The 46,506-nt window shown below is 63.4% G+C and carries 45 protein-coding genes and 3 tRNA genes (1 of these 48 cut by a window edge); 22 read left to right on the top strand and 26 right to left on the bottom strand.

The features are described 5' to 3' along the window. Window positions 1-89: 89 nt before the first annotated feature. A complete protein-coding gene (infA, locus tag DZK26_RS14330) occupies window positions 90-308 on the bottom strand; it encodes a translation initiation factor IF-1 (protein WP_181918322.1) in 219 nt (72 codons plus the stop codon). A gap of 152 nt (window positions 309-460) precedes the next feature. Here infA and DZK26_RS08325 point away from each other — a divergent pair. Together DZK26_RS08325 and DZK26_RS08320 are read left to right on the top strand one after the other, a co-directional pair. Continuing rightward, window positions 461-536, top strand: a tRNA-Gly gene (locus tag DZK26_RS08325). A 76-nt stretch (window positions 537-612) separates the two neighbouring features. Then, window positions 613-686: transfer RNA gene (locus DZK26_RS08320), tRNA-Cys, on the top strand. A 57-nt stretch (window positions 687-743) separates the two neighbouring features. On the opposite strand, the gene pgsW is transcribed toward DZK26_RS08320, so the two are convergent. The 3 genes from pgsW to pgsB are packed head-to-tail and all read right to left on the bottom strand — an operon-like array spanning window position 744 to window position 3,651. After that, a complete protein-coding gene (gene pgsW, locus DZK26_RS08315) occupies window positions 744-1,925 on the bottom strand; it encodes a poly-gamma-glutamate system protein (protein WP_220337065.1) in 1,182 nt (393 codons plus the stop codon). After that, complete coding sequence (gene pgsC / locus DZK26_RS08310; protein ID WP_116897708.1) at window positions 1,922-2,485, bottom strand: poly-gamma-glutamate biosynthesis protein PgsC; 564 nt, start codon at window positions 2,483-2,485, stop codon at window positions 1,922-1,924. The genes pgsW and pgsC overlap by 4 nt, the downstream gene beginning before the upstream one ends. After that, window positions 2,482-3,651 (bottom strand): poly-gamma-glutamate synthase PgsB, encoded by a 1,170-nt coding sequence (gene pgsB, locus DZK26_RS08305; RefSeq protein WP_258870835.1) that lies wholly within the window; start codon window positions 3,649-3,651, stop codon window positions 2,482-2,484. The genes pgsC and pgsB overlap by 4 nt, the downstream gene beginning before the upstream one ends. 136 nt (window positions 3,652-3,787) lie before the next feature. Between pgsB and DZK26_RS08300 the strand changes: the two genes are divergently transcribed. Together DZK26_RS08300 and DZK26_RS08295 are read left to right on the top strand one after the other, a co-directional pair. After that, window positions 3,788-3,874: transfer RNA gene (locus tag DZK26_RS08300), tRNA-Leu, on the top strand. Window positions 3,875-3,974: 100 nt separating this feature from the next. Beyond that, window positions 3,975-5,066 (top strand): DUF4397 domain-containing protein, encoded by a 1,092-nt coding sequence (locus tag DZK26_RS08295; RefSeq protein ID WP_147306619.1) that lies wholly within the window; start codon window positions 3,975-3,977, stop codon window positions 5,064-5,066. A 57-nt stretch (window positions 5,067-5,123) separates the two neighbouring features. On the opposite strand, the gene DZK26_RS08290 is transcribed toward DZK26_RS08295, so the two are convergent. The 10 genes from DZK26_RS08290 to hypA all read right to left on the bottom strand — a co-directional run bounded on the left by DZK26_RS08290 (window position 5,124) and on the right by hypA (window position 15,594). Continuing rightward, window positions 5,124-6,269, bottom strand: coding sequence for an AI-2E family transporter (locus tag DZK26_RS08290; protein WP_116897705.1), 1,146 nt, complete (start codon window positions 6,267-6,269; stop codon window positions 5,124-5,126). An 81-nt stretch (window positions 6,270-6,350) separates the two neighbouring features. Further along, window positions 6,351-7,262, bottom strand: a complete 912-nt coding sequence (locus tag DZK26_RS08285; protein ID WP_181918321.1) for a prenyltransferase — start codon at window positions 7,260-7,262, stop codon at window positions 6,351-6,353. Next, window positions 7,255-7,995 (bottom strand): sugar transferase, encoded by a 741-nt coding sequence (locus DZK26_RS08280; protein WP_116897703.1) that lies wholly within the window; start codon window positions 7,993-7,995, stop codon window positions 7,255-7,257. The genes DZK26_RS08285 and DZK26_RS08280 overlap by 8 nt, the downstream gene beginning before the upstream one ends. Before the next feature lie 30 nt (window positions 7,996-8,025). Further along, complete coding sequence (gene hypE / locus DZK26_RS08275) at window positions 8,026-9,033, bottom strand: hydrogenase expression/formation protein HypE (protein ID WP_116897702.1); 1,008 nt, start codon at window positions 9,031-9,033, stop codon at window positions 8,026-8,028. Between the two features lie 2 nt (window positions 9,034-9,035). After that, window positions 9,036-11,336 (bottom strand): carbamoyltransferase HypF, encoded by a 2,301-nt coding sequence (gene hypF / locus DZK26_RS08270; protein WP_116897701.1) that lies wholly within the window; start codon window positions 11,334-11,336, stop codon window positions 9,036-9,038. Between the two features lie 12 nt (window positions 11,337-11,348). After that, the gene (locus DZK26_RS08265; protein WP_116897700.1) at window positions 11,349-13,067 is read right to left on the bottom strand and encodes a hydrogenase maturation protein; all 1,719 of its coding nucleotides are present in this window, start codon (window positions 13,065-13,067) and stop codon (window positions 11,349-11,351) included. A gap of 7 nt (window positions 13,068-13,074) precedes the next feature. Next, window positions 13,075-14,199: a hydrogenase formation protein HypD gene (gene hypD, locus DZK26_RS08260; RefSeq protein ID WP_116897699.1), complete on the bottom strand. Its 1,125-nt coding sequence runs from the start codon at window positions 14,197-14,199 to the stop codon at window positions 13,075-13,077. Continuing rightward, complete coding sequence (locus DZK26_RS08255) at window positions 14,183-14,431, bottom strand: HypC/HybG/HupF family hydrogenase formation chaperone (protein ID WP_116897698.1); 249 nt, start codon at window positions 14,429-14,431, stop codon at window positions 14,183-14,185. Before DZK26_RS08255 ends, hypD begins: the two co-directional genes overlap by 17 nt. Window positions 14,432-14,435: 4 nt before the next feature. Next, window positions 14,436-15,209 (bottom strand): hydrogenase nickel incorporation protein HypB, encoded by a 774-nt coding sequence (gene hypB / locus DZK26_RS08250; RefSeq protein ID WP_116897697.1) that lies wholly within the window; start codon window positions 15,207-15,209, stop codon window positions 14,436-14,438. Then, entirely contained in the window at window positions 15,202-15,594 is a 393-nt protein-coding gene (gene hypA, locus DZK26_RS08245; RefSeq protein ID WP_116897696.1) for a hydrogenase maturation nickel metallochaperone HypA, read from the bottom strand. Before hypA ends, hypB begins: the two co-directional genes overlap by 8 nt. Window positions 15,595-15,826: 232 nt before the next feature. Between hypA and DZK26_RS08240 the strand changes: the two genes are divergently transcribed. From DZK26_RS08240 to DZK26_RS08210, 7 genes are read left to right on the top strand one after another with little or no spacing between them, the layout of a single operon-like run. Next, on the top strand, window positions 15,827-16,420 hold the full coding sequence (locus tag DZK26_RS08240) for a HyaD/HybD family hydrogenase maturation endopeptidase (protein WP_116897695.1): 594 nt from the start codon (window positions 15,827-15,829) through the stop codon (window positions 16,418-16,420). Continuing rightward, the gene (locus DZK26_RS08235; RefSeq protein WP_116897694.1) at window positions 16,417-16,848 is read left to right on the top strand and encodes a hydrogenase expression/formation C-terminal domain-containing protein; all 432 of its coding nucleotides are present in this window, start codon (window positions 16,417-16,419) and stop codon (window positions 16,846-16,848) included. The genes DZK26_RS08240 and DZK26_RS08235 overlap by 4 nt, the downstream gene beginning before the upstream one ends. Next, window positions 16,849-17,946 (top strand): hydrogenase small subunit, encoded by a 1,098-nt coding sequence (locus tag DZK26_RS08230; protein WP_116897693.1) that lies wholly within the window; start codon window positions 16,849-16,851, stop codon window positions 17,944-17,946. Further along, entirely contained in the window at window positions 17,943-18,611 is a 669-nt protein-coding gene (locus tag DZK26_RS08225; RefSeq protein WP_116897692.1) for a nitrate reductase, read from the top strand. The genes DZK26_RS08230 and DZK26_RS08225 overlap by 4 nt, the downstream gene beginning before the upstream one ends. Further along, complete coding sequence (locus tag DZK26_RS08220) at window positions 18,608-19,909, top strand: (Fe-S)-binding protein (RefSeq protein WP_116897691.1); 1,302 nt, start codon at window positions 18,608-18,610, stop codon at window positions 19,907-19,909. Before DZK26_RS08225 ends, DZK26_RS08220 begins: the two co-directional genes overlap by 4 nt. 3 nt (window positions 19,910-19,912) lie before the next feature. Then, on the top strand, window positions 19,913-21,658 hold the full coding sequence (locus tag DZK26_RS08215; RefSeq protein WP_116897690.1) for a nickel-dependent hydrogenase large subunit: 1,746 nt from the start codon (window positions 19,913-19,915) through the stop codon (window positions 21,656-21,658). A gap of 22 nt (window positions 21,659-21,680) precedes the next feature. Further along, window positions 21,681-21,923 (top strand): hypothetical protein, encoded by a 243-nt coding sequence (locus DZK26_RS08210; protein ID WP_116897689.1) that lies wholly within the window; start codon window positions 21,681-21,683, stop codon window positions 21,921-21,923. Between the two features lie 39 nt (window positions 21,924-21,962). On the opposite strand, the gene DZK26_RS08205 is transcribed toward DZK26_RS08210, so the two are convergent. The 9 genes from DZK26_RS08205 to DZK26_RS08165 form a co-directional block, all read right to left on the bottom strand. Next, window positions 21,963-23,621 (bottom strand): complex I subunit 5 family protein, encoded by a 1,659-nt coding sequence (locus tag DZK26_RS08205; protein ID WP_116897688.1) that lies wholly within the window; start codon window positions 23,619-23,621, stop codon window positions 21,963-21,965. Then, window positions 23,618-25,093, bottom strand: coding sequence for a proton-conducting transporter membrane subunit (locus DZK26_RS08200; protein WP_116897687.1), 1,476 nt, complete (start codon window positions 25,091-25,093; stop codon window positions 23,618-23,620). Before DZK26_RS08200 ends, DZK26_RS08205 begins: the two co-directional genes overlap by 4 nt. Next, window positions 25,090-26,568, bottom strand: coding sequence for a complex I subunit 5 family protein (locus DZK26_RS08195; RefSeq protein ID WP_116897686.1), 1,479 nt, complete (start codon window positions 26,566-26,568; stop codon window positions 25,090-25,092). The genes DZK26_RS08200 and DZK26_RS08195 overlap by 4 nt, the downstream gene beginning before the upstream one ends. After that, window positions 26,561-26,893 carry an NADH-quinone oxidoreductase subunit K gene (locus DZK26_RS08190; protein ID WP_116897685.1) on the bottom strand — a complete coding sequence of 111 codons (333 nt, stop codon included), beginning with the start codon at window positions 26,891-26,893 and terminating at the stop codon, window positions 26,561-26,563. The genes DZK26_RS08195 and DZK26_RS08190 overlap by 8 nt, the downstream gene beginning before the upstream one ends. After that, window positions 26,890-27,861, bottom strand: a complete 972-nt coding sequence (mbhE, locus tag DZK26_RS08185; protein ID WP_181918320.1) for a hydrogen gas-evolving membrane-bound hydrogenase subunit E — start codon at window positions 27,859-27,861, stop codon at window positions 26,890-26,892. The genes DZK26_RS08190 and mbhE overlap by 4 nt, the downstream gene beginning before the upstream one ends. Then, the gene (locus tag DZK26_RS08180; RefSeq protein WP_116897683.1) at window positions 27,858-28,139 is read right to left on the bottom strand and encodes a monovalent cation/H(+) antiporter subunit G; all 282 of its coding nucleotides are present in this window, start codon (window positions 28,137-28,139) and stop codon (window positions 27,858-27,860) included. Before DZK26_RS08180 ends, mbhE begins: the two co-directional genes overlap by 4 nt. Window positions 28,140-28,145: 6 nt before the next feature. Next, complete coding sequence (locus DZK26_RS08175; RefSeq protein ID WP_116897682.1) at window positions 28,146-28,409, bottom strand: monovalent cation/H+ antiporter complex subunit F; 264 nt, start codon at window positions 28,407-28,409, stop codon at window positions 28,146-28,148. Continuing rightward, a complete protein-coding gene (locus DZK26_RS08170) occupies window positions 28,402-28,905 on the bottom strand; it encodes a Na+/H+ antiporter subunit E (RefSeq protein WP_181918319.1) in 504 nt (167 codons plus the stop codon). Before DZK26_RS08170 ends, DZK26_RS08175 begins: the two co-directional genes overlap by 8 nt. Before the next feature lie 81 nt (window positions 28,906-28,986). Beyond that, window positions 28,987-29,520 carry a two pore domain potassium channel family protein gene (locus tag DZK26_RS08165; protein WP_181918318.1) on the bottom strand — a complete coding sequence of 178 codons (534 nt, stop codon included), beginning with the start codon at window positions 29,518-29,520 and terminating at the stop codon, window positions 28,987-28,989. A gap of 206 nt (window positions 29,521-29,726) precedes the next feature. Between DZK26_RS08165 and DZK26_RS08160 the strand changes: the two genes are divergently transcribed. The 7 genes from DZK26_RS08160 to DZK26_RS08130 all read left to right on the top strand — a co-directional run bounded on the left by DZK26_RS08160 (window position 29,727) and on the right by DZK26_RS08130 (window position 39,252). Beyond that, window positions 29,727-30,971 (top strand): arginine deiminase family protein, encoded by a 1,245-nt coding sequence (locus tag DZK26_RS08160; RefSeq protein ID WP_116897680.1) that lies wholly within the window; start codon window positions 29,727-29,729, stop codon window positions 30,969-30,971. 3 nt (window positions 30,972-30,974) lie between these two features. Further along, window positions 30,975-31,904: a prenyltransferase gene (locus tag DZK26_RS08155; protein ID WP_116897679.1), complete on the top strand. Its 930-nt coding sequence runs from the start codon at window positions 30,975-30,977 to the stop codon at window positions 31,902-31,904. 288 nt (window positions 31,905-32,192) lie between these two features. After that, the gene (locus DZK26_RS08150) at window positions 32,193-32,798 is read left to right on the top strand and encodes a NapC/NirT family cytochrome c (RefSeq protein WP_116897678.1); all 606 of its coding nucleotides are present in this window, start codon (window positions 32,193-32,195) and stop codon (window positions 32,796-32,798) included. A 252-nt stretch (window positions 32,799-33,050) separates the two neighbouring features. Continuing rightward, entirely contained in the window at window positions 33,051-35,303 is a 2,253-nt protein-coding gene (locus tag DZK26_RS08145) for an OmcA/MtrC family decaheme c-type cytochrome (protein WP_181918317.1), read from the top strand. A gap of 91 nt (window positions 35,304-35,394) precedes the next feature. After that, window positions 35,395-36,369: a DmsE family decaheme c-type cytochrome gene (locus DZK26_RS08140; protein ID WP_147306618.1), complete on the top strand. Its 975-nt coding sequence runs from the start codon at window positions 35,395-35,397 to the stop codon at window positions 36,367-36,369. A gap of 20 nt (window positions 36,370-36,389) precedes the next feature. Then, entirely contained in the window at window positions 36,390-38,537 is a 2,148-nt protein-coding gene (locus DZK26_RS08135; RefSeq protein WP_116897675.1) for an MtrB/PioB family decaheme-associated outer membrane protein, read from the top strand. Window positions 38,538-38,619: 82 nt separating this feature from the next. Continuing rightward, the gene (locus tag DZK26_RS08130; protein WP_181918316.1) at window positions 38,620-39,252 is read left to right on the top strand and encodes a c-type cytochrome; all 633 of its coding nucleotides are present in this window, start codon (window positions 38,620-38,622) and stop codon (window positions 39,250-39,252) included. Between the two features lie 127 nt (window positions 39,253-39,379). Here DZK26_RS08130 and DZK26_RS08125 read toward each other — a convergent pair whose 3' ends face one another. Beyond that, a complete protein-coding gene (locus tag DZK26_RS08125; protein WP_116897673.1) occupies window positions 39,380-39,757 on the bottom strand; it encodes a cytochrome b5-like heme/steroid binding domain-containing protein in 378 nt (125 codons plus the stop codon). Beyond that, window positions 39,754-41,064, bottom strand: a complete 1,311-nt coding sequence (locus DZK26_RS08120) for a ferric reductase-like transmembrane domain-containing protein (RefSeq protein WP_116897672.1) — start codon at window positions 41,062-41,064, stop codon at window positions 39,754-39,756. The genes DZK26_RS08125 and DZK26_RS08120 overlap by 4 nt, the downstream gene beginning before the upstream one ends. Before the next feature lie 373 nt (window positions 41,065-41,437). Here DZK26_RS08120 and DZK26_RS08115 point away from each other — a divergent pair, with 373 nt between their 5' ends. Further along, window positions 41,438-42,475, top strand: coding sequence for a DUF1611 domain-containing protein (locus tag DZK26_RS08115; protein WP_116897671.1), 1,038 nt, complete (start codon window positions 41,438-41,440; stop codon window positions 42,473-42,475). A gap of 36 nt (window positions 42,476-42,511) precedes the next feature. Here the strand turns inward: DZK26_RS08115 and DZK26_RS08110 are convergent, their stop codons facing one another. Further along, entirely contained in the window at window positions 42,512-43,144 is a 633-nt protein-coding gene (locus DZK26_RS08110) for a lysozyme-like domain containing protein (RefSeq protein ID WP_116897670.1), read from the bottom strand. Between the two features lie 95 nt (window positions 43,145-43,239). Between DZK26_RS08110 and DZK26_RS08105 the strand changes: the two genes are divergently transcribed. The 3 genes from DZK26_RS08105 to DZK26_RS08095 all read left to right on the top strand — a co-directional run. Continuing rightward, window positions 43,240-44,919 (top strand): AarF/ABC1/UbiB kinase family protein, encoded by a 1,680-nt coding sequence (locus DZK26_RS08105; protein WP_116897669.1) that lies wholly within the window; start codon window positions 43,240-43,242, stop codon window positions 44,917-44,919. Window positions 44,920-44,997: 78 nt separating this feature from the next. Beyond that, on the top strand, window positions 44,998-45,381 hold the full coding sequence (locus DZK26_RS08100) for a DUF6394 family protein (protein WP_116897668.1): 384 nt from the start codon (window positions 44,998-45,000) through the stop codon (window positions 45,379-45,381). Window positions 45,382-45,396: 15 nt separating this feature from the next. Beyond that, a protein-coding gene (locus DZK26_RS08095) for an NAD-binding protein (protein ID WP_116897667.1) crosses the window boundary here: on the top strand, window positions 45,397-46,506 show its 5' portion. The gene runs 585 nt beyond the window's last position; only the first 1,110 of its 1,695 coding nucleotides appear in the window; the start codon lies at window positions 45,397-45,399; its stop codon lies beyond the right edge, outside the window.

The following is a 46,506-nucleotide window of genomic DNA, read 5'->3' as shown; positions in this document are numbered from 1 at the left end:
CGCACATACACTGCGGTTCCTGCGCTCCGGCGGCCACCGTCAGCCACCCGCTCGCTACGTTTTTCAAAGGTTTTCTCGGGCGGCCGAAATTATTTCATGCGGTAGGTGATGCGGCCCTTGGAAAGGTCATAGGGCGTCATCTCCACCTTGACGCGGTCGCCGGTCAGGATGCGGATGTAGTGCTTGCGCATGCGCCCGGAGATGTGGGCGGTGATGACGTGTCCGTTGTCGAGTTCGACGCGGAACATCGTATTCGGCAGGGTTTCGAGAACCTTGCCTTCCATTTCGATCTGTTCGTCCTTGGCCATAATCCCTGTGCGAAGTATTAAAACCGCGTTATTTTGACAGCTTCTCAGCCAGACGCAAGCCGAAAAGCCGAAATTCTCAATCTGCGTGGGCCGGTAAAACCATAGTGAAGGGGTTGACAGGAAATCCTGTACGGCTAAAATGCCCATCTTCCGCGGGAATAGCTCAGTTGGTAGAGCACAACCTTGCCAAGGTTGGGGTCGCCGGTTCGAGTCCGGTTTCCCGCTCCAGTTTCAGAGAAGGCCCGGGTCGCGCCCGGGCCTTTTTCGTCGGGTATGTAGTTGGGTTACAATCCGATGCGCATCCGGCCAGGTGGCAGAGTGGTGATGCAGCGGCCTGCAAAGCCGCGTACCTCGGTTCGATTCCGGGCCTGGCCTCCAATTGATTCTCTCTGAAAAGGCCGGCGTCAAGCCGGCTTTTTCATGTCGATCGCCGGTCTAGACCTTCGGCTTCATTGCATCCTTGCTCCGGCCGGAACGCCCGGTGGAAAGCGCGATATTGGCCGAACGCATGATCAGGGCGGTCAGCCCCAGCAAGAGAATGATCATCAGGGCAGCCAGCCAGCGCTGGTAGGACTCGGCTCTGTAGACGCCGCCGGATCCGACGCTTTCCATGCGTTGTGGCGGGTAGGGCAGGTCGTGCTGGGTGGCGAGGTTGCGGATTCCGGAGAAGTTGATGACCGGCGTGCCCTGTTGCAGGAAGTGGCCCATCACCGAAGGAATGCGGAATGCCCCCGAGGGTGCGGTCCGGATCAGGCCGCTACCGAAGTAGTGGTCGATGCTGTTGGGTCCGGTCGTGGCCGTGCCGCCGCCGACATTGACCAGTGCGACGATGGGTTCGCCGTCGGCGCCTTCGTTATAGATGCGAATGCGTTCCGTGACTGCAGCCTCGTAGCTATCAGGTACGATCAGCTCGATATTGGCTTGCTCCGCTGCCTGGCGGATCATGTTCTGCCCGGCTTCGTCCAGACCGATACCGCGATCCTCGATTCCACCCAGTGTGGCCGCCTCGGCTTGCATGTCGATCAGCTCGGCGTCTCGCAGTTCCCTGGCGATGTCCATCCAGGCGAAGTTCGGTACGTTTGCGCCCCACTGGGAGGCCGAGCCGGAAACAACGACCACCGGCTCCACGCCCATCGATTCAAGGGCGGCATAAACCGCCAGGTTCAGTGCTGGAAACGAACCCGATACGGCGACTGCTACGTGATCGCCGGGTTGGACGTCGGCTTCGGCCAGCAGCCGGATGACGACCGCGGCCCAGTTCGGATTGATGGTCGCCTGCTTGGATTCCAGGTCACCACTGTTGGAGGTAATGGGAGACGACGCGATTCCGATCAGGCCGGAGCGCAGGGGATCGACATCCGGGTTGATCGGTTCAATCCGACCCCGGATGGGGCGCAGCGTCTCGATGCTCTGCTGGACCAGGCGCGATGCGTCGAGCATTTCGTCGTAGTAGTCCGAGGCTTCCTCGCGCTTGAATGTCTCGACGACAACCAGGGCGGCGACAGCGGCCACCGCCAGCAAGAGCAGGGCACTGGTTGGAATTTCGGAAGGGCGCCAGTAAAGTTTTTGGCTCTGAGGGAATCTCGGAAGCATTTTGCGCAGGCGCGACGGGGTCATTCGAAGAACTCCTGCAGAACGGTGGTCAGATCGGCGCGGTTGAGCGCCTGCTCGGCCTCATAGGTCATCAGGATTTCCGGCATGATGAGCACCAGGATCAGTCGCACCAGTACGGCCGAAACGATCAGGCCGACCAGGGTCTTGACCACGCCCTGGCGCTCGAACCAGATGGCGATCAGGCCGGGAATGATGTAGCCGATCACGCTCATCTCGAAATAGGTGAATTGCGTGGCACTACCGCCGGTATCGGTGGACGGAAAGCTCAGCACACCGCCCATGCTCAGGTCGATCAGCGATCCGGACAGATAACCGAACAGAATCATCAGGGCGGTCTTGCGGCGCCCGTAAACGACCATGAAGCTCGACAGGGTGCGCACGACGATGAAAGTCAGGTAAGCGGCCAGCAGGGTCATGGCCACGCTCCAGGGCTGCAGCAGTTTAAGCGCCACGTAACCCGGTACGACCAGGCCGCCGGCGGCCAGGCCGAACACCTCGACAAGCAACAAGGTGACCAGAAGGCCGATGCCGATCGACACCGCCAGCAGGTTGAGCAGGATCATAGGGGTTGGCTCCGTGTTGCCCGATTGTTGAACTGCCTTGCCAGCTCGGCGCCGCCGCCGTGCACGTTACACATGCCGACGATCAACGCAGCGCCCTCGGTGTGTTCGATCACCGTCTCGAACAGCTCATGCTGATCCAGACCTTCGGCCACCGTCATGCGGCTCGGCCGAAGGCCGGCGTGTACCGCGGCCCTGGCGAACAGCAAGGTTCCGGAGCCCATCAGTACGTAGTGATCCGCCGGGGTCCATCGTCCGGCGACCTCGGCAAGCTGCTGTGAGCGCTGGGGGCGATCAAAGCGGCAGTTGACCACGGCCAGCTTGAAGCGATTTTCACCGTAGTGGTCGATCACCTTTTCCCAGATCAGCTCGGTGGAATCGGGGTCGTTGGCGGCGAAGGCGTTGACGAAAATGATGTCCCGGCCGAAGAAGTCCACGCTCTGCACACGCGTGGCGCCGACTTCTGGTGCCAGGCCCTGCATGCCTTTCAGGGCGGCAGCGCGGTCCACGCCCAGGGCCTCGCAGACATTCAGGGCCAGGGCGACGTTCTCGGCGTGTTCGGCGTAGCGGAAGCCGGCCATTTCGTCGTCGGTGACGGCGGCGACGTCCTCGGCCGTTGTGGCATGCAAGCTGCTGCCGCGGTCTTCGGCCGCCATCCGGAAGGTGTCGAGAAATTCGCGCTCGGCGGTGAAAAGATCAGCGCCGAAGGGCACGGTTCCGGCCAGTGCCAGGGCGACATCCGAGGCCTGTGGCCCCATGACATCCAGATGATCGGCGCGTGCATTGGTGATCACGCCGTGCGTAGAGCGCACCATCTGGCGTTCGGTCAGGGCCTGGAAGTGCGGCTGCAGGGCCATGCACTCCATGACGACGACCTCCGGACGGAAAGCCACCACGCGACGCATGACCCGCATCTGCTCGATGATGTTGGGCTGGTTGGGCCGGTGAAGCGGGTAGTCTTCGCCGTCGGGTCCGGTCACGGCCGCGAACGAGCCGGTGGTCTTGGAGCACACGCGTTTGCCACCGGCGTGCAATCCTGCGGTGATCAACCGCACGACGCTGGTCTTCCCCCGGGTGCCGTTGACATGAATACGGATCGGGAGCTGCCGGAGCACCCGACGGTGCAGCAGGATCTCGACCAGCCCCAAGAGGATCAGCACGACGAGGATGCTGGCAATGGTGATGAGGGCAAATGAATTGCTGATGGCTGCGGACCCGGATCGCGACTTCCCGGCATCTTAAAGCATCCGGGAAAGACCTTGAATACCCGCCAACAGTCGCTTCTTGCTAGTATGCGCGGTCTAGGCCCGGATGGCGAAATTGGTAGACGCAAGGGACTTAAAATCCCTCGGAGGAAACTCCGTGCCGGTTCGAGTCCGGCTCCGGGCACCATTTTCTTCGAACGCTTCACGTTTCCGCGACATTTCATCGACAGCTCGTGCACATCGTGCGCGTAATTTTCGAACTGCACTCACACGTAAAGGGTTTCCCCATGCATAAGTTCGGAATATTGATTGGTCTTGCGGCAACGGTCGCGGTGTCTTCGGTCGTGGCGGACGCGCGCATTCGCGTCGTGCACGCCGCGCCGTTCAGCGACACTGACGAAGGCACGGCCGTAACGGTCACCGTCAATGGAGACACACTGTTGGAAGATTTTCGCTTTGGTGATTTCACCGACTATGTCGAGCTTCCCGACGGCATCTATGACTTGGCTGTTTTTCCGGCGGGTTCAGAGGACCCGGCGATAACGGCTTCGGTCGATCTGTCTGACGACGTGGATTACACCGTCCTGGCCACCGGAAACGGCAGCACCCAGGATCTAGCTTTATGGCCGCTGGTCGATGATGCCGATGCGTCAGGCGACGGCAACCTGAACGTACGGGTTGTTCATGCCGCACCCTTCGCGGCCACGTCCGAGGAAACGGAAGTGTCTATTCGCACGGCCGGTGGTGATGTGGTCAACGGCCTGGTGGGCGTCCCGTATTTCGTCGAGAGTGGTTTTTTCGCCATTCCGTCGGGGACTTATGATCTCAAAGTTGCCTCGAACGACGGTTCGGTTAATCTCATCGATCCGCTGCCGGCGGATTTGCCGGCCGGTGCCGACATCACTCTGGTCGCGATCGGGGATGGTATCAATCAGCCGCTGGGCATCCTGGCGCTGCCTGTCGGCCTGCTCGAGAGCCGCGCGCCGGTCGACAACAGCGTCAACGGCTGGTGGGAGTCCGCCAATGCCGCCGAGGAAGGTGTCCTGCTCCAGCCGATTCCATCCGGCAATCGATTGGTCGGCGCTATCTACACCTATGCCCCGGACAGTTCCGGAGAGCAACGCTGGTTCACGATAGACTCAGACGAAGCCGGTTTCGACGGGCGCGAAGCTATGGGCACCGTCTACACGGCGACTGGTGCAACTCTGGCCGGCGATGAGAATGCCGACCTGGAGTCGGTTGGTTCATTCGGGATCGAGTTCGTCTCCTGCACCGAAGCGATCGCGACCGTAATGCTCGACGGTGGGGCTGAGGCGACCTGGACGCTTGATCGCCTGGTTCAGAGTGTCGATTGCGGCCTGAGTGAGCAAACTGAATAATCCTGAAAGACACTCCACTCTGAAGCCTGGCGGAGTATTCCGCCGGGCTTTTTCTTTCTAATCTTTGTTGTCGAGTGCATCCCTTTTACCTTCGTCGTCCCCCACCGTGTGGTTAGCGCGGTAAACCTCGCTGCGCTTGTAGTTGTTGTAGGCGAATCGAACGATGACAGTGCCGGCTGCAGCCGCCGGCAGGGCGAGTAAGACGCCGGCAAATCCGAATAATTGGCCACCGGCCATGACGGCGAAGATGACCAGCACCGGGTGCAGTCCGATGCGATCGCCGACCAGCTTGGGGGTGAGCACGAAGCTCTCGATCAACTGGCCGACGACGAAGACAATACCCACCGAAAGCAGGAACAGGAAGCTGAAGTCCTGGATGACGGCCGTGATACCGGCCAGCAGAACCCCGATGATGGCGCCCAGATACGGGACAAAACTGACCAGCCCGGCGATCATGCCGATGGCAATGGCGTTGTTGAGGCCGACCAGCCACAGGCCGATCGCATAAATCAGGCCGAGACTGATCATGACCATCAACTGGCCGCGCAGAAAGCCGCCCAGCGCCTCGTCACAGTCTTCGGTCAGCTTGACGACCGTCGGCTCGAGATTACGCGGCAGGATGTCTCGCAGCGTGTCCATGAGCAGGCGCCAGTCTCGCAACAGGTAAAAGGTGACAAGCGGGACGAGCACCATCGAGGTGATCCATACCAGGAAGCGGCCGCCCGACTGGGTCATGACGCTGACCACGTTTCCGGCAGCGCCGGCGATGTTGGAGAAGTATTCCTGAATCAGGCTGCGGGCACGCTCGACGTCGAAGGACTCGAGATCGATTGCCACGCCGAGCTGGGCCTCGATCCAGGGCAGTACGGTGCGCTGGAAGGTGTCCAGGTACCCCGGTAGCCGGCCGAGAAAGTCGGCCACTTCGCGGATCAGCACGGGGATGACGATCAGCAGGACCACGACGAGCAACAGAAATGCCAGCAGAAAGACCAGCGAAACCGCGACGTCGCGGCGCATTCTCAAGTCCTCGAGCCAGCCGACGATCGGATTGACCATGTAGGCGATGAGCACGCTGATGAAAAACGGCGTCAGTACCGGCCCAAGCAGCCAGATCAACCAGCCGGTGACGAGCAGGGCGGCGAGAAACCAAAGGATCTGATTCCGGCCGATTTCCGGAAATGTATCCGCTGACGATTCGTTCATGCGCGAAGTCCCGTTGACGCGGCGTGGCGGCGGTCGCCATAGTCGCAGGGCCCTGCGAGACTTTCAAGCAGCCGTTTGCTGTCAGCCGATGAGTACACCGGTGCCGGCGCCGGCCGAGTACGCCAGGAACGTGATCAGGGCGGCCGGCTGCACGGGTTTGGAGCGGTAAAAGGTCTCCGGGTCGCGCCAGACCTCGACCGAAGCGTAGGCTGCCGGAATCGCCGCCAGCCAGCCGAGCCAGACCGTCGCGGGCAGGCCGGTCAGTGGCGCGGCGGTCAATATCGCGAAAGCCGCCAGGTAGATCAGCGGCAGGATCCGGCTGGCCTTGTGCTTGCCCAGGCGCACGACCAGGTTGCGCTTGCCATGGTCGCGATCGGCCCGGTAATCGGGAAACTGGTTGACCCACAGGAAGGCGGCAATGACCAGCCCGAGCGGAATGGAAAGCCAGAACACCTGCCAACTCAATTCGTGAGTCTGGACGAGGTAGGCGGCCAACGTGATCAGCGGCCCGTAGCAGATGACGACGTCGAGCTCGCCGAAGCCGCGGTAGATCAGGTGCAGCGGCGGTCCGTGATAGGACCAGCCCAGGATCATGCCGATGACCCCGATCCACAGCGCGGCCGGTTCGCGGAAAAACACGATCATCGCGCCGAGCACGAAACCGGCCAGGGTGAAGCCGGCCGCCATCGCCCAGGTCTGGTTACGCGTGAGCAGACCATCGACCATCACCCGCTTGCCGCCGGAAAATGTCGTGCGGTCCTCGGGGGCGACGGCCAGGTCGGTACCCGAGTCGTAGTCGAAAATGTCGCCCCAGGCATTCTTGGCGACCTCGATGGCGAACAGCGCGAGCAAGAGCACGATCACCCAGAGCCAGCTGAACGGCGCATCAGCGGCCGCCACGGAAGCACCGAGGTAGACCGCGGCGACCGAGGTCAGGCTGATCTTGGGATCGGCCAGCCGCCAGAATCCGGTCCAGAAACGGCTTTCACTCATTGGTCGGGCTCCTTGCATGAAACCATTTCGGTCTCGTCTCCGTCGGGCCGTGCCGGTCGGCTGATGCCGTCGCCAGCAGGTGCTCGAGTCGTCGGCGGCAGCGGGTATCGTCACGCCGGCGGGCAACAGCGGCCAGGGTCGCCGCGAGGACCTTCAGGTCGCTCCATCGCCCGGCCTGCTCGAAGTGACGCACGTCCCAGGCCACCTTGGCCGGAAAGATGATATCGCGATAGATCGAAGTGGCGCCATCGAGCTCGGCCAGCACTGCATCCTCGCAGATGAAGCGAACGGTCGCCGGGCTGGTCAGTCCCGGGACGAAGGCCAGCGCGCGACGACGAAGCGCCGGGTCGACTTCCCGCCAGAATTCCGGCTTGGCCGCGCGGGGGCCGACGAATTGCATGTCGCCGCGCAGGATGTTGAAAAGCTGCGGCAACTCGTCGAGATGCCGTGGTCGCAGCCAGGCGCCGACGCGCGTGATCCGGGGATCGTCGATCGGCGCGACCGGATCGCGGTGGCCATCGCCGTCGCCCAGGGTGCGGAACTTGTAAATGGTGAACGGCCGCCCGTTCCGGCCGAGGCGGGGTTCGCTGTAGATGATCGGTCCGCGGCTGTCGAAGCGGACGGCCAGGGCGATCGCAAGCATGAGCGGCGACAGCGCCACGGCCGCGGCCAGCGCGGCGGCGGCGTTGAGGCTTCGTTCGAAGCGGCGAGGTGTTCCGGGTTGGGCGGGCATCGCGTCTGAAGGAAAGTCCGGGCCGGGCGCTCAGCAAATTCTCGGCAGCGGGTCGTCCTCGAGTTCGTCGAGAATGCGTTCGCCGCCGAGTCCGGTTTCCATCACCACCGGACCGGGCTCGTCCTCGATCGTGCCGATGAGTCGCGCATCGGGTGCCGCCTCCGATACGGCCGCCAGGGCCGCTTCGGCCGCCTCCGCGGCGACGACGGCGACCACCCGGCCCTCGCAGGCCAGGTAGAGCGGATCGAAACCGAGCACTTCACAGACGCTCGCGACGGCATCGCGCACGGGAATGGCTTCCTCGAGCAGCCGCACGCCGCGGCCCGAAAGGCGCGTGAGTTCATGGGCCACGGTCGCCAGGCCGCCACGCGTGGGGTCACGCATGAAACGCAACCCCTCGATGCCCATCAGTGCCCGGGCGACCGGAATGACGCTGGCCGAGTCCGAGGCCAGGTCGCCGGTCAGGCCGAACTCGCCGCGGGCGAGCATGACGGCGGCCCCGTGGTCGCCGACCGGACCGCTGACCAGGATCCGGTCGCCGGGCCGGATCGAGCGGCTGTCGAGTTCCACGCCGGGTTCGCGCACGCCCACGCCGGTGGTCGCAAAGAACACGCCGCCGCATTCGCCGCGTCCGACCACCTTGGTATCGCCGGTGACGATTTCGACGCCCGAATCCCGGGCCGCTTCGGCCATGGCCTCGACCAGGCGCTCGAGCAGTGCCAGTTCGGTCCCTTCCTCGATGAATGCATTGAGCGACAGATAACGCGGCCGGGCCCCGGCGACGGCCAGATCGTTGACCGTGCCGTGGATGGCGAGCGAACCGATGTTGCCGCCGGGATACTCGAGCGGTTGCACGGTGAAGCCGTCGGTGGTGATCGCCAGCGTCCCGTTGCCGTCGAAGGGCACGAAGGCCGAATCCAGGCTGGTGTCGAGATGCGGGTTGCCGAGATGGCGCGCGAAGACATCATTGATCAACTGGCGCATCAGGCGACCGCCGTTGCCGTGGGCCAGGCCGATGTGGGTGTCGGGTTTTTCCATTTCTATCCCTTGTGTGGCGTCATTAGTCGTGCCGCGGTCTCGATCACCTGGCCGAAGCTGATACCGGCATCGTTGACCGGCACGGTTTCGGGCAACAGGACCTTGAAGCCCGCGTTTTCCAGTCGCGCGATGGCCGAGGCGGCCAGGCGGCGATTCTGGAACACGCCCCCGGTCAGTCCGACGGTCTCGATATCGTACTCGCGACGCAGTATTTCGGCCTGCCGGAGCAAGTTGAGGGCCATGCTTTCATGGAAGATCGATGCCAGGTGCTCGCGAGAACCGCCTCGGGCCAGGTGCTGGATCAGCGGCGCCCAGTCGCTGCGCCACAAGCCCTCGTCGTCGCGCTCGAGCGGCAAGTCCACTGGCTCGACCTGGTCCGGGCTGCATACCGCTTCCAGGCGCATCGGGCCCTGCCCCTCGTGGCTGGCGTCCCCGACCACGCCGGCGAATACGGCGGCGGCATCGAACAGCCGGCCCACGGCGCTGGTCGGCGGACTGTTGAATCCGCGCGTCCAGGCCTGGCGCAGCAGGTCGTCGTATGGCGGTGCATCGGACCAGTCGATACCGGCGTGCCAGACCAGCGACAGGGCCGTGCGCCAGGGTTGATGCGTCACGCGGTCGCCGCCGGGAAGCCGGAAGCGCCGGAAACTGGCCACACGCCGCCAGTCGCCCGGCGCGCCCAGCAGCGCCTCGCCGCCCCAGAGACTGCCGTCTTCGCCGTAGCCGACACCGTCCCAGGCGAACACCACGATCGGCTCGGTGAGCGAGAATTCACCGGCCAGGGCGCCGGCGTGGGCGGCGTGATGCTGGATTGGCGTGACCGGCAGGCCCGATTCGCGCGCCCAGCGACTGTTGGGAAAGTCGGGATGGGCATCGCAGGCGATGTGCTCGGCTTCGACACCGTAGAGCGACTGCAGGTCGGCGGCGAGGCGTTCGAAGACATCGCGCGAACGACGCGAACCCAGGTCGCCGACATGCGGTGAAATCACGACCCGCTCGTCCCAGGCCAGGGCCACGGTGTTCTTGAGAAAAGCGCCGGTGGCCAGCAACGGCTGCTCGAGACGTACCGGCAGTTCGAGCTCCATCGGGGCCGTGCCACGACCGAGGCGGATCGGCCTCGGCCGGCCGGCCACCTGGCGAATGACCGGATCGTCGGCCGGACGCTCGATGGGCCGGTTATGGTGCAGGAAGGCGTCGGCCACGGCGCCCAGGCGCGATTCGGCTTCGGAGACGTCGGTGATGACCGGTTCGCCGCTGATATTGCCCGAGGTCGCCACCAGTGCCCGCCCGAGCGACTCGAGCAGCAATTCGTGCAGTGGCGCGTAGGGCAGCATCAGGCCGATCTCGTCGAGCCCCGGGGCCACCGAGGGTGCCAGCGGCGCGTCGGGCCGTAGCGGGATGAGCACGATCGGGCGGGTCGGGTCGGTCAGGCATTCGGCCTGTTGGGCATCGGGTCGGGCCAGCTCGCGCACGGCATCGAGTCCGTCCCCGCCGGTCGCCGGCACCATCAGCGCCAGCGGCTTGTCGGGCCGGTGCTTGCGCTTGCGCAACTCGCCTACGGCCGTTTCGTTGGCCGCGTCGCAAACCAGGTGGTAGCCGCCGATGCCGCGTATGGCGACGATCCCGCCGGCTTCGATCTCGGCCACGCAAGCGGCCAGCGCCGGGTCGTTGCCCGCGACCCGTTCGGTCCCCTGGTGAAAGCTCAGATGCGGTCCGCACTCGGCGCAGGCCAGCGGCTGGGCGTGGAAACGCCGGTCGAGGGGGTCGGTGTATTCGGCGTGGCAGTCGGGACACAGCGGAAAATCGGCCAGCGTGGTGTTGGGTCGGTCGTAGGGCATGGCCCGGATAATGGTGTAGCGCGGCCCGCACTGGGTGCAGTTGATGAACGGATAGCGATGGCGACGCTCGGCGGGGTCGCGCATCTCGGCCAGGCAATCGGCGCAGGCGAACTGGTCGGGGGGAACATGGATGCGCGGCTTGCCGCCACCGTGGCTCTTGCGGATCCGGAAGGCATCGAAGGCCTCGACGTCGGCCGGTCGTGCCGCCAGCAGTTTCGGGCGGGCCAGCGGCGGCGCCGCCTCGACCAGGTCCCGGGCGAATCGGTCGAGTTGCTCGGCCGACCCTTCGGCGGCGATCTCGACTTCGCCGGTGGCGTTGTAGACCCAGCCGGTTATGCCCAGTCGATGCGCCAGGCGATAGACGAACGGGCGATAACCGACGGCCTGAACCCGGCCGCCGATGGTCAGCCGGCGGGCCTGTCGATCATGGTTGGCCGGAGAAGCGGCATCCGGAACGCGCTGCATGACAGAGCGGGTTCAGGCCCGTGCTTGGCGCTTGGCCGGGATCTTCCACCCCAGGCGCCGATGCGGGGCCAGGTAGAGCGGGGTCCAGGCGTGCGGCGAGCGATGGACGAAACGGTAACGGGCCACGTGATAACTGGGGTCGAAGCCGTAGAAGTTCAGGCGCATGCGTTCGAGTTCTTCGGCGCGATAGTCGGCCAGCGGCCGGGCCGCTTCGTCGGCATCGCGCCGCAGGCGTTTGGCCTCGATGCGCTCGGCGAAATCGTTGCTCAGCTCACCGGCGTGACGCTCGATGGCACGGTCGAAATCGTCGCGGTCCGACGGGCCGACGGCATCGACCAGGCCGATATCGGCAGCTTCCTGTGCGCCCAGCGGCAGGCGGTGCGCCATCACGGCTTCGGCGCCGGCGGCGCCCACGCGCCCGGGCAGCAGGTAGGTCCAGTATTCGGAACCGTAGAGGTTGCCCATGTTGCGATAGTGCGGATTGAGCACCACTCCGGCGCGGGCGATGACGCGGTCGGCCCCGAGCGCCAGAAAAACCCCGCCGGCCCCGGCGTTGCCGCCGATCGCGGCGATGACGAGGTGGTCGGTGGCGGTGATGATCGCTTCGCACAGGTCGTCCATCGCCTGGATGTTGCGCCACGACTCGTCGGCCGGACTCGCAGCGGCCTCGATCCGGTTGAGATCGAGTCCGTTGGACCAGAAATCCTCGCCGCCGGCGAGCACGATGACGCGCGTCGGCCTGGCCGCGGCCTGTTCGAAGGCCGCGCGTAGTTGATGGCACTGTTCGGTGCCCATGGCGCCGTTGTAGAAATCGAAGTGCAGGTAGCCGACGTCGCCGTCCTCCCGGTAGCGTACGGGCTGATAGCCGCCGCTCTCCGGCTGCTGGGTCGGGTCCGCCTCGGATTCAGGCACGTCGTCGAGGCGCTCGACGAGAACGTCGGTGGCCGGTCGCTTGAAGCCGTCCGGACCCTCGGGTCGCAGGTGCGAGATCCAGATCGCGCCATCGATCGTCGCCCGGCAGATCGCTTCGCCGCGCCGGGCGATGACCTGTCCGGCGCGGCCGGCCAGCACCGGCTCCGGGTGAGCGTTGAACAGACGACAGCGCAGGCCGAGGATCTCGTCGGACACGCCCGGATGGCCGTCCGCCGAATGGATCTTGCGCAGGATGGTCGCGGTCGAATCATGCTGCCAGTCGATGCGTCGGTCTTGTGCTCGCACCGGACCGCGCCAGCCGGCCGCGGCAGCCGGAACCTGTTGTTCGGGGAGCGGACCGGCGGCCTTTTCGAGCCGGTCGACGGCATCGAATACGGCCGCCACGGCCGCCTCGGTCACCTCGAAGCGGTAGAGGGCGGACTTGCGGGCGGGACGCATTGCAAACGTTCGCCATGCCCAGACCGGTCCGGCATCGAGTTCGGCGTCGGCCTGCAGTACCGTCACGCCCCAGTCCGGCCGGTCATCGAGAACCGCCCAGTCGAGGGCGGCCGGGCCGCGGTCTCCGGGCGGGCCGGGATGGACGATGAGGCACGGGACGGCCTGCCAGATCGACTCCGGTATCCGGCGCTTGAGGAAGGGCGCGAGAATCACGTCCGGCCGGAACAGTTCGACCGCTTCGGCGGTGGTGTCGTCGTTGATGTCGAGTTCCACGGCCAGTTCGTGGCCGGCCCGCGACAACTCGACGTGCAGGCGCTGGGTCAGGCCGTTGAAACTGTGGGTCAGCAGGAGAATTCGCATCGGCAACCTAACCGGCGCGACGATGGCGATAGCGGTAATAGGCGGCGCAGGCGCCCTCGGAAGAGACCATGCACGAGCCGATCGGGTTACGCGGCGTGCACACGGTGCCGAAGATTTTGCAGTCGGTCGGCTTTTTAACCCCCCGGATGATGGCCGGGCATTCGCAGGCCTTGTTCTCGCGCACCGGCTTCTCGGTGACCCGGAAGCGCCGCTCGGCGTCGTATTCGGCGAATTCGGTCTTGATCCGCAGGCCGCTGTAGGGGACGTTGCCGAGGCCGCGCCACTCGAATTCCGGGCGTAACTCGAAGGTCTCGGCGACCAGTTTCTGTGCCTTGACGTTACCCGCCCGGGAGACACCGCGCACGAACTGGTTCTCGACCTCGGCCCGGCCCTCGTTGAGTTGGTCGATGAGCATGGCGATGCCGGCGAGCACATCGAGCGGCTCGAACCCCGAGATCACGACCGGCTTCTGGTATTCCTCGGCGAAAAATTCGTAGGGCCGGCTGCCGATAATCGTGCTCACGTGTGACGGGCCGATGAAGCCGTCGACCCGTACCCGGCCGAGTTCGCGTACGTCGGGTGAGTCGAGAATGCTCTGGATGGCCGAGGGCGTGAGCACGTGATTGCACAGCACGGAAAAATTCTTCAGGCCCAGCGCCGCTGCCTCGCGAATGGCCAGTGCCGTCGGCGGCGTGGTCGTCTCGAAACCGATGGCGAACAGCACCACCTCGCGCTCGGGATGGGCGCGGGCCAGTTCCACCGCCTCGGCCGTGGACTGAATGATGCGGATATCGGCGCCCTGTGAGCGCGCCTTGAGCAAGCTGCGCCGGCGCGAACCCGGCACGCGCAGCATGTCGCCGTAGCTGGCCAGGATGACATCGTTTTCGGTGGCCAATTCGATGGCCTGATCGAGGCGGCTGATGGCCAGCACGCAGACCGGGCAGCCCGGGCCGTGCACCAGCTCGACGTTTTCCGGCAGCAGATCCGGCAGCCCGTGGCGGAACACCGCATGGGTGTGGCCCCCGCAGAATTCCATCAGGTGATACTTGCGCTCCGGGTCGGCCCGGCGCCGGATCAGTTCGGCCAGGCCCCGGCCCGTGCGACCGTCGCGGAATTCACTGACGTAGCGCATTGTTCTCGGCAGCCAGGTGATCGGTGATTTCACGGAACAGTTCGAGTGTGCGCTCGGCCTCTTCCACGTCAAGCCGGGTGATGGCGTGTCCGACATGAACGATGACGTAATCACCCACCTCGACATCGTCGACGAAGGCCAGCGACACGCGGCTCCTGACGCCGCCGATATCGACCAGGGCCTGGTCGTGCTCGAGCAGTTCGATGACTTCGACCGGTACGGCGAGGCACATGGGATCAGGCCCCGACGGTCGTCATGTCCCGAGCCGCCGGCCGGGATTCACGCTGGGTACTACGGTGAGCGGCCAGCCGAGCTTCGAGCCAGGCCGTCCAGTCGCCGATGGCCGCGCGACGACCGGCCGCGGTCCGGACCATGGCCGCTTCCATGCCGAGATCGTTCAGATAGCGGGCGGCGTTGTCGGGATCGAAGTCGTCCATGAATTCGAGCAGGTCGGTCTTGCTCAGCACCACCAGGTCGGCGGCGCGGAACATGACCGGATACTTGGCCGGCTTGTCATCGCCTTCGGTGACCGACAGCAGTACAACATTGGCGTGCTGGCCGAGGTCGAAACTGGCCGGGCAGACCAGATTGCCGACGTTTTCGACGAACACCACATCGATCTCATCGAGCGGCAACTCGTGCAGGGCAGCGTGAACCATGCCGGCATCGAGGTGACAGGCGCTGCCGGTGGTGATCTGCACCGCCGGCACACCCTTGTCGCGCAGCCGCCGGGCATCGTTCTCGGTTTCCAGGTCGCCCTCGATCACCGCCATACCCATGCGCCCGCCGAGCGCTTCGGCCGTGGCCTCGAGCAGGCGGGTCTTGCCGGCGCCGGGCGAGGACATCAGGTTGATGCACAACACGCCGTGGCGATCGAAGTGCTCGCGATTGTGCGCTGCCTGGTGGTCGTTGCTTTCCATCAGCCCGCGCATGACGCGCACCGATTCCTCGGTGTGGTGACCGTGATCGTGCGTCGTATCGTTGAGGGTGCAGCCGCAGTCTTCACACATGTGCTTCTCCGTTTTCAGTGGTCGGCGATGTCCTGGTGTTCGCGGTCTCCAGTGCCACGCTGGCGAGTATCAAATCCTCGCCACCGACGAGCCGCACGCGGTAGTTCCCGCAGGCGGGGCAGAGTAGCCGGTTCGGCGCCACGCCGTGTTCGGTTTCGCATTCCAGGCAATGGATGCGCACCGGATCGGGCTCGATGATCAGATCGGCTTCGGCGGCAACACCGCCGGCCCGGGCCACGATGAATGCCTGCCGCAGCAGATCCGGTTCGACCCCGGAAAGCGCACCGACGCGCACCGTGACGCTCGAAACTCGCGAACTGTCGTGTCCAGCGGCGACCTCGGCGACCTGCGCCAGCAGTGACTGGCAGACGCTCAGTTCATGCATGCGACCTCACCGGTTGTAATCTTGCAGCCACGATTCTGGACTCCGGCCCGGGGCAGTCGTGTTGATCTGGGTCAAGCCGGTGCCAGATGATGCCCCGGATGATACGGGGCCAAGGTCATCCCCGGCAATCGGCCGACACAAAAACGCGTCAATTGATACAAATCAATACCTGGCAGCCGCGGCGGTGGTTGAATGGAAAGCGTCAAAATGGGTCAAGGGAGGTTGGACCACGATGCAGGATACGTCCCCACGAATCCACCAGGCACAGGATCGCCCGGATAGCGATCCGGCCGGTTTCGCCGATGTCACGGCGGATTCCGGTGCGATCGGCACGGTCGACCGGCCGGCGCAGGAAGCACCGCCGAGCATCGTGGTCATCGGTATCGGCAATACCCTGCTCGGCGACGACGGTGTCGGGGTGCACGTGGTCGAACAGCTGCGCGAGCGCAACCTGGACAAGCCGATCGCTTTCTTCGACGGCGGCACCCTGAGCTTCAGCTTGCTCGAGCACATCGAATCGGCCGACCGGCTGATCATCGTCGATGCCGCCTATCTCGATTCCCCGCCGGGCACGGTCGCGGTCTTCCGCAATGCCGAACTGGAACATTTCCTGACCACCAGTCGCCGGCCCAGCGTGCACGAAGTCAACTTGCTCGACGTACTCGGTGCGGCGCGGCTACGCGGCCGACTGCCGGCCGAATACGCCCTGGTGGCGATCGAGCCGGGCGTCGTCGACTGGTCTTCTCAACCCTCGCCCGCGGTGGCTCCTGCCGTCGAAGAGGCGAGTGAGCGGGTTACCGAACTGATCGAGGCGGCATTGCCATGAATACCGGTCAACTCCTTCCCCTGCGCGTCAAGACCGAGCCGCCGCCGGCGCCGGGTGACGATATTCTCGGTGGTGGCGTTCGCGCCCTCGGCTACGAGATCGCCGCGCGGCTGGAGACGCTGCACGAGACCGGCGAGTCGGGTGCCATCGACATCAAGTCGATTCCCATGGCCGCCGCCGAATTCGAATCGTTCCGCCAGATGCTCGGCCAGGGCGAGGTGGATTTCACCCTCGAGCTCGATGGGCAGACCCGCATTCGCGAGACCGCCTTTCCAGGCGTTTGGTGGATACAGCACAAGGATCCCGAAGGCCAGGTCGTGGCCGAGCATATCGAGATCAACCACGTGCCGGACCTGTTGCGGGCGCAGGCCGAGGAGATCGGTCAGGCCGCCGACGCGTTGCGCGCAAGACTCAACGGAGAAACGTAAATGACCCAATCCGACAACAATCGCTCCAGTCAACCGACGATCGGCCAAGTCCTCGATGAACGCGGCGTCAGCCGAAGGCGTTTCATGAAATTCTGCACCGCGATGGCATCGTTGATGGCGATGCCGCCCATGATGACTTCCGCATTGGCCCAGAATCTCCGCCAAGCGCGCCGGCCGTCGGTGATCTACATGCCGTTTCAGGAATGCACCGGCTGTCTCGAATCATTGACGCGCTCGTTCTCGCCGTCGATCGAGAACCTGTTGTTCGACACCATATCGCTCGATTACAACCACACGCTGTTCGCGGCCGCGGGCACGGCCGCCGAGGCGGCCCGGCACGAGGCGATGGAGGCGAACTGGGGCGAGTACATTCTCATTGTCGACGGCTCGATTCCGCAGGGCGCGGGCGGTGTCTACGGCACCAGCGCCGGCGAGAGCTTCGTCGACCAGCTCCGCCACGCGGCCGACGGTGCCGCGGCCATCCTCTGTGTGGGCACCTGCGCGTCGTTCGGCGGCATACCCTATGCCAACCCCAATCCGACCGGGGCCGTGCCGGTTTCCGAAATCATCCACGACCGGCCGATCATCAACGTGTCCGGCTGCCCGCCGATCCCGGCGGTGATGACCGGCACCATCGTCCATTACCTGACCACCGGCGGCGTCCCGGATCTGGACAAGTACGGCCGGCCGTCGGTGTTCTACGGTCAGTCGATTCACGACCGTTGCTATCGTCGCCGCTTCTACGACGAGGGCAAGTTTGCCAAGAGCTTCGACGACGAGGGCGCGCGCAATGGCTGGTGCCTGTACGAACTGGGTTGCCGCGGGCCGACCACCTACAACGCCTGCGCCACGGTCAAGTGGAACGAAGGCACCAGTTTTCCGATCGAGTCCGGCCACGGCTGCATTGGTTGTTCCGAACCCAATTTCTGGGATCAGGGCGGCTTCTACGAGCCGGTCACATCCAAACTGTTCGAGGATCGCGGCCAGATCGGGGGCGCGGCTGCGGCCGGCGTGGCCCTGGGCGCGGCCTCGGCCTATGCCGCGAGCCGGCGCAAGAAGAAGCGGTCCGAGACGGCCGGTGAGGAGGAATCATCATGACCATACTGGAATTTGCCCGCGGCCCGATGCTGCATTTCGCGCTGGCGGTATTCGTGCTCGGGGTCATCTGGCGCATCGTCACGATCCTGTTTCTGGGTTTCAAGCGTTACCACAGCGAGCCCCGCAACGGGCTGGTGAAATCCCTGATCGGCGGCATGACGGTGACCGGATCGCGGTCCTGGCCGCACAAGGAATTCATCGGTCGCACCGGCGCCGGGGAAGCGATCGGGTACGGTTATCACATCGGCCTTTTCATCATCGTTCTGCTCGGCACACCGCACGTGGTGTTCTGGAAGAACCTGTTCGGCGTGAGCGCGGGCTGGTGGCCGACCCTGCCGGGCGGGGTGGTTCATGTGCTGTCCATCCTGACCGTCACACTGTTGCTGATCGTGCTCATTCGGCGGATCTCTCACCCGGTACTGCGCCGGCTGTCGAATTTCGATGACTACTTCAGCTGGTTCATCACCTTCACCGTGATGGTGACCGGTGTGATGGCGGTGTTCGGCCTGGGTGGCCGCTACGAAACGATACTGGCCTGGCACATCATCAGCTTCAACGTCCTGTTGATCTGGTTCCCGTTCGGCAAGCTGATGCACGCGTTCTTCATCTTCCCGACGCGGGCGGTTGTCGGCTATCTGCAATCACGCAAGGGAGCGGCGACATGAGCACTACGACCCAGACTTATTCCACAGCAAGCGTCGACATGCCGGATGAAAGCCGGCAGGCGCATGCAATGAAGAGTTTCGCGCAGGATTTCGGGGCAGTCAGTGCGCTGCAAATCGAAGCCTGCATCCATTGCGGCATGTGTGCCGATGCCTGCCACTACTTTCTCGCGACCGAGGATCCCAAGTACACGCCGATCCTCAAGGTCGAGCCGTTCAAGCAGGCCTACAAGCGTGAGTCGAGCGCTTTCGCTCCCTTCTACCGCCTGCTGGGTCTGAAAAAGGAGGTGAGCGCCGACGAGTTGCAGGAATGGCAGGAACTCTTGTTCGACAGTTGCAACATGTGCGGTCGCTGCAGCCTGATCTGCCCAATGGGTATCGATATCGCCACGCTGATCGAGAATGCCCGCCGGGCCATGTTCGAGGCCGGGCTGGCGCCCGACGAACTCTATCAGCGTGCCCGCGAGCAGGCCGATTCGGGGCAGCCGGAAAAGAGCGAGGAAGGCTATTCCGACCGCATCGCGGCGATCGGGCGCGAGCATGGCATCGACATCCCGATTGACCGGGACTCGGCCGAAGTACTGGCCTGTGTCCCGCGTACCGACCTCGAGCAGTATCCCGAGGCGGTCGTGGCGCTGGCGAAAACGCTCAAGCACCTCGGCGCCGACTACACTTTCCGCAGCGAGTCGCTGGTGGCCGAGAACTACGGTTACTACGCCGGCAGCCGCGACTGGCAGCGAAAGATCAGTATGCGCATCATCGACCAGGCCCGCGAGATCGGGGCGAAACTGGTACTGGTGCCCGAGTGCGGCCATGCCTACACCGCGCTGCGCTGGCAGGCGGCCGAGCTTGCCGGGGAAGAATTGCCGTTCCGGGTCCGCCACGTCACCGAATTCCTGGCCGAGCAGGTCGCCGATGGCCGGCTCCGGCTCAACCAGGTCGACGACGAGGCCACGGCTTTCCACGACCCCTGCCAGCTGGTCCGCAAGGGCGGCGTGATGGATGCGCCGAGAACCCTGATGCGCGAGCTCGGCGTCAATCTGGAGGAGCTGCCCAACAAGAAGGGCTTCAGCTTCTGTTGTGCCGGTGGTGGCGGGGTCAACGACATCGAGCGCGCCCGTCCGCTGCGCTACCGGGCCCAGGAGCTCAAGCTCCGGGAAGTCGACGGCACCGGTGCCAAGCGTTTTCTGACCAGCTGTTCAGACTGCCGCCTGGCTTTTACCGACGCCAGCGAACATTTCGACTGGGACAAGCGGCCGGAAAGCCTGCTGGAACTGGTCGCGGCCAACATCAAGGAGTAATTCATGTCTAGCGAGACCGTCGTTGTTGATCCCGTCACCCGTATCGAGGGTCATCTGCGGATCGAAGCGGAAACCGAAAACGGGCAGATTACTCAGGCGCTGAGTTCCGGCACCATGGTGCGGGGCCTGGAGATCATCCTGAAGGACCGTGACCCGCGTGATGCGTGGGCTTTCGCGCAAAGAATCTGTGGCGTGTGCACCCTTGTGCACGGCATCGCATCGGTTCGCGCGGTGGAAAATGCGCTGTCCTACGAAATTCCGGCCAATGCACAGCTCATCCGCAACCTGATGATCGGCGCCCAGTTCGTCCACGATCACGTCATGCACTTCTACCACCTGCATGCGCTCGATTGGGTCGATGTGGTCTCGGCACTCGATGCCGACCCGGTGGGTACATCCGAACTGGCCCAGTCGATCTCGGATTATCGACGCTCGTCGCCCGGTCATTTCCGGGACGTCCAGCGCCGCGTGCGCGAGCTGGTGGAATCCGGCCAACTGGGCATTTTCGCCAAGGGCTACTGGGGGCATCCGGGCTACAAGCTGCCCGCCGAGGCCAACCTGATGGCCGTGGCTCATTATCTCGACGCGCTCGAATGGCAGCGCGAGGTTGCCAAGCTGCACACGATCTTCGGCGGCAAGAATCCGCATCCCAACTTCCTGGTGGGCGGTGCGCCGGTGGGCATCAGCGTGAATGAAGGCGCTGGTGGCGGCGGCGCCACGGCCGTCAATCGGGGCGGGCTGGAAAAAGTGCGCGAGATCATCGGGAAGATGCAGCAGTTCGTCGATCAGGTCTATGTACCCGATACCCTGGCGATCGCCTCGTTCTACAAGGACTGGTTCAAGCCCGGTCACGGCGAGGGCATCGGCAATTTCATGTGTTATGGCGATTTTCCGGAAGACGGCACCGATGACGTGAGCAAGCTCCTGGTGCCGCGCGGAGTCATTCTCGACCGCGATCTCTCCCAGATCCATCCGATGGACCTCGATGCCGAAGACGAGATCCAGGAGTTCGTGTCCCATTCCTGGTACAACTATTCGGCCGGCAAGGACGCCGGTCTGCATCCCTACGCGGGCGAAACCGAGCTTGCCTATGACGGCCCCGAGCCCCCCTTCGATCACCTCGATCCGGCATCGACCTATTCCTGGCTGAAGGCGCCACGCTGGCGCGGCAAGGCCATGGAGGTCGGCCCGCTTGCCCGGGTACTGATGCTCTATGCCTCCGGCCATGAACAGACCCGTGATCTGGCCGGGATGGCGCTCGGGAAGCTCGACCTGCCGATCGAGGCCATGTTCTCGACCATGGGGCGGGTCGCGGCCCGAACGCTGGAGACCAAGATCTTTGCCGACATGATGCCGACCTGGTTCGACAACCTGATGGGTAATATCAATTCCGGCGATGTATCCACCTTCAACGATCGTTTGTGGGAGCCGGGTTCCTGGCCCAAGCAGGCCCGCGGCGTCGGGTTCATGGAAGCCCCGCGGGGCGCGCTGGCGCACTGGGTGGTGATCGAGAACGAGAAGATTGCCAACTACCAGGCCGTGGTGCCGTCGACCTGGAACGCCAGTCCCCGGGATCCCGAGGGACAGAGCGGCCCCTATGAAGCATCCCTCAAGGGGCATTCGCTGCATGATGCCGAGCAGCCCCTGGAGATCCTGCGCACCATCCACAGCTTTGATCCATGCCTGGCCTGTGCCGTGCATGTGCAGGATTCCGAAAGTGAAGATCTGGTCAAGGTGAATATCACCTGAAGCATTTGTCGAGGAGCATTTGATGAGCATTACAACGAGACTGATTGCCGGCTTCTTGCTGGCAACCCTGAGCCTTACCGCACTGGCCCATGCGGATCCGGTACCTCACGGCCACGGGTTCAGTTTGTGGGCCGGACTGACACATCCGCTGACCGGCTGGGTCCTGGGTTCGCTGGCGGTTGTGGTTGCTGCCCGCCTGGCGTCCCGATGGCTCGCGAAGGCAGGACGTGGGTCGGTCGCCCGACCGGCTCCGAAAGAGGGCTGAACCTTAGGTTCCTTAGGCTGCCGGCGACCTCGGGGCTGATCAGCCCAGCAGTCCGGGCATGAAGGGAACGAACATCAGTACCAGGATGATCAGCCAGGCCACGAGCGCGATCGCCAGATCGCCGAGCGCGGCCTCGGTCCGTTCGAGAAACACCGTGGCCGGCTTTTCAAGTTGCCTTTCTTCCGCCGCCAGCATCTTCCCGATGTGCGGCATCGCCGGCATCAGCGCGATCAGGTCACCTTCGGGAATGATGGGCAGGTGGTCGCGGCGCAGCCATTTCGCGGCGGCCAGGCTGATGAGGATCCCGATCGCCACCGGTGCGGCCGTCGAGACCAGGTAATCGGGCTTGAACGGGCGCCATACGAGCGCCGGATCCGCCATCAGTACGCCCACCCAGGACACCGCGATCACGGCGATGACCATCATGATCCAGGGGGCGACCCATCCGGGCTCGGACTTGTGTTCCCGCGGCCAGGCGAGAAACAGGAAACGGGTCATCAGGAGCGTGGTGGCCACCGAGCCGGCCAGGAGCACCGGCTCCAGCCAACCGCTTTCGGTTGCCGGAATGGCGCCTTTCATCAGGGTCTTGGCCAATGCCCCGGACGTCAGGGGGGCTCCGGCGACGGCGAGCGCGGGCAGCCACATCAAAGCGCGCGCAAGCGTCGTCCGGGTGTGGGCCAGGTCGACGGATATGAAAAGCGAGGCCTTGGCCAGACCGTGGTGCAGGGCGAACAGTACCGCCGCCGCGGTGAGGATCGCCGCCTGCTCCGGATACAGCAAAGCGAGTCCGACCAGGATTGCGATCAATCCCATCTGGCTGACGGTCGAATACGCCAGCACGGTCTTGGGGCGAGTCTGGGCCACGCCGGCTACCGCCCCGTAGAACGTGGTGAGCACGCCGCCGACGAGCAGCACCAGACCGGTCAGCGTGGCGCCGTCGTAGCCCAGTGGCAGGAATCGCAACCAGCCGATCAGCCCGGCCTTGACGATCACGCCGCTCAACACGGCGCTGGCCGGAACGGGTGCCTGGGGATGGGCCAGGGGTAGCCACATGTGCAGGGGCACTAGCCCCATCTTGATGCCGAAGCCGAGCGCGAACAGCAGCGCGACCCAGGACCCCTGCGGCAGCATGGCCATGAATTCGCTGCCGCGTTCCAGATCGATATTGCCAAAGCTTGCGCCCAGCGCCAGCAAGCCGGCGATGAGCATCCCTTCACCGATCACGGCCATGGTCAGGTAGACGCGACCCGCCCGGAAATCCGCCGGGCGCAACCAGTACACGATGAGACCGTAGGCGGCAAAGGTCAGCGTGGCGTAAGCGGCATAGAAGCTGGCCGCGTCCAGCGTGATGAACACGCACAGGTTGCCCGTCCAGGTCATGAGCCAGAAGAAAAAGAACACGGAACGCCTCTCGGCGGGCAGATTGCCCCGGGCATGCAGGCCGGCCAGGGTCCAGACGATCACGGCGAGCATGAAAAGGGGCAGGGCGGTCGAGTCGAGACCGATGCGCGCGCCCAGGAGTAGCCAGGGCAACTCGACAACCTGACCATGCAGGCTCAAAAGGCCCAGGGCGGTCAGGGGCAGCCAGGGCGCCAGGCGCTGCGTCGGACCGGAGACTCCGGGAATGAACAGCAGCAATGCGGCTATAACCGGCAGGATCGGCAGGACAAAGGCGACGACGGGATAAGCGGACATCATTGGAGAAAGCGCTCCGAGATCAGCATGACCCACTGCAGCGGGCTCATCGGCATACCCGCGAGAAACCCGGAACCGACGGCCAGCAGCACTGTCACCAGGGCCGGCACCAGCAGGCTCGGCGGTGCCTCGCGCCGGTCAGTGTGGCCCCCGGCGGGCGCCACGAACCAGGCCCGGCGCAGCATCGGCAGGAAGTAGGCGGCGTTGAGCAACGTGCTTGCCACCAGTACGCCAATGACCCACCAGGCACCGGTTGTGGCCCCGCCCAGCCCCAGGTACCACTTGGTGATGAAACCGGCGATGGGCGGGACGCCGATCATGCCCAGGGCCGCGAAGGTGAACGCGCCCATGGTCCAGGGCATGCGCCAACCGATGCCATCCATCTGGTCGACATTCTTGACCTCGTGGATTTCGGACAGGTTGCCGGCGCAGAAGAACAGCGTGATCTTCATCAGGCCCTGGTGGACCAGGTGCGCCAGGCCGCCGACGATGGCCAGCGGCCCGCCGATGCCGATTCCCAGGCCGATGTAGGAGACCTGGCTGACCGTTGACCAGGCCAGACGCTGTTTGATGTTGACAGCGCCGAGTGCGCGTACCGAACCGTAGAGGATGGTGAACGCCGCTATCCCGGCGAGCAGATGGTCCATACCCAGTGCCGCGGTCAGTTCCAGCCCGTAGACGTCGAAGACCAGGCGCGCCACGCCGAAGATGCCGACCTTGACCACGGCGACCGCATGCAAGAGCGCGCTGACCGGTGCCGGCGCCACCATGGCCGCCGGGAGCCAGGAGTGCAGCGGGAAGAACGCGGCCTTGACGCCGGTCCCGGCCAGCATCAGGACGAACAGCGCGACAAGCACCGACCGTGGCGCCATGTCCGCTGTGACGAACCCGCCGTGGACGAAGTCGAGCGGACCGGCGATCACATGCAAACCGATGATCCCGATCAGCAGGACCGTGCCGCCGGAAAGCGTATAGGCCAGGTATTTGCTGCCGGCACGCATGGCTTTAGGGGTGCCGCGGTGAACCACCAGCGGCCAGGTCGAAAGCGTAAGCAGTTCGTAGAAAATAAAGAAAGTGAACAGGTTGGCCGCCGAGGCCACGCCCATGGTGGCGGCCACGCAGAGGCTGAAGAAACCGAAGAAGCGCGCCCGGTTGGGCGAGTCCTCGAGATAGCCGATGGCATAGATCGTGGTGACCAGCCACAGGATGGCCGAGAGCGTGATCAGCAGCATGGTGAGTGAGTCGGCATGCAGCGCGAACTCGAGTCCCGGTGCGAGGGCGAAGCGAACGCCGAATTGGTCGCCGCGGGCGACGCCGGCGAGCATGATGCCGACCAGTATCAGCTTGATTACGGCGGCGGCCAGGTTGATGAAGGTCCGCATGCGGCGTCGGTCTTCACCCAGCGCGAAAATGATCACCGATGCCAGCATGGAACTGAGCACCACCCACAACGGCATGGCGGCATAGAGGCTCATCCGCCGACTCCCGTGGGCAAGCCGATCCGGATGACGGGCGAGAGCAGCTGTCCGGCAAAACCCAGTGCGACGGCGCCAAGCGCCAGCAGCATGGGTGGCCAGAACATGCGCCGCGGCAGGTTGTCCGCTATCGGCGCATCGCGAGCCGCGTCGGGGTGCGGCTCGGCCAGGGCGTGGCGCAATACCCGGAATACGTAGGCAGCGGCCAGCAGACCGCCGGCAGCCGCGGCCAGCGCCCACCACCATTGCCCGGATTCAAGTGCGGCATTGATCAGCCACCACTTGCCGAGAAACCCGCCGCTCGGCGGTAGTCCGGAGAGACTGATGCCGGACAGGGCCATGACCATGACGCTGCCGGCGAGGCGATGATCCCGGCGGCTCAGCGACGTGAGCCGGTCGTTGCCGAGCAGGTGAATGATATTGCCGGCGGCAAGAAAGAAGGCGGCCTTGGCCAGGCCGTGGCTGAGGGCGTGATAGACGACGCCCTGCCATGCCAGCAGGGAGGCAATGGGAAAGATCAGCAGGAGATAACCCAGCTGGGCGACGGTGGAATAGGCGATGACGAGCTTCAATCGGGACTGGCGCAGTGCCTGGATCGACCCGTACACGATACCGGCCGTGCCGAGGGCGGCCATGCCCTGGGCCAGCGCCTGGGGCCAGTGGCCGGCGAACGGGCCCAGCCACAGGCGGATGATCAGATAGGCGCCGGCCATGGCCACCAGGGCTGACAGCGCCGCGCTGGCGGCGCTCGGGGCGACGGCATGGGCCCTGGGCAGCCAGGCGTGGACCGGAAACAGCGCGGCTTTCATGGCCAATCCGCCGGTCATCAGCCCCAGGGCAAGCAGTGAAACCGGACCGCCCCAGCTCGACGTCTCCAGAACGCGCAGACTCAACAGTCCGGTCTGGCCATAGACCAGCGCAACACCCAGCAGATAGAAAAGTGAGCCGGCCAGCGCGAAGAGGAAATAGCGGGTGGCGGCCGATACCGCTTCCGGGCCCCGGCTGACGACAACCAGCGATACGGCCGCCAGGGCCGTCAATTCCAGCATCACGTAGATGTTGAACAGGTCCGCAGCCATAAACAGGGCATTGAGTCCGCTCCACAGAATCAGCCACAGCGCCCGGAAGCCGGTCGCCGGAAAGTGCGCGTCCACCGGCAGCGAAGCCGATACATACACGTTGACCGCGAGCGCCACGATGCCGGTCAGCCAGAGCATGGCCAGGGCCAGGCCGTCGACATGCAGCTCGATGCCCAGCGGGGCGAAATGCCCGCCCAGCGCCAGGACGAGCGGTCCGGCGCCGACCACTTCCGTGCCGAGATGCCACAGCGGGCCCAGCAACCCGATGGCCAGCACGACGGGCCCGATATCCCGCAGCCTGCGCGAAGGCAACAGATAGACCACAAGCCCGGTCAGCAAGGGACCGAACAGCAACGCCGTGACAGCGGCCATGAGCATGGGGGTTGGCTCAGTCATCGCCCGAATGGCCGTCTCCTTCGCGTCCTGAACGCGGCAGCGTCGCCTGACCGGTCATGGCGCGCAGATAGCGAATCAGGACAAGCCCGAACGCTGTCAGGCTGATCGAGATGACGATGCCGGTCAGTACCATGACCTCGGGAACCGGGTCGGCGCCTGCCTCGGTGGCGCGCGTGGACAGCACGACCAGGAACAGAAAGACGGCCGCGGCCATGATGTTGGCGCCGAGCAGGCGGTGAATCAGTCCGGTGCGCGTGAGCATGCCGTACAGGCCCAAGGCGAACAGCAAGCCGGCTGTGAGCGAAAACGCAAGGATCCCGCTCATGGATGCCGAACCCCCATGTGTCGGGCATGCAGTCCGGGCGTGGCCGAAAACAGGAGTGTCAGGGTCACGGCGATCGAAATCATCAGGGTGAATTCGATCGCCACCGCCGCGGCGCCGGTGGCCCCGGCGGGATAGGCCAGCGGCCACTCGCTCCAGGTGAGCGCCAGGCAGGCGAAGATCGCGAACATGCCCGGGCCCAGGATCAGCCCGAGCCTCAGGAGCACGGGCGTTCGATCCAGCGGTTCGAAACGCCCGGTCAGCGTGTACATGACGCCCAGTGCACCCAGGAGGGCACCGGCCTGGAAGGCGCCGCCCGGCGCTTCCATGCCCGTCCAGAACAGGTACAGGGCCGTCATCAGCAGCACCGGTGTGGCCATGGCAAGCAGGGGATCGACCATCAGCGGCGTGGTCGCTCTCGGTGCGTGCAGCCGGGGCAGTTCGGTTTGCTCCAGCAGGATCCTCACGCCCAGGAACGCGGTCAGCAGCACGGTCACCTCGAGCAGCGTGTCGTAGCCGCGCAAGTCGAGCAGCATGACGGTAATGGGGTTGTCGAGCGGATGGGTGGTAACCGCTTCGGCCAGCGCGGGGGGCACGGCGGCGCGGTTGGCGGCGACCTGGATCATGACGATGCTCAGCACGGCGCCGAGCCCGGTACAGATCAGCGCGGCCGGCCAGCGGCGGCGGACCGTGGAGGGTTCGTCGGGAAGCTCATTGTCGTTGCCGGTGTCGGTCAATGCCGCCTTGCAGGCACTGAGCAATAACGCGCCGGTCAGCCCGGCGCTGATGGCCGCCTCGGCCAGTGCCAGATCCGGGGCGCCGAGCCGCGCCCATGTGATCGCCATGACGAAGCCAAAAACCATGAAAAGAACCACGCTGGCAAACAGTCCCGGTGAGGACACCGCACGCCAGGCCAGCCAGAGCAGGCCCAGGCCCAGCAGGGCATCGAAGATCAGTGACAGCAGGCTCAATGCTCGGGCTCCTCGTCGGCCCAGCGCGCAATCAGGAAGGCCGACACCGTCGCGGCCATCATCGCCAGGGCCCACACGAACAGCAGGTGGATGGTCCCGGTCAGGCTGCCGTCATGCACAGCCAGGCCGGCGCAGATGAACCCCAGCCCGAGGTTGTCGGCCTTGGTCAGTGCGTGCAGGCGCGAGTGGGTGTCGGGAAAGCGCAGCAGACCGACGGTGCCCGCGAGGAAGAAGCTGCATCCGATCAGGATCAGCGCAATGGCCAGCCAGGTGCTCATCGGTATCTAGTCCTTTCCCGTCCTGTGGGGGAGTTGCACGAATGCGATACTGGCGATGGCGGCCAGCATGACGAAGACCAGGGCCACGTGGACCAGGGCTGGCAGGGCTTCGGCGTAGGCGAGCAACAAGAGAACCGCCACGGTCGTGGTACCGAACAGCAACAGCGCCTGAATGCGATCAGCCGGACCGGGACCCCGATAGAGTCGCAGCAGGCCGACGGCGAGGTTGATGAGCAGAAACAGCCCGGCGCTCATTAGGAAGCTATTCATGGTCTTCCTCCAGATCGATCCTGAACATGGCCGCGGTGAGCCGTTCGAGTTTCTCGACTTCGTGCCGGCGGTCGCCGGCGATCGAATTGACCAGCACCCAGTCGCTGCCGAGCCCCCGCGACAGGGTCCCCGGCAGCAGGCTGATGGTGGCGACCAAGACGGTCCGCGGCTGGCCCGGCGGTATCCGGAAATGATGTTTCCAGTTGGTGATCTCGAGCGGGAGCCGGGGATCGAAGGCCCGGCGGGCGATATCGATGCCCCCTTGCAAGGATGCGAAGAGGAAGTGACCGAGGAAGCGCAGCAGGCCGCTCAGGGAAAAGTGCGGCCGTTCCATGGGGGCCAGGCTGCGGCTGACGAATACGGCCAGGGCGACTACGGCGGCCCCGAAGAGCCAGTCACGCCCACCGGTCAGGCCGATCCAGAGCAGGGCCAGGACGAGCGCGAGATGCCAGCCATAGCGGAGCGTGTCCCGGATTCGCCGCGCCCTTGTGGTCACGATGCGGTCGCCCTTGCCGTCGGCTGCGCCAGACCGATTCCCGGGCGGGTGAAAACTCGTGGCCGGTCCATGTCGGTGCTGTCAGGATTGATGCGGTCCGTCGTCATTCCGCTGGGTCCCTTGTCGCGACTCGCGCACCTTATTGCTGCGAGCCTTGATTTTTTCCATGTGCTCGATCAGCCCGTCGGCGGTTTCCCGAAGCAGTTCCAGTTCCTCCAAAGACAGATCCTCGATATGTTCCAGGTTGTCCTCGATGGTGTCGATGAGATTGCGTACAGGGCGCTGAACCGGGCGCATGAAATAGCCGGTCACGGCGGCAATGATGGCGCCGAAATAAATGACCGAGCCGACCACGATCCACGTGCCCCCGATCAGGCGACCGGGATTGGTGACGGGAGAGTTTGCGATACCGGCGGTGGAGAATGCCGCGACCGACCAGTACAGGGCCGCGCCGATGTCCGTGACGGGGGTCCCGGAGACATCGTGTTCGACCCACCACAGGGCGATGCTCGACAGCAGCCACAGTCCGACCAGCAATACGGACAACCGGATGATCGGCGTGCGTTCGACGATGTCGCCAAGAAATTTGATGAGTCGTTGGTGATAGCCCGGCATGCTCCCTCCCTGTCAGAGTCCCGCTCCAACCGTAAACTTCATTTCTCTCAGCATAGCGCGAGCGTGCTGTGGCGTCATCAGGCGATTGTCCGCATTGGCAAACACTCGAAGTATCCGTCGACATTCGCTTCGAGGACCAGGGATTCCCACTTGAGCCATGGATCGGTTGCGTATAATCGGGCCTCTTTCGAAATACCGGCCAGTTCATGTCCATTGATATCAACGTCAATTCCGAGATCGGTCCGCTCAAGAGCGTGGTTGTCCACTCGCCGGGCCAGGAAATCGAGAACATGACGCCGCAGACGGCGGCCGAAGTGCTCTACGACGATATTCTCAATCTCGAGCTGGCTACCGGCGAGCACCGGCAACTCAAGGGTGTGCTTGAAAAGGTGTGCCACACGATCGAGTTGCACGACCTGCTGGTGGAGGTGCTCGAGGACGGCCGGGTGTGCGAGGCCCTGGTGCAGGCCATGTGCGATCTGTTCGACTCCCCCGAGGTGCGCGACGAACTGCTGGCGCTGCCGGCCGAGGCCCTGGCCCGGCAGCTTGTCGAGGGCACCCCCAAGAAGCCGATCAGTCTCGAAAAGTACCTCAGTCCGTCGCGCTGGGCCATTCCGCCGCTGCCCAATACCTTTTTCACGCGTGACGCGACGATGTGCGTCAATGATCGCATCATCATCGGCTCCATGGCTTTTCGTGCGCGCACCGCCGAGGCGCTGCTGCTCAAGGCCGTTTTCAAGTATCACCCGGACTTTCATTCCTCCGGGTTCTATTTCGACGGCACCGAAAACCGCAACTCGGAAGTCACGATCGAGGGCGGCGACCTGCTGGTGATCCGCAAGGATCTCGCCGTCATCGGCTGCAGCGAGCGAACCTCCCTGGCCGGCATCGATCAGCTGATGCGATCGATCGCCTCGCAGGGGCCGATCAGCAATTTCATCGTCGTCGAGATTCCCAAGACGCGGGCGACGATCCATCTCGACATGATCTTCACCATGGTCGACCACGACAAGTGCGTGGTCTTTCCGCCGCTGATTACCGGGCCCAGCCGCTCGCGTGCCTTTCACTGTGCGTTCAACGGCGGCCCGGACGCGACGATTACCGAGTATCGCGACGTGCTTGGCGCGTTGTCGGCCCTGGGCATCGATCTGGCGCCGATCAATTGCGGTGGCGAGCAGGAATTCCATCAGGAGCGCGAGCAGTGGGCGAGCGGCGCCAACTTCTTCGCCTTCGGCCCGGGCCAGATCCTGGGTTACCGGCATAATCGCTATACCCTCGAGGCGCTCGACCGGGCCGGTTTCAGCGTGATCGATGCCCCCGAACTGATCGAGGGCGGACGTCGCATCGAAGCCGACGATCGCGTGGTCGTGACCATCGGTGGCGCCGAACTCTCGCGCGGCGGCGGCGGCTGCCGTTGCATGACGATGCCGGTGTGCCGGCAGGATCTGTAACGGATGGCGAACGGAGGAACCGACGTGATGGGCCGGGAACGGTTGCAGGGGGCATGGCTGGCGACCCGGCCACAGTTCGTTCTGGCCAGTGTGGTGCCAGCCCTGATCGGACAGGGCACGGCCGTTTACGATGGCGCCTCCTACGATCCGGTCGCCGGAACATTGACGATTATCGGTGTCATGGCCATCCACGCCGGCGCCAATGCCTTCAACGATTGTCACGATCTGGGCAGCGACAGTATCAACCGCGACCATATCTCGCCGTTCAGTGGCGGCAGCCGCGTGCTTCAGCGTGGTCTCCTGAGCCTGCCTCAACAGCGAGTTCTTGCCCTTGTGCTGCTCGCCCTGGGGGCGCTTTGCGGATTGTGGCTCCTGCGGGCGGCTGGTGCCGGCCTGCTCTGGCTCGGTGCCGGCGGAATGTTTCTCGCCTGGGCTTATTCGGCGCCACCGTTGCGGCTGAGCGCGCGCGGTCTGGGTGAACTGACCGTGGGGGCAGCTTTCGGCATCCTGGTCCCGTTGGGCAGCTACATGGTCATGACCGGTGAGGCGGCCTGGACAGCGGTTGCGGCCGGTCTGCCATATGCCCTGTTGATCTCGGCGGTTCTGATCGCGGCGCAGTTTCCCGACCGTTTGGCGGATGAGCGCTCCGGCAAGCGCAACTGGATCGTTCGGCTCGGTCCGGAGAAGGGCCGTGTGCTCTACCTTGCCGTGGTCGTGCTGGCCTGGACCAGTCTGATGGCCATGGTCGGTTTGTCGGCGATGCCGGCGCTTGTCCTGATCGCTCTGCCGGCCGGTGTGTTCTCGCTGCTGGCGCTGCGTTCGCTGTGGGCCGGGCACGACAGCGCGCAGCTCAAGGCGGCCGTCCAGAACACCATCGCTGCGGCACTGGCCGGCGGTCTGGCGATCTCTCTCGGACTGATCATCGCCGCCTGAGGGGCCGGCTCCTCAACGCCTTGCCACGAATAATCCTTGTGTGTAAAGTGGCACAGGGGCCAGGCACCCGCAGTCCGGTAGGGGAATCGGACGCTGGCTGTGTAACTGGTCCGAGAAGCAGGGATACGGCCATGCCTAAATCGAGATATTTTGATCTATATCAACATGCATCACCTGCAGACTTGGCAGGCTGTGATCCAGAGCGGAAATCACCTTGATTGAGCCTGCGATCGGTCCACTGGATCGACAGATGCCGGCCAGCGGGGCACCAGGGACCAGGAGACCTACATGCCAGACAACGAGAATAACGACCGCCCGGGGATATTTCGACGTACATGGCGGGCGTTCAGTAGCCCGAGCAGCCGTTACGCCTTCGGCACACTTCTGATCGGCGGGATCATCATCGGCATAATCGCCTGGTCGGGTTTCAATTCCGTCATCGCGTATACCAGCACCAACGAATTCTGTAGTACTGCCTGCCACGAAATGGAATCGTTCGTCTACCCCGACTACACCGAATCCCACCATTTCTCCAATCGCAGTGGCGTGCGCGCCAAGTGCAAGGACTGCCACATTCCCAAGGCCTTCTTCCCCAAGATGGCGACCAAGATCCGCGCCGGTCTGGTCGAGGTGCCCGGACACCTGATGGGCAAGATCGATACCCAGGAAAAGTTCGACGCACACAAGCTCGAGATGGCCGAACGGGTGTGGGCGCGTCTGGAAGAAAGCGATTCGCGTGAATGCCGCAGCTGCCACAGCTACGAGGCGATGTCGGAAGACCTGCAGGATCGCCAGGCCCAGCGCCGACATTCGGCCGAATACCGGGAAGCAACGGGCAGGACCTGCATCAATTGCCACAAGGGCGTTGCCCACGAGCTGCCCGAGGATATGTGATCGGTGGTTGAAACAACTTTAATGGAAGGAAGGAGAGCGAAGATGCACGACTATCCGAATTTGAGAACCGCACGACGTTGCGGCGTGATTCTTGCGGGGTTGATGCTGGGGGCTCTTCTTGTGCCCGCCTCCTTCGCTGCTGACAAGAGTGATGAAGATCTAAGCAGGTTCTTTGAATCGATGCCGCCCGAAATTGCCGAGAGATTCGGTAATGGGAACAGTATTGGAAACAGCGAGCTCGAATCGCATGAAGTGAAGACAAGACCGGCGCCGGAGCACCTCTTTCCGGTCATTACGGGCGCGAGTCTGGATGGAGAGCCGGTCATCGACTTCCGGGTTGTCGACGAATTCGGCCTGGGCATTGACGGGCTGGAGCAGGGTGAAAACGTCAGTTTCAGCTTTACCGTCAACAAACTGATCCCCGGCAGCAACGGAGAGACCCGGAACTGGTCGACTTATGTGCGTGCCGATGATGAAGGTGTGGAAGCCGTGCAGGGGAGCACCTATTCGAACGGCATGCTCGAAGATCTGGGCGATGGTGACTATCGGTTCACCTTCGACCAGGATCTCGAGAGCATATCCGAGGTGGTGTTTGAACCCACGCTGACGCATCGAGTGGGTATGGAAATTCGCGACGCCGAGGTCTTCGGTGAAGAGGTGGCGGGCAGCGATACCACTTTTGACATTCAGCCATCGACCGGCGATACAAGCGGCATCGAGCAGCGCAAGCTCATCACGCAGGAAGACTGCGCATCCTGTCACGGCAGCGAGGAGTTCGCCTTTCACGGCGGGCCTCGGCAGCACGTCGACCAGTGCGTTTCCTGTCACCAGCCGGATTCGTTCGACGGTGGCACCGGCAGTAACATGGAATTCTCGGTGATGATTCACAAGATTCACTTCGGCGAGAATCTCACCCAGCCCTATGAGTTCTGTGGTTACGGCTGCGAGAATTTCGGTTCGCCGCCGCAGGACTTCAGCCATGTGGCGTTTCCGCAGGATGTGCGTAACTGCGCGAGCTGCCATGATCCCGACAATCCCGAAACGCCGCAGGCCGACTGGGTCGACAATCGGGCGACCGCCGAAGTCTGCGCTTCCTGCCACGATGATCTGGCGTTTGATGAAAGCGGCTTGACCAATGCCAACCGCAACCACATCGGTCTGGCCCAGCCGAACGACACCTGTGTCGCATGCCATTCCGAGACCGGATTCCTGCAGGGCAATCTCGCCTATCACGTGATCGATTCCCAGGCGGCCGCCCGGCGGATCGCCTACAACATTCTGGACATCTCCAACACGGCCGAAGGTCAATCACCGGTGGTGACATTCTCGATTACCGATCCGACCAACGACGATGCACCGTACGATATCGCCAGCGATCCCGAGTTCACCGGCAGTGCCACCAGTGTCAACATGGATATCGCCTGGCCGAATGCCGACTACACCAATGTCGCCGACGGCCAGGGTACGAGCGTGACCGGTCGGCCGGTTGCCCAACCGGCCAGTGTCCCCCTGTCCGATGGTAGCGGTACGCTGCCAATGGGTGTGACCGACAACGGTGACGGCACCTACACGGTCGACACGTCGGCGATTGCTTCGCCAGTGAGTATTCCCATCACTACTGACGGTCTGGGTTCCGGCACGGTGGTCCTTGAGGGTCATCCGGCCGGTGACTTCGACCACGATGGTGCCTATGACGACAACATTCCGGTGACCTCGGCCACGAAGGCATTTGCGATCAACGATGCCGAAGCGATGCCCCGGCGCATGGTCGTCGATATGGCCAAGTGCCAGGACTGTCACGGTGAAAACGACGGGCTGGCTTTCCACGGCGGCAACCGCACCGACAATCCGCAAGCCTGCGTGGCCTGCCACAACCCGAACGCGACCGATCTGTTCAGGCGACCGATCGATCCCGACGGAATGGTCAATGGCGAGAACCTTGAAGCTGCAGATTTTCTCGAAGACAACACCGTCGACTTCAAGTACATGATTCATGCCATTCACGGTAGCGCGGCGCGCGAGATGCCGTATGTCGCGTACGGTTTTGGTGGTACACCGCACGACTACGGCCATGTCGGCTATCCGCGCTCGCCGGCCGAATGCCAGGCCTGCCACATGGAAGATACCTACAACCTTCCGCTCGGCGACAACGTGCTGGCGACGACGCTGAGTTCCAATGCCACGGTCATCGCGGGAAGCCGCTTCGGTGCCACGGGATATGCGCCGGATGATGCGGCCGCGTCCGACCCGACCATCGACAATAACGCTAGTGCGGCGGCAGCGGTGTGCTCGTCTTGCCATGACTCCGAAGTGGCGACGACCCACATGTCCGTGCGCAGTGACAGCGGGTTCTCCTTCGGCAATGCGTTCCTGCTGAACCCCGATCCGTTCTCCGATCCGGATACGCAGGCAAAAATCGACATGGCCGGCCCGGAGAACTGCAGCTTCTGCCACGGCGCTGACGGGTTCGTTTCGGTGGAAGAAGCACACGGTCTGGACGACTAACGGATAGAGCGTGACTGCCGACCTGCCGGCCTCGAGCCGGCAGGTCGGATGTTCAAGAGCGGGCAAACCGTCGATATTCAGGAGACAGGGATTGGCTAATTGCCGGAGATTTTTTGAGTTTGCCTTTGCCGGCGTCATCTTGCTGGCGGGTGTCGTCGGCCTGGCGATGTTCGGTCCGGTTGGAGCGGCCGAGGAGGGGGAGGATGATGCAGAACCTCTTCCCGCCTATACCAGCGATGGTGCGGACTCCTGCCTGAGCTGCCACGGGGACGAGGAAAGCGCTCATTTGATGGCCATCTTCGAAGGGCCGCACGGCGTCGAGGCCGATGAGCGGACACCGTTCGGAGGCAACCAGTGCGAGGCGTGCCACGGCCCCGGCGGCGACCATGCCGGCCGTGTGCGCTTTGGCCAGGAACGGCCACCGATGCCCGCTTTCGGGCCCAATTCTCCGTGGTCGCAAGCGCGCGAGAACGAGACCTGCCTTGGATGCCACCGCGAACAGCAACACGATTGGGACGGAGGCGTACACGAATCGCAGAAACTGGCTTGCACCGATTGCCACAGCGTTCACACGCGACGCGATCCGGTAACCGTGACATCGAGCCAGCCCCAGGTATGCATGGACTGCCATGTCGAACAGCGTGCCGAAGTCCACCGTGCATACGGGCATCCGATTCGCTTTGGCGAAATGGCTTGCACCGACTGTCACGAACCTCACGGGGGCCTCAACGAAGCCATGCTGGACAGCCCGACGATCAACCAGAATTGCTTCCAGTGTCACGCGGAAATGCGCGGACCGTTTCTGTGGGAGCATGCCCCGGTTACCGAGGACTGCACGACCTGCCATCAGCCGCATGGCTCGAACAATCCGGATCTGCTGACGCGGCGTGCACCGCTGCTCTGTCAGCAGTGCCACTCGCGAATGGGTCACCCCAGCATCGGGCGAACGGGCGATGACCTTCCGTCCGGCCAGCCGTCCAACTTCCTGATGTCGGGCAGCTGCCTGAGCTGCCATTCACAGGTGCACGGATCGAATCATCCTTCAGGAGCCATCCTGAACCGTTAACCGGAGCGTGGAGAGCAGTCATGACAGCCAGTCAACGCCATCGGAGGTTTCAAGTCAGGGCCGTCGCCTTCATCGGTTTCCTTCTGATGGGTATGTCGGTTTCGGGCCAGGACCGGGCTACGTCGCAGGAAGAAGAGGAGTCGGAGTCGACTGGACCCGATACCAGTGAGTGGATTTGTGAGGATTGTCCGTTCGTTTATGGCCTGAGCGGTTCCGTGCTGCTGGGAGCCGGCTATGTCTCCGATGACCTGTTCGATTTCGGCAACTATCGTGGCCTGGAACAGGAGGGTGTCTATGGAGCGGCCGGCGTCGATTTACGCTATCGCACGGAGGATGCTCGCTACCTGGATTTATATGGAGAACGGCTCGGCCTCGATAGCCGCACGCTGTCGGTCGAGGGCGGACGGCAGGGCAGCTACAGTGTGAGTCTCGATTACGACGAAACGCCCTATCTCGATACGAGTGATACCCGGACGATATTCGAGGGGGCAGGCACGGCGAATCAGACGTTGCCCGCCGACTGGGTCCGCGGCGGCACGACGGATGAAATGACGGCACTCGCCGGCAGCCTGCACGGCGTCGATATCCGGCACAAGCGGAAAACGCTCGGGCTGGCTTTGGAAGTGAACCGCAAGAGCCCGTGGCGGTATCGCGTGGATGTGCAGCAGACCCGCAAGGAAGGCAACCTGATTCGGGGTGGGAGCTTTATCTTTCGGGCCGCCGAACTGGCATCACCCGTCGATTACGAAACCACCCGGGTTGAGGCGGCGGTCGGCTATGTCAGGGACCGCTGGCAGCTGGAAGCGGCCTATCACCTCTCGCGTTTCGACAATGACAACCGGTCGGTGCGTTGGCAGAATCCCTTTGCCGGAATCAATGGGGCCGATCTGGGCGAACTGGCGCAGCCACCCGAGAACCAGTTTCACCAGTTCATGCTTTCCGGGTCCTGGCGTTATTCGAAGTGGTTGATGCTTTCCGGGCACGTGGCTGTCGGCCGAAGCGAGCAGGACGAGCAGTTCCTGGCGCCGACACTCAATACGAGCCTGGCAAACCCGAGTTTGCCCCGAAGCGATCTCGACGGGCGTGTGGATACGCAGATAGCGAACTTGCGGGCCACGAGCAACCTGACCGACCGGCTCCGGGCCAAGCTGCAGTTCCGCTACGATGAGCGCGACAACAAGACCCCTGTCGATTCATTCGTCCAGGTCGTTTCGGACACGTTCGTGATGGACGAACGTGCCTACGAGCCGTACAGTTACGAACGGACCAGCATGAATGCAACGCTCGACTATCGCGTGGCCTCGGACTTGAAGGTAACAGCCTCGGCGACACACAAGGGAATGGAGCGTAGTCTGCAGGAGGTCGAGAACACGGATACCAATCTCTATTCCTTCAAGATACGGGCGACGCCCGTGTCCCGCCTGAACGTGAATGTGAAAGCCAGTCGTGAGGAGCGCAACAACGATCTCGATCCGGCTCGTCTCGGCCCGCAGGTCAATCCCAGCCTGCGACGCTTCCATTTCGCGGAAAAGGACCGGGATGCACTGCGCTTCGTCGCTGACTATGCCCTGCGCGAGAACGTGGCTGCCAGCCTGTTCGCCGAGTTTGCCGACGAGGAATTTTCCGATACCGAAATCGGTCTCAGTGACGGACGGGCCAGAAGCTATGGCCTGGACGTTTCAGCCACCTTTTCCAGTGACATCACCGCGCATGCGTTCGTGGCCTTCGAGTCGCTGGACGCGACTATTCTCGGGGCCGACAACATCGAAGACGCCCCCTGGGAAGCCCGGCAGAGTGACGACTTCCGCACGGCCGGCATTGGCTTGAATTTCGGCGATCTCCCGGGCAAGTGGGTGGAAGGCAGGCTGGATTTCACCTACGCATCGGCCGATGGAGATATCGAGGTCCAAAAGCGCGGTTCGGCACCCCCGTTTCCGACGCTGGAAACCAGCCGCATGACACTGGAAGCTTCTGCAGAGCGTGAGCTCGGAGAACGCCTTAACCTGCGTTTCGGCTATCTTGTCGGCAAACTCACTGAAGACGATTTCTTCCGCGATGACGTTGCGCCGGATACGGTGCCGACCCTGTTGAGTCTGGGGCAGCGACCGCTGGACGGCACAGTGCATGTTTTCAACGTGATGCTGCGCTACCGGTTTTCGGCTGATTGAGTAAAGCCCCACGGCTTTCAGTGGTAAAATAAGTCTTACACACTCCGATATGGCGTGTGACCCAAAATTTGGAGGAGGTCTCATGAGAAGCATGTTCAGTCATTCAGTGAAGTTCGCCCTCGCTACGGTTTTCCTCGCCGGAGCAGGCGTAACCATGGCCGAAGCGCCGGATTCAGTGGAATCCTGTACTTCCTGTCATGGCAAGGATGGCATCAGCGATGACAGCACGGTTCCGATCATTGCCGGGGCCTCGGATTATTTTCTGGAGAACCAGCTTGCGATTTTTGCGGCCGAAGCCAGGCCGTGTGCTGATTCCTACTTCGAGGAAGAGGCCGAGGATGGCGCCGAAAACCACTGTGCGCTGGCCGACGCAATGTCGGAGGATGAGCAGATCGAGGCCGCCGGCCACTATGCGTCCCAGCCTTTCTCTCCGGCCGAACAGGAAGTCGACGAGGAACTGGTGAGCCAGGGCGCTTCCATTCACGAGGCCAAATGTGATCGTTGCCATACCGATGCCGGGGCTCTGGCACTTGACGATGCCGGAATTCTGGCCGGCCAGTGGAAGCACTACCTGATGCATCAGTTCAAGTACTACCGTGATGAAGAGCGCTGGCAGCCGGAAAAGATGGCGCCCGAAATGGCGGATCTCAGTGACGAGGATATGAAGGCGCTGGCGGAATACTATGCCAGCGAGGGTCCCAAGCGCTTCGATTGAGGCCGTAAGGACTCCCTGGAATCGGCGGCCAGTCCGCCGTCGACCGTCATCCAAGCCCGCATTACGCCACGGGCCCAATGGTGAACAGACCGCCCGGTCGCTCTTTTGCGGCCGGGCGGTTTGCATTTCATTCTTCTTCGGAAAGCTCCCCGATCAGATAGTCCTCCATGGCGCGCCAGGCACGCTGAGAGTGATTTCTGCCATAACCCTTGGTCTTCATGCCCTCGGTGGCTTCGCTGCCGCACCAGGGTTCGAGGACTGAAGGTTCGGTCGGATGGCGCTCGATGTAATCGGTGAAGTCATAGACCTTGCCCTCGATCGCCATCCAGCAATCATCGAGTGTGTCGTGGCGCGCCACTTCAGCGAGGGTGTAGGTGTCTGGGGAGTGTGCCTGCGGGGGCGGGTGTCCGGAATCGGTACCGGACAGTGAATCGAGCAGCACGATCGTGAACACGCATGCCCAGAATGCCACGAAGGCGGTATAGACCGGTTTTTTCAGGCTCATAGCAGTTCGAACTCTTCGGAGTGAATACTCGAGACCGGTATCCCGGCCGCTCGGGCATGCTGGACGACGAGGTCCTTGAGCGGTCGCGGACCGCACACATGCAGCAACCGCTGTGCCATGTCCGGACAGACTTTTTCGATGTATTCGCGCGTGATGGGGCCCTCGCGGTAGAAGTGATGGAAATTCAGCCTGAATCCCGACAGGCTGGATGCCAGGGAGCGCAACTCCTGCCCGTACAATTCACGCGCCTCGTCCTGGACACAGAAAATCAGGCATGCATCGGCAGGCTTCCCAAGTTGCTTCAGAAGACGCATGCGGGCCAGGAACGGGGTGATCCCGATGCCGCCAGCGACCCACAATTCCGGATCCGTCACGGCGCGCGGATTGGGAAAAAAGCGGCCGTACGGACCCTCGATCGTTGCATGCGCACCTTCCCGGATCGACTGGATCGCCCGGCTGGCGTCTCCCAGGTCCTTGATCGCGATGCGCAATGCGGGCTCCAGGGGCGACGAGGAAAGCGTATAGGGATGCTCCTCGCCATACCCGGCTTCGAGACCGGGGTCGTATGGGGCTAGGTAGACGAAATTGCCCGCCTCGTGTGCGAACTTGCCGTGTTCGGGGCTCAGTGTCAGTTCGACGACGTTATTGGCCACCCGCTCGACTTTGCTGACCCGGCAGCCCCGTCGCCCGATTCGGCGCGAAAACACGAAGCGCCACGTCACGGCGCCGAGGGCCACCATCGCGAATACCGACCAGACCGTGATGTTGAGCCATTGGGGAAGGCCGCGCGAGAGCCAGAAGCCGTGGATCAGTGCCAGCGCCACGGCCGGCCCGGCCAGGCGATGAAGCTTCTTCCAGCGTTCGAAACGGGGGTGGCCGAAGAACGAGAAGCTAGGGGCAAGAAAGAGCATCATCAGAATCAGTGCTGCCCAGCCGCTCCAGCTGGCCAGGTCGGACAGGGGCGGGAAGAGCATTGTTCTGGCGGCGTACAGGCTGGTAGTGCCCGCCGAGAAAGCCAGCAGGAGGGGATGAGCCAGCAGCAGAATGAGCGACCCTGCCCCGAGGAAGTGATGAGTGCGCCAAAGGCGCGTGAGTCCGCCGAATGGCCGATCGACACCCGGGATGCGCGCGCTCAGTATCGCCGCCATCAACAGCATCGCCAGGCCCGCCACGCCCGCCAGTCGGCCGATGGTATTGAGGGCCGACCCCATCGATGAGAGATCCCCGGGGGCAAGCGTCGCCAGGAACAAAAGCGACGGTAGCAGGGCGACCAGCCAGACGAGGCGGTGCGCGGTTCCAGCTGACATGAATCCCCTCACGAGAACAATCCGAGACTCGGTCAATGTATCAGAGTCGGCGTTGTCCGGTCGTGCCGTGTGGGGTGGGGCGACATTGATTCGTTGACGGGACTGGCGCCATGGATCCGACCTGGTTTCAGGGCTTCAAGCCTGCATCCGGACCGCAGATCGGCGCATGACGAAAGGCCCCTTCGGTCGCCTCTTGTTGCCCGGTATTTTCCTGCAGTCGGTGCTGATCGGCAGCGGGTAACGCCATGTTCGCGGGGACAATCTAGGTTGGCTACAATCTTGCTGTATTCATGGATGGGGTATCTGTAATCGCAATGTTCGCCTTGCCGCTCATGACCGTGGGGCTGTTTCGTATCGTCAGGAGAAGATCGGCATGATCGACACCAAGCCAGCCGCCCCGAATGCGCTGCCCACACCCTATCTGCTGTTTCTGGGCGATGTGACCGAAACGGGATTTGCCAAGACGGCATTCGCGCTGCGTGACTGGGCGCCGGATTCATGTACCGGGGAGTATGTACTGCCTGGCGGAAAGGTGAGTACGGGTCTGCAGCCGATGACGCCGGCCCAGGCCGCCTCGCAGGGAGCAAGATCCCTTCTGATCGGTGTGGCCAGTCCGGGCGGGATCATACCGGCAAGCTGGTATCCGGCCCTGTTCGATGCGCTCGACGCCGGGCTGGATATTGTCAATGGCCTGCACACGAAGCTGTCATCCGTTCCGAAACTGCACTCCGCCGCGCAAGATCACGGCCGACGGTTGATCGAATTGCGCCGGCCGCCGGAGGGTATTCCGTCCGGCACCGGCACCCGGCGCGGTGGCAAGCGATTGTTGACCGTCGGTACCGATTGCGCCATTGGAAAAAAATACACCGCGCTTTCCCTTGCGCAGGCCATGTCGCGTCGTGGCATGTTGGTCGATTTTCGTGCGACGGGGCAGACCGGCATCATGATTGCCGGCAGTGGCATTCCCGTGGACGCGGTCGTTTCGGATTTCATCTCCGGTGCGGCGGAAACGCTCAGCCCGGATGCACCCGACGAACACTGGGACGTGATCGAAGGGCAGGGCACGCTGGTCCACCCGGCCTTTGCCGCGGTATCCATGGGGTTGCTGCATGGCAGTCAGCCCGATGTGTTCGTGATCTGCCACGAGCCCGGCCGCAAGCATCTGGTTGGTTATCCCGACTTTCCGACCCCGACGATCGAGGAGATTATCGACCTGACCGTGCGTCTGGGGCGATACACCAATCCGGCCATTCGCTGTGCCGGTGTGGCGATGAATACGTCAGCACTGAGCGAGGACGCGGCGTATCGACTGCTGGCGGCCGAAAGCAACCGCCTCGGGTTGGCGGTCGCTGATCCAGTGCGGGGTGGGCAGGCTTTTGAATCGCTCGTATCCGCTTGTATCAGCGATTAAAAGTGGTCATTCCGCCGTCTGCGTGCACCTGGACGCTCAGCGGCAGAAGGGCCAGACCTTCCACCAGGCCGAACAGCGGAACTTCTCTTCGCACGCGGGCAGTTGCCGGGCATAACGCTCGGAGCGTTCGGCGACTTCGCGGGCGGTTTTCCGAACCTTGGGCTTGTCGCGCCAGCTGCCGCGTTCGTAGCCGGTTCGGCCCTCGTGATAGGCGAGATAGAGCTTGTACGCGTCGTTTCGGCGGATGCCGAGCTGCCGGTGGCTGGTGTAGTTGTACCACCCGATGAAATCAAGCGCATCGGCCATGTCGGCACGACTGGTGAACCAGGACGAGCGGCCCGTCATTTCGAGATATTCCTGCCAGGCCGGATCCTGGGCCTGGGCATAGCCGGATGCCGAGGAGGGTCGTCGCCAGGGAATGAAGCCCAGTAGTTTCGTGCGTGCCGGTTTTACCCGCGCCCTGAATGACGACTCGCGCTGGACAATGGCCATCTGCACGGCGATCGGCACCCCCCAGCGGCGCTCGCTTTTGTAGGCATGATCGTACCAGCCCGGTTCCTGCTCGAAGATCTCGCACAGGTTGTTCTGCTTCTGGGGTGGCGTCGTCGCACATCCGGAGAGGACATATGCCGAAACGGCGATCAGCACAAGTCGGGCGAGCAAATTCATGCGTCTGATTCTACTCGGACAGGGAATCCGAGTCAGCAAGACGAGTATCGTTTTGATGCGCTATTCTGAGTGCCTACTTGAATCGAGTGGACAACATGCTCTGGCAGGCATTGAGCGCAGCACGTGACATCGGACGGATGCAGGATATTGCATCCGTCCTGATTCGCTACGGTTTCGGCGACATCGTGCAGCGCGTCGGCATGGCCGGCGCGCTGAGACGTGCCGGCAAGGTGCTGCATTGGAAGGAAGGCGAGGAGCTGGCGCGCCTGAGCCCGCCCGAGCGGGTCCGTCGCGTGCTGGAGGAACTCGGGCCCACTTTCGTCAAGCTCGGCCAGGTGCTGGCCACTCGAGTCGACCTGTTCGCACCGGAATGGCTGAACGAATTCGGCAAGCTCCAGGATCATGCACCGGCAGTCGAATGGGAGAAGATCGAGGCCCAGCTCATCGAGGATCTCGGCGCGCCACCCGAGGAAGTCTTCAAGAATATCGAGCGTGAGCCGTTGGCGGCGGCTTCGCTCGCCCAGGTGCATCGTGCCTGGCTCGAGGACGGCACGCCCGTTGTCCTGAAAGTTCGGCGGCCCGGCATCAAGTCGGTGATCGAGGCGGATCTGCGACTGCTCAGGCGGCTGGCGGAGATTCTCGAGTCGGAGACGAACGAACTGAGGCATTACCGTCCGCGTCTGTTGCTGCGGCAGTTCGCACGTTCCCTGCGCCTGGAACTGGATTTCGTGGCCGAGTGCCGCAACGCCGAGCGCATCGCGGACACGCTCGAGCCGGATTCCGGCATCGTCGTTCCCAATGTTTTCTGGGAATGGAGCGGCGAGCGGCTGAATGTACAGGACTGCCTGGAAGGCATACCCGGCCGGGATCTCGAAGCGGTCGACGAGGCTGGTCTCGACCGTCACGAGATCGCCGTGCGCGGCACGCGGGCGATTCTGCTGATGATCCTCGAAGAAGGGTTCTTCCATGCCGATCCGCATCCCGGCAATATCCTGTACCTGCCGGACAACCATATCGGCCTGCTCGATTTCGGCATGGTCGGGCGCCTTTCGGAGCAACGCCGCCACGAGGTCGCCGAACTGCTGCACGGCCTGGTTTCACGCGATGCGGAAGGTGCGGCTGGCATCCTGCTGGCGTGGAGCGAGGATGACAAGGTCTCCGAGGCGAGGCTCGGCGAGGACGTGGAGGAATTCATCGAGCACTACCACGGCGTTCCACTACAGCAGCTGGACCTGTCGGCGATGATCGGTGATATCACGGGGGTGCTGCGCCAGCACCATTTGATCCTGCCGCCTGACCTGGTGCTTATGTTCAAGGCCTTTCTCACACTCGAAGGCATGGGCCGGCGCCTGGAGCCGGAGTTCGACATGGCCGGTGAAGCCGCTCCCATCATCGAGGAAGTGCTGCAGCGCCACTACTCGCCCGCCAACCTGGCGCGGCGCATGCGCAAGAGCGCGATGCAGACGCTGCGCCTGCTCGGGGACCTGCCGGCCGATCTCAGTCGCTTGTTGCGCAATGCAAGCAAGGGCCGCATCGAGGTGCACGTTGACATCCGTTCGCTCAAGGAGGTCAGCAACCAGCTTGATCAGGCGGCCAGCCGCCTGACGCTGGGCATCGTGACGGCGGCACTGATCATCGGTTCGGCCATCGTGATGAACGTGCAGGCGGGCCAGCAGGCCTTCGGGCTGCCACTTCTGGGCTTGCTGGGATTCGTCGGGGCTGCGCTCGGCGGTGTCTGGTTGCTGGTGTCGATCTGGCGGAGCGGCAAGGATTAGAGGCTCCCTATGAATTGACCGTCCGGGTTGGGTCGGCTAACGTGCAGACTGTACTCGCTGATTGGTTGGGGATCGCCCATGAATCCTGAGAAAGTCGTATTCGCATTTTTCATCCTGCTGGCACTGACGCTCAACTTCGGCTTCTTTATCGGCGAGATGGACAATCCCGACCATCACAACGCCTACGAATTGTTCGCCGCCATTGCCGTCAGCCTGATCGCCACGGTGATGAAAATGGGTGAACGTACGCATATCGGTGCAGTGCTGCTGGCCTCCAGCCTTGTGGCCGACTTGCAGCTTCTCGCTGCCGCTCTGGTCTGGGGTGTGGCCGTCCACGTCACTGATGCCGGGCTTACGCCGGCTGTGATGGCCTCGGTGGTTTCGCTTTCCGGTGGCGCATTGTTGGCCAACATAGTGTCCACGGTGGTGGTGTTAATCGAAACCAACCGCTTCCGCCGCTGAATCGGAGCGCCGGTGATGAATACACCGCTGTCACTCCTGTTCCAGCGCATGCGGGTTCCGCTGGTCGTTCTGATCGGTGCCTATGCCGTCGCTACGCTCGGTTTCACCCTCATTCCCGGCTACGACGACAGCGGCGAGCCGTGGACCATGAATTTCCTTCACGCTTTCTACGTCGTCAGCTATACCGGGAGCACCATCGGATTCGGTGAAATTCCGGCCGAGTTCAGCGATGGCCAGCGCATGTGGGCGCTGCTCTGCATCTACATGACGGTTTTCGCCTGGCTGTTCGCCATCGGCAGCCTTGTGGGCCTCGTCCGTGACGATGCTTTTCATGAAGCCCTGGGACGGCGCCAACTGCAGCGGACCATTCGCGGCATTCGCGCTCCGTTCTACCTCATTTGCGGTTATGGCGGCGCCGGCAGCATGCTTGTCGACAATCTGGTCAAAAGCAGTCGTCGTGTAGTGGTGGTTGACCGTTCGGCAGACGCCATTCGCGATCTCCAGTTGCAAGACTACAACGTGCAGGTGCCGGGCTTCAGGCTCGATGCTTCCGTGCCTGAGAGCCTGATCAAGGCTGGCCTGCAGAACCGCTGGTGTGCCGGGCTACTGGCCCTGACCGATAGCGACGAAACCAACCTCAAGATCGCGCTGGCCGGTCGCCTGCTCAATCAAAAAGTATCGGTCGCCGCTCGGGCCGACTCGGCCGCCACGAGCCGGAACATGATTTCTTTCGAGACCGGATTCGTTATCCGACCGGCGGAGGAGTTCGCGCAACGGGCCACGCTGGCGGTTACGCGCCCGCAGGCCTATCAGCTCTATGAGCGGCTGTCGGAGGCCGGCGCACGGCAGAAGTGGGAATCGGATGCCCGTCTGGACGGCATCTGGCTGATCTGCGGCCAGGACGATTTTGGCCGCTTGCTGGCCGAGCAGCTTGAGCGGGAAGGGGTGGCTACACGCATCATTGCCGAAGACGGTGATCAAGCCGGCTGGCCCCGCGGCAGCATTTTCGGGCCCAGTTCGGAGGGCGATACACTGGAGCAGGCCGGCATTGGCGAGGTGACCGGATTGATCACCACCCATGCCAACGACGCCGAAAACCTGTCGACGATCATGACGGCATTGATG

Source organism: Wenzhouxiangella sp. 15190, from assembly GCF_003417465.1.
Classification (GTDB): Bacteria; Pseudomonadota; Gammaproteobacteria; order Xanthomonadales; family Wenzhouxiangellaceae; genus Wenzhouxiangella.
The sequence above is the reverse complement of the archived record's forward strand: the minus strand, read 5'-3'. Positions and strand labels throughout refer to the sequence as shown.

Bases quoted from the DNA above. Each gene is read 5' to 3' on its own strand.
- infA (WP_181918322.1), bottom strand. From the start codon at position 308: ATGGCCAAGGACGAACAGATCGAAATGGAAGGCAAGGTTCTCGAAACC.
- pgsW (WP_220337065.1), bottom strand. From the start codon at position 1,925: ATGACCCCGTCGCGCCTGCGCAAAATGCTTCCGAGATTCCCTCAGAGC.
- pgsC (WP_116897708.1), bottom strand. From the start codon at position 2,485: ATGATCCTGCTCAACCTGCTGGCGGTGTCGATCGGCATCGGCCTTCTG.
- DZK26_RS08295 (WP_147306619.1), top strand. From the start codon at position 3,975: ATGCATAAGTTCGGAATATTGATTGGTCTTGCGGCAACGGTCGCGGTG.
- DZK26_RS08290 (WP_116897705.1), bottom strand. From the start codon at position 6,269: ATGAACGAATCGTCAGCGGATACATTTCCGGAAATCGGCCGGAATCAG.
- DZK26_RS08285 (WP_181918321.1), bottom strand. From the start codon at position 7,262: ATGAGTGAAAGCCGTTTCTGGACCGGATTCTGGCGGCTGGCCGATCCC.
- DZK26_RS08280 (WP_116897703.1), bottom strand. From the start codon at position 7,995: ATGCCCGCCCAACCCGGAACACCTCGCCGCTTCGAACGAAGCCTCAAC.
- hypE (WP_116897702.1), bottom strand. From the start codon at position 9,033: ATGGAAAAACCCGACACCCACATCGGCCTGGCCCACGGCAACGGCGGT.
- hypF (WP_116897701.1), bottom strand. From the start codon at position 11,336: ATGCAGCGCGTTCCGGATGCCGCTTCTCCGGCCAACCATGATCGACAG.
- DZK26_RS08265 (WP_116897700.1), bottom strand. From the start codon at position 13,067: ATGCGAATTCTCCTGCTGACCCACAGTTTCAACGGCCTGACCCAGCGC.
- hypD (WP_116897699.1), bottom strand. From the start codon at position 14,199: ATGCGCTACGTCAGTGAATTCCGCGACGGTCGCACGGGCCGGGGCCTG.
- DZK26_RS08255 (WP_116897698.1), bottom strand. From the start codon at position 14,431: ATGTGCCTCGCCGTACCGGTCGAAGTCATCGAACTGCTCGAGCACGAC.
- hypB (WP_116897697.1), bottom strand. From the start codon at position 15,209: ATGTGTGAAGACTGCGGCTGCACCCTCAACGATACGACGCACGATCAC.
- hypA (WP_116897696.1), bottom strand. From the start codon at position 15,594: ATGCATGAACTGAGCGTCTGCCAGTCACTGCTGGCGCAGGTCGCCGAG.
- DZK26_RS08240 (WP_116897695.1), top strand. From the start codon at position 15,827: ATGCAGGATACGTCCCCACGAATCCACCAGGCACAGGATCGCCCGGAT.
- DZK26_RS08235 (WP_116897694.1), top strand. From the start codon at position 16,417: ATGAATACCGGTCAACTCCTTCCCCTGCGCGTCAAGACCGAGCCGCCG.
- DZK26_RS08230 (WP_116897693.1), top strand. From the start codon at position 16,849: ATGACCCAATCCGACAACAATCGCTCCAGTCAACCGACGATCGGCCAA.
- DZK26_RS08225 (WP_116897692.1), top strand. From the start codon at position 17,943: ATGACCATACTGGAATTTGCCCGCGGCCCGATGCTGCATTTCGCGCTG.
- DZK26_RS08220 (WP_116897691.1), top strand. From the start codon at position 18,608: ATGAGCACTACGACCCAGACTTATTCCACAGCAAGCGTCGACATGCCG.
- DZK26_RS08215 (WP_116897690.1), top strand. From the start codon at position 19,913: ATGTCTAGCGAGACCGTCGTTGTTGATCCCGTCACCCGTATCGAGGGT.
- DZK26_RS08210 (WP_116897689.1), top strand. From the start codon at position 21,681: ATGAGCATTACAACGAGACTGATTGCCGGCTTCTTGCTGGCAACCCTG.
- DZK26_RS08205 (WP_116897688.1), bottom strand. From the start codon at position 23,621: ATGATGTCCGCTTATCCCGTCGTCGCCTTTGTCCTGCCGATCCTGCCG.
- DZK26_RS08200 (WP_116897687.1), bottom strand. From the start codon at position 25,093: ATGAGCCTCTATGCCGCCATGCCGTTGTGGGTGGTGCTCAGTTCCATG.
- DZK26_RS08195 (WP_116897686.1), bottom strand. From the start codon at position 26,568: ATGACTGAGCCAACCCCCATGCTCATGGCCGCTGTCACGGCGTTGCTG.
- DZK26_RS08190 (WP_116897685.1), bottom strand. From the start codon at position 26,893: ATGAGCGGGATCCTTGCGTTTTCGCTCACAGCCGGCTTGCTGTTCGCC.
- DZK26_RS08180 (WP_116897683.1), bottom strand. From the start codon at position 28,139: ATGAGCACCTGGCTGGCCATTGCGCTGATCCTGATCGGATGCAGCTTC.
- DZK26_RS08175 (WP_116897682.1), bottom strand. From the start codon at position 28,409: ATGAATAGCTTCCTAATGAGCGCCGGGCTGTTTCTGCTCATCAACCTC.
- DZK26_RS08165 (WP_181918318.1), bottom strand. From the start codon at position 29,520: ATGCCGGGCTATCACCAACGACTCATCAAATTTCTTGGCGACATCGTC.
- DZK26_RS08160 (WP_116897680.1), top strand. From the start codon at position 29,727: ATGTCCATTGATATCAACGTCAATTCCGAGATCGGTCCGCTCAAGAGC.
- DZK26_RS08155 (WP_116897679.1), top strand. From the start codon at position 30,975: ATGGCGAACGGAGGAACCGACGTGATGGGCCGGGAACGGTTGCAGGGG.
- DZK26_RS08150 (WP_116897678.1), top strand. From the start codon at position 32,193: ATGCCAGACAACGAGAATAACGACCGCCCGGGGATATTTCGACGTACA.
- DZK26_RS08135 (WP_116897675.1), top strand. From the start codon at position 36,390: ATGACAGCCAGTCAACGCCATCGGAGGTTTCAAGTCAGGGCCGTCGCC.
- DZK26_RS08130 (WP_181918316.1), top strand. From the start codon at position 38,620: ATGAGAAGCATGTTCAGTCATTCAGTGAAGTTCGCCCTCGCTACGGTT.
- DZK26_RS08125 (WP_116897673.1), bottom strand. From the start codon at position 39,757: ATGAGCCTGAAAAAACCGGTCTATACCGCCTTCGTGGCATTCTGGGCA.
- DZK26_RS08120 (WP_116897672.1), bottom strand. From the start codon at position 41,064: ATGTCAGCTGGAACCGCGCACCGCCTCGTCTGGCTGGTCGCCCTGCTA.
- DZK26_RS08115 (WP_116897671.1), top strand. From the start codon at position 41,438: ATGATCGACACCAAGCCAGCCGCCCCGAATGCGCTGCCCACACCCTAT.
- DZK26_RS08110 (WP_116897670.1), bottom strand. From the start codon at position 43,144: ATGAATTTGCTCGCCCGACTTGTGCTGATCGCCGTTTCGGCATATGTC.
- DZK26_RS08105 (WP_116897669.1), top strand. From the start codon at position 43,240: ATGCTCTGGCAGGCATTGAGCGCAGCACGTGACATCGGACGGATGCAG.
- DZK26_RS08100 (WP_116897668.1), top strand. From the start codon at position 44,998: ATGAATCCTGAGAAAGTCGTATTCGCATTTTTCATCCTGCTGGCACTG.